Raw genomic sequence first — 50,865 nt, 5'->3', positions numbered from 1 at the left:
CGATCTCGCGTTGAATCTCCTTCAATATGCGATTCTCACCCAGCTTGGTCCGTGGATTTCTGACTCAGTAAGACTAGGACGCGCGACCGACGGCTTAACTGGACGTGATTTGAAAGAGCTGCTCCTCCTTATTGCTGACCAACCAGCCGGCATCGATGTAGCGCTGGACGTCCTTTACATGCGCTTGCACTCGGACCGCTCGGGACAGCGATTACACGAACCTGAGGTCTTGGAGGTCAGTCGAGCTCTTATCCCGTGTCGAATTCAAAAAGAGCAACGAGGGATTTGACAATCACCTGGCGGACATCGCGCGAGCCTGTCTGACAGGGACCGGCGGAGGCCCGATCGCGGCCGGGGTTGCCAGGCGATTCAGGCAGGCCGTGGCGGATCGCGAGATCTACGCCTTCGACTATGATCGTATGCTGAGCGGACTACTTGATGTGCAGCCAGCGTCCGTTCTCGACGTTCTATTTGACGGGGACGAACGAGAGCAGCGGCTAGTTTTTGGCGTTTTCGAACGCTTGCACGAACATCGGTCCAACCCAGCAGACGCGATCTCATGCGCAGCCCTCATCGCCTGGTGTGATCGGAACCGCAACAAGCGCTACCTGCAGGCCGCTTCGATCGTCAGGTTTGCGCGCCGCGCCGAGAAAAGCGCACCACAGATATGGTCAGACCAGGCGAACGCCCTACTCGCTAACGCACCAGATCCCAAGTCTGTGCTGGCGGTGTTCGTCGAACGGTTCCGACCGATGAGTTGGAGCGGCTCCCGAGCCGCGCTGATCGAGGCGAACGCTCGCTTGCTCGACGAGCTCGACCCCGAGATCTCGGACAAACTGATCTCGTTCGTCAACGAAGCAAGGGATCGATTTGCACGAGACGTTGCCGCTGAGCGACAGTGGGAGACTGAGCGCGATCGAACCCGAGACGAGCGGTTCGAATGAGTTCGGCGGGGCACCAACGGTCCGATGTTCGACCGAGTCCATACGCCCGACTTGAGCTAGCGCAAAGGTCTCGATATTGGACGTTATCGAGACAAAGCTCGAACCGAAGCCCGCCCTGCTTGTGGACATCCGCACGCCTGCGTTGTGCGCGACCCGAACCCTGCTATCCTACTTGCACCGATCGGCGATGATTTTGAACGAGAGCGATCCGGCTAGGGCGAAAAAAGTGAATCGGTTGCGACACGGGCTGTTCGGTTTAACCATCATCGTGCAAGTGGCAGGAGCGGCCGTTGCTTATCTTGTCCCTGCGCATTCGGAAGCCGGATTGATCGCAACTCTGTTTTCCTCAGCTATCGCGGTGGGGCTCTATGCCTCGAATGCAGTGGAAGCGCGAAAGCTGAAGGAGCGCCTTGATACCATGTCAATAGCCACAAACCTGTTCAATTTGCAAAATTTCACCTGAACGAGCGGACCTTCCCCCTTCTGCGATCGCGCTTCGTCCCGCCCTCTGGTTCGCAGGTCTCGCTCTGATTCGTTTCAATTGGAAACTCCGACGCAGGCGAAACCGGTCCCGCAGCTGGTGGCTGCGCCCTTCTGAACGTTTGTCGGCAGCCAATGGACCACAGTAGAGGTGTTCACCAAGCCGTTACCGGACCCGCCGGCGCCGGTGAGGCGCACGCTTGAACGGCGGACATATATGAGTCAGCCCGACGGCAAGGCGGAAGTCCATTGGACGAGTGCTCAACACGAAATTCTTGCAACGCCGGTCGAAAGCCCTGCGGTGACTAACATGGTCGTGACAAAACCTGCTAAGAGGGTGCGGTCCCGGAAAAAGTAAAGCTCGCGCTGGCCTAGGGACGCACGGCGCGGCGCGCGATGACCCCGACCCGGATGTCGCGGAAGTAAATCAGCTAAGTCTCATGGTTGGGATTGCTAATCACCCACCGGGCCGACGGTCAGCAGCCGTGGTCCCATGGTTTGCGACGCGCTCCCACCTGCCGCAATGCGAAGAAGTTCCCGCAAGCTTAGCGGCCTCGAATGCCTTGACGGCGCAGGCAACCACCTTCGAAATTTCGGCCGCATCGACGGGTGTTAGACGGCCCGTGGCACCGCACTCATCACCTCGGACATCGCATCGGCCGCATCGCGGGCAGAGTTGATCGGCCGCAATTGGAAAGTCACGGGCCGATCCTTGGCCGGAGGCATGATGCGGTCGAGGCACCATCGCATCGCTATTGGATGGCCCTTTTTGCCCATTTGAATGGCCTTCCGCATGATCTCTTCGGCTTCGCCGTTGAGCATCGCCTCGCAGAACACGGTTGTGGCATTCCTCGAACCCTTCGGGCGGCCATTTGGATTTCCAGAAATAACCTTCGGGAATCGCCCCGCCTGCTTTTTTCTGTATTTCAGGTGACATCGTTCCGCTCCCGCGTTTATGCAACCTCCGATGTGAGGCGTGGAAGTGCAATCACGTGGAAGCGCTTGTGACATATCGCCCCCACGCTTCCATCAATTGCCGCCGCTTCTTCAATGCATTCCCGCGTCGATAAGCTTGCTCTGTTTCATCGCCCACCTTGTGAGCCAACGCCATCTCGGCAATGTCTCGTTCGAAACGTGTCTCGTCACCCGCCCAATCGCGGAAACTGGACCGGCAACCGTGCGTCGTCATCGCCGGATAAACTGCTTTAAGTGCGTGGAGCACGGCATTCATGCCGAGCGGCTTGGTGTAGTCCTTCGACCACTGCCCGGCAAACACGTAGGCATCGGGCGCGGCGTCCTTCGGAATGACCGCTTTCAAGATCGCGATAGCGCGGTCGCAGAGCGGCACTTCGAAATCCTTGCCTTCAGGATCGTCCTCCGTCTTCATCCGGTCCGCCGGGATGGTCCAAAGCCGTTCCGCGAAGTCCACCTCGCGCACGCGCATGAAACGGGCTTCACTGGTCCGCACGGCTGTTAGGATGATGTATTCAGCGGCAAGGTTCACGGCCGTGTCGGCCGCTTCGTGCTTGCCGTGTAGTGCCCGCACGATGCCGGGCACGTCCTTGTAGGGCGCGGCCTTGTGGTGGCGCTTTGACCGCTTCGGCTTCGGCAAGAGCGGCTTCAAGGTCTTCCACATGGCGGGGTTCTTGCTGGATCGGAGCCCCTTGGCATCCGCAACGTCGAGCACGCGCTCAATCCGGCTTCGCGTCTCACGCGCCGTGCGGTTGATCCTCATCCATATCGGCGACAGGATCGCCAACACGTCGTTGGTGGTGATGTCAGCAAGCTTCTTCGCCCGGATGGGTTTGCATCGCACCTCAAGGTCCCGCTTCCAGTCCGCGAGCGTATTCTTGCCTTTGAAGCCTGCCTTGATCGATGCCAAGAAGGCATCGGCGAATTCTCCGAACGTGGTGCCTGCCACCGCTTCGGCCCGTCGCTCCGTCGCCGGGTCCTTACCCTGGAGCAGCATCTTGCGGGCGTCTGCTGCCTTGAGGCGAGCATCGGCGGGCGACAAGCCGTCCTTGCCCTTCCCCTTGGCTGGGCCAAGACCGATCTCTCGGCGCTTGCTGGTGCCGCGCACACGGTACAGGAAAATCCATTGGCGCCGCCCGTGTGCGCCGGCCTCGATTGCGAGGTAGAGCCCACCGCCATCGCTGTAGCGTCCGGGCTTAGCGATTGTCTCCGCTTCACGCGCGGAGAGCTTGTGCAGCTGCCTCTTGGCCATTCCCGCCCCACCATCCGCCCCACCATTGAACACGGATCGCGGCGAATTCCGGCGAACTTCCGTGAACGATGGCGGAATGTAATGCGGGAATTATAGCAGAACTAACAAGCGGTTAGAAGCTATCAGCGAGCCGCAGTGGACGCCTGCGGAATTGCCCCGCAGACGGGGTGATGCCAGTCGCGCCTTACTTTTTTCTGCGGGGCCACTGTCTCCCATCGGATTACATTCCCCAGTCCGGATAGCGATTGTCATACGGATCAGGCTGACGATCGAATGGTGCTGGGTGGTAGGGGATCGGCCGCCCAGGCGTTGCGTAGGCAAAGCCAGGAACAGTATCTACGACCACGCCTTGCTTGCCGCGCACAACCCCATGTCGGCGGTGTGAGTGAGAGGCCGCAGCGGCGCTAGCCGATGCACACAAAGCGATCAAAAGGATCAGGGCTGAGATCGACCGCATCGTATCTCGCTCCCGTCGATTGCTGCGCACGTACAATTACCACGCCAGCATGGCCTGCCGTAGCTGATCCAGAGGCCAAGCTCCGTGCTCTCGCCGACCCGCCTGATGGTGAAGACGGCTCGAGGATGTCGCTGATGTCATCCTTGTCGATGCCGAGGAAGTTATCGGACACTTTGAACAGAACTTCGTTGCCTTGCGCACGGTCGAGACCACGAACTGCGCAACCCGTACCGGGCATCGCGTCGACAGCGTCCTCCACCATATGGACGATCAGTTAGTGCAACTGGCCCTGCTGATTATTTCCGAACGACATGGCCGTGGAGCAGGGCGGCCGAGCCGGACTTCGCAACCTCGTGTGCGATCATCCGGCTAGCGCTGGGAAGCCAAGAAGGCCGCCCCGCTGAGTCTTCGGATTGGCGCTAGTGGAAACGCCCGCCTTCGCAGTGCCGGTATTCTTGACGGCTGCGACGATCGCGACACTTCCGGTAGTTGCGCCACGACATGGGTACACGTCGAAACGTTAAGACTGGCTAAAGCAGATCATTCGAATCGCGCGCGACACAACCAAGGATGCGCGGCAAGTTGCCACATACACGGAATCCGCGATCACGCTGCGCCTGACCGCGCCGCGCCGCCCAGCCACTCGCGCCCTTCCGCATAAAGCTTCTCGACCTCGGCGCCGGTCAGGCCGGGCATGTCGCGCTTGACCTTGTAGCCGATCAACTCCTGCATGTAGCCGAGGTGGCGGTAACCTTCGGGAAGCGCCGCCAAGCGCTCAGCCTCGAGCCGGAGGACCGCGGCGGGATCGATCGGATCGAGCCGGTCCTTCTCATAGATCGGCTGGCGGCGGACGATGCCCCATTGGCCCTGCCGCTTCTCCAGGAAATCGTAGAAGCGTCCGGTGCAGACCACGTCGCAGACGACGTCGTGGACCGGCGCCCGCTGCGAGATCGTCATCTTGGTCTGCGCGATGGCGCGCTCGCCGGCGAGATCGATGCTGGTGCCGCCGAGGAAGTGCAGGATGCGCACACCCTTGGCAAAACCTTCGCGGCTCACCCGGATGAAGTCCGCCGCCGGGCCCTGAAACCAGGTCGCCGACATCCAGCCCTCCGCATGCCAGACTGTGGCAAAGCGCTCCCAGTCACCAGCGTCGCGCCAGACCACCCAGTTCTCGAGGAGATCGCGGATAGCGAGGCGATCGAGCTGTGACTGATCGAGCATGGGCAAATTCTCCGGACAGATCCGGCCGCCTCGCGACCGTTTCCATCACCTATGGAGGACGAATTCCGCGGCCGTCAAGCGCGCCGGACGAACAACAAAAATCCGGCACACCCTCGTCGGCGCGCCGGATTAGTTCGTCACGACGTTCTATGTCTTGCGCCGCAGCTTCGTTATGCCGCGGGCGCCTTCGTTACGCCGCGGGCGCCTTGCTTACGCCGCGGGCGCCTTGGGCGTGCGGTTGCGGGAGTTGCGCTGGAAGAACAGTGCCTGGCTCGCCACCGCCGAGACCATCGCGGGCTGGAACGGCTTTGAGATCAGGAACGCCGGCTCCGGCCGCTCGCCGGTAAGGAAGCGCTCCGGATAAGCGGTGATGAACACCACCGGCACCTCGAAGCTGCGCAGGAGCTCGTTGACTGCGTCAAGGCCCGAGGAGCCGTCGGCAAGCTGGATGTCTGCGAGGATCAGGCCGGGCCGCTTGTTCTTGGCGAGCGCCACTGCATCCGCATGCGTGCGGGCCACGCCGACAACGTTGTGCCCGAGATTCTTCACGAGGCTCTCGAGGTCCATCGCGATGAAGGTCTCGTCCTCGATGATCAGCACATCGGTCGCGATCTCCGCCGCCATCTCGCGGCCTGCAGCATCCGCGAGCTTGCGCGTTTCGCCGACGTCGGTGCCGAGGATGAAGGCAACCTCTTCCTCCGAAAATCCCTCGAGCGACAGCAGCAGGAAGGCCTGGCGCGGCAAGGGCGTAATGTTCGACAGCCGTCGCTCCGGCGGCATCGGCAACGTCGTCACCTCAGCATCGTCGTTGAGCGAGACCGAATTCCAGATCTGGGTGAACAGCCGGAACAGGCCGGCACGCGGTCCGTGGCTCTCATCGAGCACCGACGGATCCCCGAGCATGGCTTCCAACATGGCTGCGACATAGGCGTCGCCGGACGGCTGGCTGCCCGTCAGGGCACGCGCGTACCGGCGCAACAACGGCAAGTGTTCAGCAACAAGCTGTGATCGGGACATCCCCACTCCATTCGTCTTCGGGCCAGACATCGGCCAGGGGCGGCCCGGGTTCCCCTGCTGGCGTGACTACGCTTCAACCACAGAAAAGTTCCGGAACGGCTGGAACTTTTTGTGCAACTTCGCATTAGGCCTTACTAGGGAACGGCTCCCGGTTGAGAAAATTTCTCGATTTGACAGTGACTTAACTCGGGGAAACGTGGAACAGGTCATGAAAGATCTCAAATCTCAAGCCAGTAGAAACACGACCCCCGGCAAGGGAGGGCTGACACCGGAAATCCAATCCCGGATCGGCCATCAATTGCGCGCCATGTACGACGACGTCGTGCGGCAGGGGGTTCCCGAGCGGTTCGCCGAGCTGATCAAGAAGCTTGATGCGCCGGGAGGAACACCCCAAGATCAAACCAATGGGGGATCCAACGACAACAATGGGAGGGACTAATGCCTCTCACGGAATCCCTGCGCGACGACATCCTGGCAGCAGTCCCGAGCCTGCGCGCGTTCGCCATCTCACTGAGCGGCAATGCCGACAGAGCCGACGATCTGGTCCAGGAGACGTTGTTGCGCGCACTCGCCAACATCGACTCGTTCCAGCCTGGCTCGAACCTGCCGGCCTGGCTGTTCACCATCCTGCGCAACCTGTTCCGCTCCGACTATCGCAAGCGGCGGCGGGAGGTGGAGGATGCTGAAGGCAACTATGCCAAGACGCTGAAGACCCAGCCGTCGCAGAATGCGCATCTTGAGTTCGAGGAGTTTCGTGCAGCCCTCGACAAGCTGCCCCAGGACCAGCGCGAGGCGCTGATCCTCGTCGGTGCGTCCGGCTTCTCCTATGAGGACGCGGCCTCGATCTGCGGCTGCGCGGTCGGCACGATCAAGAGCCGCGTCAATCGCGCGCGCTCGAAGCTCGCGGCACTGCTGTATGTCGACGGCGCCGAAGATTTCGGCCCCGACGAGACCGTGCGCGCCGTGATCGGCGGCAGCGGCGGCTGACGGACAACTTCGGTCGGTGGTGGACAAGGAAAAGGCGGCCACTTCCGTGGCCGCCTTGGCGTGCGTGAGTGATGACTTCGGACAGTGATGACTTCGGACGCCTTTCCTTCTCCCCTTGCTTACCTTGCGCGAGAGGAAGCGGAAATCGCGGCGACTTCAGCGCACCGGCCTGACCGGCGCCGAGAATTTTTCCGTGCGGTCGCGCTCGGTCATGTCCACGACGGTCTCCATCGGCGCGGTCAACTCGTAGACGTAGGAGGCATCGGTGAAGTAGCGCTTGGCGGTGCCGCCGAGCGCTTCGGGCGCGACGCGGTCGAGCAGGATCAGGCCGAAATCGGAATCCGCGCGCCGCGTCGCCTCGCTGGTGTTGAACTCCTCCCAGCGGAAATGGAAGACCGTATCGGGCGCCTCGCCCGTCACCGTCCAGTTCGCAGTGATGTGAGGATGCTTGCCGACCAGCGACAGGCCCTCGTCGGAATGCGAGGCGAGCTCGAAGAACAGCAGCGACAGGCTCTGCGCGGCACGCGCACTGACCGCGATGTCGGGCCCGCTGATGGCGATGCGATCGGCATGCGGAATGGCGCGCGCCTCGAACAGGCCTTTCAGCTTGACGCCCTGCCACTGGCTCTCGCTGAGCAGCGAAACCACGTTGGACATCGCGTGAATGCGCCCGATCAACAATTCACGCGCCACGTCGATGTCGGAACCGTGGCGCAGCGTGCGCGTCACGATCGACTGGATCACCGCCAGAATGTTCTTCACGCGATGATTGAGCTCGTCGATGACGGCCGTCAATCGGCGCTCGAAACCGATCCGCACCTGGATTTCGCGGCTGAGCCTCAAGTTGTTGTAGGCGACATAGCCGAACAGACCGCACACCATCGCCGTGATGGCGAAGCCGATCGCCGCGACGATGACTGCGGTCTGCTCGGCACGCCGCGCCGAATTGGTCTTGGCGAAGTAGCTGAGCTGCCAGTCGCGGCCGCCGAAGCTGACCGTGCGCGTCGAGGAGGGCTGTGGACCATCCTGCGAGATAGTCCGCGCGCTGACGACGCCCTGATCGTTGGCGATCAGCTCGCCGCCCGTCGCGCGCGGATCGCGCAATGCGACGGAGAACAGCGACATGTCGTCATTGGTCAGCATCAGCGAGGCGAGCTCGTAGGAAAACGTGATGAAGCCCGCAGGCTCCGTCGCCCCTTCCGGAATGACGGGCGCGGCCACGATGATGCCCATGGGTCCGTTGGGACGGAGCAGCGGCACCGGATCGGAGGCGACCGACTTCTTCTCGGCCATGGCGCGCGCCAGCATCGCGCCGCGCACGCCGTCCTGATCGAAGCTGCGGCCGGGCAGCGCCTTGGTCTCCTCACTGCGCGGCTCGAGATCCATCAGCACGTTGATCGGCTGGGTGATCTTCGTGGTGTCGAGCGGCGTGTCGTCGTAGTTGCGGATGCTCGCATTGGGAAAGCCGGCGGAGCTGAGCGCCACCTGCGCCGCGCTTAGCTCCGCCGGCTTGAGCCGTGCGATCCAGGATGCGACCACGAAATCGGTTTTGAAGGCGTAGATGGCGGAGCGCAGCGGCTCCAGCATGTTCGGCTTGATCACGGCGGGCGTGCGGAACAGGCCGGAGGCGACGCGCGCCAGAAGCTCGCGCTCGGTCAGTCGGTCCTGCACCAGGCTTGCATGAACGTCGATCGCGCGGGCCAGCGCGATGCGATCGATCGCCAGCTCCTGATCGTGGACGCGATAGGCCGCGAGCCCGGAGAGCAGTATCCCGAGCAGCGCGATAAAACCGATGATGAATCCCAGCCGAACCACTCGTTTACTCAGAAGGTGAGAGGCTGGCGAATAACACGGAGCATCTGAACGCCGCTCGAACGGCCAATTGCCGAAAGAGAATGAGACCCCACGGAAGACGATAATGAAGGAGGAGCCATCGTGACGCAACTTGGGTTGACCGGAATGCTTAATCCGCCAGCCTGGGCGTCAGCGCTCCGGGCACCGAAGTAAGTTAATCACCGTGGCGAACATTGGTTCCGCGGAGACACATTTTGCCGCAGATATTAACGGGCAGATACTAACACTCGTGTCAGACTTGGCTGATGTAGCCAGGCGTCCGACCTGCCCTTCAATCCGTCCTCGTCAGCCCACCCTTTTCAACCCGCCTTTGGCCTCGATGAAGCCGATGATGCGGTCGAGCCCCTCGCTCTTCTTCAGGTTGGTCATGACGAACGGCCGCTCGCCCCGCATCCGCTTGGCATCAAGCTGCATCTTCTCCAGCGAGGCGCCGACATGCGGTGCGAGGTCGATCTTGTTGATGACCAGGAGGTCGGAGCGCGTGATGCCCGGCCCCCCCTTGGACGGGATCTTGTCGCCCGCGGCCACGTCGATGACATAGATGGTGATGTCGGCGAGCTCCGGGGAAAAAGTGGCAGCGAGATTGTCGCCGCCGGACTCGATCAGCACCAGATCAAGTCCGGGAAATTTTGCGCGCATATCGGCAACCGCCGCCAGATTCATCGAAGCGTCTTCGCGGATCGCGGTATGCGGGCAGCCGCCGGTTTCGACGCCGGCGATGCGGTCCGGCGTCAGCGAGCCCGAGCGCACGAGATATTCCGCATCCCACTTGGTGTAGATGTCGTTGGTGATCGCCGCGATGTCGTAGCGCTCGCGCATGGACTTGCAGAGCAGATCCATCAGCGCGGTCTTGCCCGCTCCGACGGGACCGCCGACACCGACACGCAGGGGGCCGTGAGAAGTCGCCATATCGATTGCACTTTCCTTGTATCGTCGTCCTGGCGAAAGCCGGGACCCATTACCACTGAACTCTGCTGTTGCGGCGGGCTGCGGCCACAGCCGTGCATAACCACGAGCCTTTGTGGTTATGGATCCTGGCTTTCGCCAGGACGACGACGGACTCTGCCGCAGCCATCACGACCTGAACAGCCGCGTATATTGGGTCTCGTGCCGCAGGCTTGCGAGATCGGCGCGGAACGTCGCGCTGCCGAGATCGTCCAGGGTCGCGCTCAACGCGCGCGCGGCGGTCGCGGCAACGGCGACCTCCAGTGAAGCGAGCACACGCTGGCTGTCGGTCTGCCCGAGCGGGATCAGCCGACTCGCCGCCGAAATCCAGTTCGAGACCAGCGCGTGCAAAAAGGCGTGCAGCGTGGGCTCGAGCCGAATGCCATGGGCGCTAGCGACCACGCCGACCGCGACGGGATAGACCAGTGGCCCTGCGCAGGCCGTGACCATCGCGTCCAGCCCATCCGCATTCCAGGCTGCGCGCGCGATGTCGATGAAGGCGCGGCCCTGCGCGGTGGTCTCGAGCTGCCGCTCGCGCGAGGGCACGAAGGCGGCCGCAAGCTCCGCAGTTTCGCGCAAGCGAGCCTCATCGCCCGCCTCCACCGCGCGAAACGCCTGCACCAGGAAGGTGGCATCGCAAAAGCCTGCGCCATCGCCGAGCATCGCGTCGAGCCAGTTCGCGAGCGTTGCCGTATCGGTGATGTCGCCCGCCTCCACCGCCCATTCGATGCCGCTGGAGTAGGAGAACCCGCCGACGGGAAACGCCGGCGACAGCCACGTCATCAGCCGGTAGAGCGCCGCCGCCTCACGCTCGGTCAGGCCGGTGTCAACCGGCTCATTTGTGGTCATGAGCATGGCCGTGGCCGTGATGATGGTCGGGATGCTCGCAATGCGCGTCGTGGTGATGATGGTGACCGTGATCATGCGCGGCATGATCATGGTGGTGATGGTCATCATCGTGGTGGTGATGCCCGTGGCCATGATGCGCATGGTCATCATGCCGATGATCATCAGCATGCGCGTGGCCAGCATCGGCATAGGCGCCGCCTTCAGGATCGAAGGGAGCCTCGATCTCGATCACCCGCGCACCCAAACCTTTCACCATCGCCTCGATGACGTGATCCTTTCGGATACGTAGGCTCTTCGCCATGATCTGCGTCGGCAGGTGCCGGTTGCCGAGATGCCAGGCGACGCGGATGAGATGGTGCGGATCGTGGCCGCGGATCTCGAGCAGCGGCTCGGGAGCGGCGACCACCTCGACCAGCCGGCCGTCCTCCAGCACCAGCGCATCGCCGCCGCGCAGCGCGACGGCGTTTTCCAGGTCGAGCAGGAATTGAAGACCGCGGGTGCCCGTCATCGCCATGCGGCGACGGTGCCGGTCGTCGAAATCGAGCACGACGGTATCCGCCGCTGCTTCCGTGAAGCGGTGCTGCCCCCTGACCTGCGTCGCCCGGATCATGTGCTTTTCCCTGTTACCGAGTCTCGACCTTTTCCGGCGTGATCACTTCCACCTTCGGCGGCGCCGCAAAGCACTTCACCGCGACGCGGCCGAAGGTCTTCACGTGCTCCATGGCACGATGCGGCACCAGCGCCTCGGCATTCTCCCACTGCTCGACGAACACCATCTTGGTGTGATCGGTGATGCTCTCGTGCAGATCATAGGCGATATTGTCGGGCTCCTTCCGCGTCTCCTTGATGCAGGCGGTGGCCGCTGCAATGAATTCGGCGCGCGTTTCGGGCTTGATGGTCAAGGTGGCAACGACGTAGATCACGAGAAATCCTCCCGGCTTTTCTTCTGGTTCAAGATACCGGGCGTGACATTAGACCAAGCGCGACGAGACGCAAAACCGGAAAATGCGCCCTCGGACAGGCTCCGAGGGCGCAGCGTTCGACGGTAATTTCAGTACATGAAATACCGCTGCGCCATCGGCAGCACCTCGGCGGGCGCGCAGGTGAGAAGCTCGCCGTCGGCGCGCACCTCATAGGTCTCCGGATCGACCTCGATACTGGGCGTGGCGTCGTTGTGAACCATGCTCTTCTTGGAGATCTTGCCGCGGGTGTTCTGGACGGCATAGAGCTTCTTGTCGATGCCGAGCTTTCGCGCGAGGCCGCCGGTGACCGCGGCCTTCGAGGTGAAGACGACGGATGATGCCGTGCGCGCCTTGCCAAAGGCTCCGAACATCGGCTGGTAATGCACCGGCTGCGGCGTCGGGATCGAGGCGTTGGGATCACCCATGGGAGCAGCGACGATCGTTCCGCCCTTGACGATGCAGTCCGGCTTGACGCCGAAGAAGGCCGGCGACCACAGCACGAGATCGGCGAGCTTGCCCTTCTCAACCGAACCGATCAGTTTTGAGACGCCATGAGCGATCGCGGGATTGATCGTGTATTTCGCGATGTAGCGCTTGACGCGAAAGTTGTCGTTGTCCTTGCCCTTGTCCTGCGGCAGGGACCCGCGCTGCTTTTTCATCTTGTCGGCCGTCTGCCAGGTGCGGATGATGACCTCGCCGAGCCGGCCCATGGCCTGCGAGTCCGAGGACATCATCGAGAGCGCGCCGAGGTCATGCAGGATATCTTCGGCCGCGATGGTCTCCTTGCGGATGCGGCTCTCGGCAAATGCGAGGTCTTCGGCGATCGAGGGATCGAGGTGGTGGCACACCATCAGCATGTCCAGATGCTCGTCGATGGTGTTGCGGGTGAAGGGGCGCGTCGGATTGGTCGAGGACGGCAGCACGTTCTTCAGGCCCGCGACCTTGATGATGTCGGGGGCATGACCGCCGCCGGCGCCCTCGGTGTGGAAGGCGTGGATGGTGCGGCCCTTGAAGGCCTTGATCGTATCCTCGACGAAGCCGGACTCGTTCAGCGTATCGGAATGCAGCATGACCTGGACGTCGTAGTCGTCGGCAACCGAAAGGCAGTTGTCGATCGCCGCCGGCGTCGTGCCCCAGTCCTCATGCAGCTTGAGAGCGCAGGCGCCGGCTTTGATCATCTCGACCAACGCTGCGGGCCGCGAGGCGTTGCCCTTGCCGGAAATGCCGAGGTTGACCGGGAAGGCGTCGAATGACTGGATCATCCGCCCGATGTGCCACGGACCCGGCGTACACGTGGTGGCGAACGTGCCGTGCGAGGGACCGGTGCCGCCGCCCAGCATCGAGGTGACGCCGCTCATCAGCGCGTGCTCGATCTGCTGCGGGCAGATGAAATGGATGTGGCTGTCGAAGCCGCCGGCCGTAAGGATCTTGCCTTCGCCGGCAATCACGTCGGTGCCGGGGCCGATGACGATGGTCACGCCGGGCTGGATATCCGGGTTACCCGCCTTGCCGATCGCAGAGATCATGCCATCCTTGATCGCCACGTCGGCCTTGACGATGCCCCAGTGGTCGATGATCAGCGCGTTGGTGATAACCGTGTCGGCCGCGCCCTGCTTGTTGGTGACCTGGGACTGCCCCATGCCGTCGCGGATCACCTTGCCGCCGCCGAACTTCACCTCCTCGCCATAGATGGTGAAATCCTTCTCGACCTCGATGACGAGATCAGTGTCGGCCAGCCGCACCTTGTCGCCGGTGGTCGGGCCGAACATGTCGGCATAGACGGAACGCTTCATCTTGACGGACATCACGAGCCCCGTTTGCATTTGAATGTTTGGCCGGTCACAGCGAGGCCCTCGCTGCTTTCACGGCATCGTCGAATTTCGCATCGAGCCATTGATTGCCGCCGCGGCAACCGGCGACCACCTGCTCGGCCCAGCCGGTATAGTCGACGAGATCGTCGCGCTCCTCGCGGCTCGGGTCGGCATGAATGCGCGCGCCGATATTGCTGATCTTGTCGGCGATCTTGATCAGTTTTGCGCCGGCGGATTTGTGAGGAGCGTCCTCGACCTGCTTTTGCCGCCGCTTGGCTTTCGGCAAGTTCATGTCGTCGGTGCACTCGACGACGAGCAAGGCAACGCGATCGGAGAATTTCTCCGCCAGCTCCTCGCGCGTGGTGTCGGTGTCCTCGATCGTGTCGTGCAGCCAGCCGGCGGCGACGAGCTCGGCATCCGCACCATCGGTCGCGTTGGCGAGCAGGTTCGCGACCTCGGCAAGATGATTGACGTAAGGTTCATTCCCTCGCCCCTTGCGCGCCATCCCGTTGTGGCGGTGCGCGGCGAATTCGCCAGCTTCAGAGACAAGACGGATTGGCGAGAGCATGGCGGGATCCTCCGTTTCGCTCTCAACCGTGCCGTCGCACGCTTCGTTCCTGGAGGCTCACAGCTTCCCCATCACGTCGCCGCGAAAGCCGTAGATGGTTTTCTTGCCGGCGAGCGCGACGAGCTGGACGTCGCGGGTCTGGCCGGGCTCGAAGCGGACGGCGGTGCCTGCGGCGATGTCGAGGCGCATGCCGCGGGCCTTCTTGCGATCGAACTTCAAGGCTGGATTGGTTTCGAAGAAATGATAGTGCGAGCCGACCTGGATCGGGCGGTCGCCGGCGTTGGCGACGGTCAGCGTGACGGTCTTGCGGCCCGCGTTGAGCTCGATCTCGCCGTCCTTGATGAAGAGTTCGCCGGGGATCATGCTCTGCTCCTACCTGATCGGCTCATGCACGGTGACGAGCTTCGTCCCGTCCGGGAACGTCGCTTCGACCTGGATGTCTTGGATCATCTCGGGGATGCCCGGCATCACCTGGTCGCGGGTCAGGACCTGCGCGCCGGCCTGCATCAACTCGGCGACGGTGCGGCCGTCACGCGCTCCTTCCAGAATGAAATCGGAGATGATCGCGATCGCCTCGGGGTGGTTGAGCTTGACGCCGCGCTCGAGCCTGCGCCGCGCCACGATGGCAGCCATCGAGACCAGAAGCTTGTCCTTTTCGCGGGGAGACAGGTTCATGCAAAATCTCTGTTCGTGAGTTCGTCAATTCAGCCACAGCCGCGGCAGAGCGGCGCCGGTGCGTGCCAGCACCGCCATCATGTCGGCGCGCAGGCGCGCCGCATCTTGGGCACAGAACCGCGCCATTGCAAAGCCATTCCAGGCGGATATCCCGACCTCGCCGGCGAAAGATTCCGAGGCTTCCCTGATGCGCTCGACCAGGGCCTCATCGCCGGGGACGATCAGCGCGGTGCCGATCGCAGCACCGCCCTTGGCGACGGCAGGGCGCGCCAGCTTGAGACCGATATCGCCGTCGAGCCTGACTGTCTCGGCGAACACCAGCCGGCCGCCGCGGCGCATCCGCCAGCGGTCGACGAACTCGCCCTGCTCCACGCGCTCGCCCATCGCGGTGCGGCCGAACACCACGATCTCGCAAAGCAGGAGCGAGGCCGACTCATCGAGCTCGATGTCGAAGCGGCGATGGACACGAGCGCGATCGAACAGGATCGTCTCCTGGGGCAGCCAGCCGAGATGTGCGCCCGCGGCGGCCTTAAGGGCAATATTGAGCTTCGCCGGCGCGCCGGGCGCGCGATAGACCTTCTCGGCTGCCGCCGTGGTCAGCGTCAGGCGCGAGCCATGGCCCGCTGCGATTTCGATATCAAAGCGGTCTCCGCCCGCAACGCCACCGGCCGTGTTCACGAACACGCCCGAGAGCCCCTCGCCTTCCGGCGAAGGAAAACGCACGCGCAAGGAGCCGGACTCATGCAGCGCCCCGCGGCGCGTTACGCCGTCGCGCGCGTGGACGTCGAAGCGCACCGCGCCGCGGGCGCGGTTCGCTTCGAACACCATGGACGTGGCTGATAGTTCGCTGCGCATCCGCCTCCCCAGCCGGTCGCGGCAGAATGAAAGGCTTACAGCGCCATCTGGCGGCTGATCTCGCCCGGATCGAGGTTGGAGCGGTCGCAGGTGTATTTCACCGCGCCGCGGTCCATCACCGCAAAACTGTCGCCGAGTTCGCAGGCAAAGTCGAGATATTGTTCGACCAGCACGATGGCGATGTTGCCGAGGTTGCGCAGGTAGGAGATCGCGCGGCCGATATCCTTGATGATCGAGGGCTGGATGCCCTCGGTCGGCTCGTCGAGCAGCAGCAATTTCGGCCGCATCACCAGCGCACGGCCGATCGCGAGCTGTTGCTGCTGGCCGCCCGAGAGGTCGCCGCCGCGCCGGCCGAGCATGGATTGCAGCACCGGAAACAGCGAGAACACGTCGTCGGGGATGAAGCGCTCGTCGCGCTTGAGCGGGCCGAAGCCGGTCTTGAGATTTTCCTCAACCGTCAGCAGCGGAAAGATCTCGCGGCCCTGCGGCACGAAGCCGATGCCCTTGCGCGCGCGCTCGTAAGGCTTGAGCGCGGTGATATCGCCGCCGTCGAACACGATCGCGCCCGAGGAGATCGGATACTGGCCGACCATGGCGCGTAGCAGCGAGGTCTTGCCGACGCCGTTGCGCCCGAGCACGCAAGTGACCTTGCCCGGCTCGGCTGCGATCGAGACTCCGCGCAGCGCCTGGGCCGCGCCGTAAAAGAGATTGATGTCCTTGACCTCAAGCATCGCTCAGCGTCCCAGATAGACTTCGATGACCCGCTCGTTGGACGAGACCTGGTCGATGGTACCTTCGGCAAGCACCGAGCCTTCGTGCAGGCAGGTGACCTTCACGCCCAATTCGCGGACAAAAGTCATGTCATGCTCGACCACCATCACGGTGTGGGTCTTGTTGATCTCCTTGAGCAGCTCGGCGGTGAGATGCGTCTCGACGTCGGTCATGCCCGCGACGGGCTCGTCGACCAGCAGCAGCTTTGGATCCTGCGCCAGCAGCATGCCGATCTCCAGCCACTGCTTCTGGCCATGGCTGAGGCTGCCGGCAAGGCGCCCCCGCGCATCGGTGAGACGGATGGTCTCCAGCACCTTGTCGATGCGCTCGGATTCCGCCTTGCTGCCGCTCCAGAACAGCGTGCCGCGGACCGAGTGGTCGACGTTGAGCGCGAGCAAAAGATTGTCCTCGACCGTCTGACTCTCGAACACGGTCGGCTTCTGGAATTTGCGACCGATGCCGAGCTCGGCAATGCGGGTCTCGTCGAGACGCGTCAGATCGGTGACGCCGTCGAACAGCACGGTGCCCTCGTCCGGCTTGGTCTTGCCGGTGATGATGTCCATCATCGTGGTCTTGCCGGCGCCGTTCGGGCCGATGATCGCACGCATCTCGCCGGGCGCGAGCGTCAGCGACAAATTGTTGATGGCGTGGAAGCCGTCGAACGAGACGTGCACGCCGTCGAGATAGAGCATCGCGGAGGTCGCGCGGGTATCCATGACGTTCATTTCCGCTGCTCCGCCAACTTCGGTTCGCTGACGCCGTCCTCTCGCGCTGCGCTCTCGGTGGTTGCCGCCGGGCGCTTCGCCTTGAACGGCTCCCACCAGGAATTGAAGGTGCCGACGATGCCCTTGGGCAGCAGCAGCGTCACCAGGATGAACAGCGCACCCAGCATGAACAGCCAGTACGGCGCGAGCATGCCCGAGGTGAAGAACGTCTTGGCATAGTTGACGACGACGGCGCCGAGCGCCGCGCCGACAAGGGTGCCGCGGCCGCCGACCGCGACCCAGATCACCGCCTCGATCGAGTTGCCCGGCGCGAATTCGGATGGGTTGATGATGCCGACCTGCGGAACGTAGAGCGCACCGGCGACGCCGGCCATGCAGGCCGACACCGTGAACACGAACAGCTTGTAGGATTCGACGCGGTAGCCGAGGAAGCGCGTGCGCGATTCCGCGTCGCGGATCGCGATCAGCACCTTGCCGAGCTTGGACGTGACGATCGCCCGGCAGATCAGGAAGCCAGCGATCAGAGCGAGACAGCTCAGCGCGAACAGCGTGGCGCGCGTGCCCTCCGCCTGCACGTTGAAGCCAAGGATGTCCTTGAAGTCGGTCAGGCCGTTGTTGCCGCCGAAGCCGAAATCGTTGCGGAAGAAACCGAGCAGGAGCGCATAGGTCATCGCCTGCGTGATGATCGACAGGTACACGCCGGTGACGCGCGAGCGAAAGGCGAGCCAGCCGAAGCAGAAGGCGAGCAGGCCGGGCACGAACAGCACCATCAGGGCGGCGAACCAGAACATGTCGAAGCCGTACCAGTACCAGGGCAGCTTCTGCCAGTTCAGGAACACCATGAAGTCGGGCAGGATCGGGTTTCCATAGACGCCGCGGGTACCGATCTGGCGCATCAGGTACATGCCCATGGCATAGCCGCCGAGCGCGAAGAACGCGCCATGGCCGAGCGAGAGGATGCCGCAATAGCCCCAGATCAGGTCGATCGACAGCGCCAGAATGGCGTAGCAGACATACTTGCCCCAGAGCGCCACCAGATAGGTCGGCACCTGGAAGAACGAGCCCGCGGGCAACAGCAGGTTGGAGAGCGGAATCAGGATGCCGCAGGCGGCGACGATGGCGAGAAACAGCGTCGCGCCGCGGTCGAGCGATCGCGTGAGCATGTGAGGGGTCATGCTTCCACCGCACGGCCCTTGAGCGCGAACAGGCCGCGCGGGCGCTTTTGAATGAACAGGATGATCAGCACCAGGATCGCGATCTTGCCGAGCACGGCGCCGGCGACCGGCTCCAGGAACTTGTTGGCGATGCCGAGCGTGAATGCGCCGACCAGTGTGCCCCAGAGATTTCCGACCCCGCCGAACACCACGACCATGAAGCTGTCGATGATGTAGCTCTGGCCGAGATTGGGGCTGACGTTGTCGATCTGCGACAGCGCAACGCCGGCGATGCCGGCAATGCCTGAGCCGAGGCCGAAGGTCAGCGCGTCGACGCGCGAGGTGGCGATGCCCATCGAGGCCGCCATGCGGCGGTTCTGCGTCACCGCGCGCATTTCGAGACCGAGCGCGGTGTAGCGCAGCATCGCAAGCAGGATCGCAAACACCGCGAGCGTGAAGCAGAGTATCCAGAGCCTGTTATAGGTGATGGTGATCTGGCCGAGCTCGAAGGCGCCGCTCATCCAGGAAGGATTGCCGACCTCGCGGTTGGTCGGACCGAACGCAGTGCGCACCGCTTGCTGCAGCACCAGGGACAGGCCCCAGGTCGCGAGCAGCGTTTCGAGCGGGCGACCGTAGAGGAAGCGGATGATGCTGCGCTCGATCAAGACGCCGATCGCGCCCGACACCAGGAAGGCGAGCGGCACGGCGATCAGCAGCGAATAGTCGAACAGAGCGGGATAGCGGGTGCGGATCACCTCCTGCACCACGAAGGTGGTGTAGGCGCCCAGCATCACCATCTCGCCATGGGCCATGTTGATGACGCCCATCACGCCGAAGGTGATGGCAAGGCCGATCGCGGCGAGCAGCAGCACCGAGCCGAGCGAGAGGCCGTACCAGGCGTTCTGCACCGTGGACCAAACCGCGAGCGAGCTCTGGATCGAGCCGATCGCGCCCGCCGCGGCCTTGGTCACCGAAGCCGGCTGGTCGCCCATGCCGGTCAGCAGTGCCAACGCTTCCTGGTCGCCGCGCCCCTTGAGGATGGCGACGGCTTCGAGCTTCTCGACTTCGGTCGCGTCGGATTTGAACAATAGGATCGCCGCACGCGCTTCGCCGAGCGCGGCCTTGGCGGATTTGTTGGTTTCCTTGGCAAGCGCGGCATCGACGGCATCGAGCGCCGTCTCCTCATGCGACTTGAAGACGGATTGCGCGGCCTGGATGCGCGTCGAAAGATCCGGCGACTGGAGCGTCAGACTTCCGAGCGCGGCATCGACGCTGCGGCGCAGACGGTTGTTAAGCCGGACGGCGCTTGCGCTGTCGGGTACGCTCGCAACCGGCTGGCCGGTCGCGGCATCGATCGACTTGCCGTCGGTGCCGGTGACATAAACCTTCTTGCTGTCCGGATCGGCCATCAGACGGCCGTCCTGCAACGCGCTGATGATCGGAAAAGCGAGCGGATTGCCGCTGCTTGCGACCACGCCGATCGCTTCTTCGGTGTCGGAAAAATCGTCGTTGGCGAATTTGGCGACCGCATCCTCGAACGGACCGGCTAACGCCGGCAGCGCGAACGCGATCAGGAAAAACGAAAGCGCAAGCGTGCAGAGACGGGCTGGCAATTTTGCGAGCACTGTGAATTACCCCGGCAGAAATGGATGGAGAGGGCGGCGGGATCGCCGCCCTCTCCGTGTCGTCATATCATGTCAGACCTGGATCAGGAGCCCGAACCGAGGCACTTGTTGGTCTTGACGTTGTAGTTGCCGCACTTCTTCTCGACCCAGTCGCCGATCAGGTCCTTGGAGCCGTCGAGCTCCTTCGACCAGGCGTCGCCCGGAACGAGGCTCGGCGTCTTCCAGACCACGTCGAACTGGCCGTTGCCCTTGATCTCGCCGATGAACACCGGCTTGGTGATGTGGTGGTTCGGCAGCATCTTGGAGGTGCCACCGGTGAGGTTCGGCGCCTCGATGCCGGGAAGCGCATCGATCACCTTGTCCGGATCGGTCGACTTCACCTTCTCGACCGCCTTCACCCACATGTTGAAACCGATCACGTGCGCTTCCATCGGGTCGTTGGTGGTGCGCTTCGGGTTCTTGGTGTAGGCCTGCCACTCCTTGATGAACTTCTCGTTCGCCGGAGTCTTGATCGACTCGAAGTAGTTCCAGGCGGCGAGATGGCCGACCAGCGGCTTGGTGTCGATGCCGGCGAGCTCTTCCTCACCCACCGAGAACGCGACCACCGGGATGTCCTTGGCCTTGATGCCCTGGTTGCCGAGCTCCTTGTAGAAGGGAACGTTGGCGTCGCCGTTGATGGTCGAGACCACTGCGGTCTTCTTGCCGGCCGAGCCGAACTTCTTGATGTCGGCCACGATCGTCTGCCAGTCGGAGTGACCGAACGGCGTGTAGTTGATCATGATGTCTTCCTGGGCGACACCCTTCGACTTCAGGTAGGCTTCCAGGATCTTGTTGGTGGTACGCGGATAGACGTAGTCGGTGCCCGCGAGCACCCAGCGCTTCACCTTCTCTTCCTTCATCAGGTAGTCGACGGCGGGGATCGCCTGCTGGTTCGGCGCGGCACCCGTGTAGAACACGTTGCGCTCGCTCTCCTCACCCTCGTACTGCACGGGGTAGAACAGGATGTTGTTAAGCTCCTTGAAGACCGGGAGCACCGACTTGCGCGACACCGAGGTCCAGCAGCCGAACACGACGGCAACCTTGTCCTTGGTGATCAGCTCGCGCGCCTTCTCGGCGAACAGCGGCCAGTTCGAAGCGGGATCGACGACGACGGCCTCGAGCTTCTTGCCGAGCACGCCGCCCTTCTTGTTCTGCTCGTCGATCAGGAAGAGGATGGTATCTTTCAGCGTGGTCTCGCTGATGGCCATGGTGCCTGAGAGAGAATGCAGCACGCCGACCTTAATGGTGTCGTCTGCGGCCTTTGCGCCGGTAAAGGAAGCCAGACCCAGCATCAGTCCGGCGGTCGCGGCGAGCAAGCCGCGGCGGCTAAATGACGCCGCTATATCGTGAGTGGATTTAGTAAGCATGAGGTATCATCTCCCTGACGCAGACGTGAAAACGCTGCGAGACGGCCCCACGGCCGTCTGCGATTAACGGAATCGCAAGAACCGTGCCATGGGCCATGAGACGGCTAAGCTATTGATTTAGCACAATAAATTTGCCGGAACCAAGGATTTGCCACACTTGACCCGCCCAAATATTGGGCATGAAAAATGTATGCTTAAGCGGCAGACAGTCTGTTTTTTGATCAATAATCGACCGCTGTCTAAATTTCCGGCATAACTATTCGTGCACCGCAACGCCAGGCTGCGGCCGCGCCGTCTTGAAAGCGCCACCGGGATGCTTCATATGAGGGCCTGAGACCCGAATCATTCGAATGATCAACGGGTCGTAGCAAGCCGCGTGTTCTTAAGCCCGTTTGGGCCTCTGGCTTGCCCCTCTCATCAAGCAATCCGACACCCCAAACACGCAGGTGTCTTCTCGACACCCTTGCGCGCGCCACGCGGAAACAGCGTGGGCGTTCGCTTTTGACATTGGAAAGAACCTCTTTTGACTTCCTTTCAGGACTTCGGCCTGGCCGATCCCATTTCGCGCGCCCTCAAAGAAGAAAACTACGTCACGCCGACCCCCATTCAGGCCCAGACCATCCCCCTGGCATTGACCGGCCGGGACGTCGTCGGCATTGCCCAGACCGGCACCGGCAAGACCGCATCCTTCGCGCTACCGATCCTGCATCGCCTGCTGGACAACCGTGTCAAGCCGCAGCCCAAGACCTGCCGAGTGCTCGTGCTCTCGCCCACCCGCGAGCTGTCCGGCCAGATCCTCGACAGCTTCAACGCCTATGGCCGCCACATCCGCCTGACCTCGACACTCGCCATCGGCGGCGTGCCGATGGGCCGCCAGGTGCGCGCGCTGATGCCTGGTCTCGAGGTACTGGTGGCTACCCCTGGCCGCCTGCTCGACCTCGTGCAGAGCAACGGACTGAAGCTTTCGAGCGTCGAATTCCTCGTGCTCGACGAAGCCGACCGCATGCTCGACATGGGCTTCATCAACGACATCCGCAAAATCGTCGCCAAGCTGCCGATCAAGCGCCAGACGCTGTTCTTCTCGGCCACCATGCCGAAGGACATCGCCGAGCTCGCCGACTCCATGCTACGCGACCCCGCGCGCGTCGCCGTCACCCCGGTGTCCTCGACGGCGGAACGCATCCGCCAGCGGATCATCCAGGTGGATTTCTCCGCCAAGCCCGCATTCCTGACCAAGCTCCTGAAGGACGAGCCGATCGACCGCGCGCTGGTTTTCACCCGCACCAAGCACGGCGCCGACAAAGTCGTGAAGACGCTGGCCAAAGCCGGTATCGCCTCCAATGCCATCCACGGCAACAAGTCGCAGAACCATCGCGAGCGAACGCTGGCCCAGTTCCGCTCGGGTGAGATCCGCACGCTGGTGGCGACCGACATTGCCGCTCGCGGCATCGATGTCGACGGGATCAGCCACGTCATCAATTTTGACCTGCCGAACGTGCCGGAGACCTACGTCCACCGGATCGGCCGCACCGCGCGGGCCGGCGCAGACGGCACCGCAATCTCACTGGTCGCAGGCGGCGAGGAACTCAGCTATCTCCGCGACATCGAGCGCCTGATCCGCGTGGCGCTCCCGCGCGAGGATCATCGCACCGACGCCGGCCGCGAGACGGCGCATGCGCCGTCTGCTCCCGCAAAGCAGCATCGTCCGGGCCGCCCCGGTCCACGCCCGCAGGGCGCGCGGCATGGCGATGGACGACATGGCGACGCACGCCATGTGGATGGCAGGCCCGGCGACGGTCACAAGGCTTCAAAGGGGTCTCGCCGCCGCCGTTCCGGTGGTAAGATGAATTCGTCATCAAACGATCGGTCGGAACAGCGTCCCGCGCATAGCGCCGGCCAGTCTGATGGGATACAAGGCGTTGCGTTTTTACGCCGCGAGAGTCGCCCGAACGGTCGACCCAACCGCAAACCCTTTTCGCACTAGCCGTCCCACGACCTGGAGAAATTCATGGCTAAGGAAGAGCTGATCCAGTTCGAAGGACTGGTCACCGAAATCCTCCCCGACGCGCGCTACCGCGTGCAGCTCGACGCCGGGCACGAGATCGTCGCCTACACCGCCGGCAAGATGAAGAAGAACCGCATCAAGACGCTGGCGGGCGACCGCGTGACGGTGGAGATGTCGCCCTACGATCTGGAGAAGGGACGGCTGATTTTCCGCCACAAGGACGAGCGTCCGGGTCCGACCGGCGGCCCGCCGCGGGGCGGAGCGCAACGCGGCGGACAGTTCCGTCGCCGCTAAGGCTCGCGGCAGTGCCGCGATACGGAATTAAGATTCTGGTCTGATGCGATCTGCCGCCCGCCCGGGCGGCGGATCAAAAAATCGTGCACGTCAGGATTGTTTTGAAAACCCCTTTCCAATAAAATGAATTAATCGATTTTCGGCCGGACGACATTAGCATCCACCGGTACAGCCGGTTCAGACACGCTGACGACCCTTCCAGAAATTCGATCTAACCCGTCCGCGAAAGCGGGCATCGACACTATGTATCTGAGAAGGGACTACCCCCATGAGCATGGGAACCGTGAAGTGGTTTAACGCGACCAAGGGTTTTGGCTTCATCCAGCCCGACGACGGCGGCAAGGACGTGTTCGTGCACATCAGCGCCGTGGAACGTGCTGGCCTCGGTACGCTGCGCGAAGGCCAGAAGATCTCCTACGAGATCGTTGCCGATCGTCGGTCGGGCAAGTCGGCAGCCGACAATCTTCGCTCCGCTGGCTAAGACCGGCCCGCTCCAGGCGGATTTGAGCAAACGAAAAGGCCGTGCGTTGTGCGCGGCCTTTTTTCATGTCCGAAGATCGGAGACGCTCAGTAGGTCGTGCAGCTCGTCGACGGGCTGTAATAGACACAAGTCGATTGACGCGGGCGCGCATAGGCGACGTCGCTCAGCGTGATCGCGTTCTTGAGCGCGTAGCCGATCGTCGGCGTGTAGACGTAGCTGACCTCACTGAAGATCAGATAGGTGCCGCCGATCGCGAGCGTCGAAGGGATGCTCACCACCGAGGCCTGCGATCGCACCAAGGAACCCTTGCTCCATTGCACGCGCGCCACCTTGGTCGTGGGATCGACGTAGAGCTCGCTGATCGTCGCCGAGGTGACCGAGCTGTTGTAGTACGGTGTCATGATGCCGTAGGACGCCGCGAAGAAGTTGGTCATGTCGGTGTCGCCGACCGACGTCGATTGCGAGGTCAGGTCGGACAGCGTGCGCGCCATCATCGTGACCTTGCGGTCGATCGCGACTGCTGACGAGAACTCGACGGCACCGAAGAACAGCACCAGCATCAGCGGCACCACCACCGCGAACTCCGTCGCCGCCAACGCGCGGCTGTCGGCGCCGAAATCGCGCGCGCAGGAGGCGGCGTTTCGCCGGATTTTCGCAATCGCCCGCATGGTTCCGCTCGGATCCGTTGGCGTCAATTGGAGTAGGGTTCGTTCTTGAAGGCGGCCGTCGCGACCAGCAGGCGCTTGTTGCCCGCGAGATTCGAGATGTTGTAGCCCAGCCCGGTGACGAAGAGCGGCCACTGGTAGAACAGCCGGACGACCACGATGTCGCCGGCGCTCCCGGCGCTGTAGCCCATGTTCGTATCGAAATTGCCGGCCGAATCGATGTGGCTCGGCAGCGTGACTGCCGAGAACGACGAATAGCTCGAGACGTCGACGTAGAGGCTGCTGCAATCGAAGAACAGCGCCGGGATCTGGGTGCAGACGTAGCTCTTGAACGTCGTCTGCGTGCAGGCCGCCGCCACACCGGAGACCGCACAGGCCGACACCGAGCCGCTCTGCGCCTGGCCCGTCAGAACCGAGCGCGCGGCATCCTGCGTGACCGTCTCGAGCACCTGACTTGCGAAGAACATGATCGCGGTCTCGATGATCGCGAACAGCAGCGCGAAGAAGATCGGCGCGACCAGCGCGAACTCGACCGCCGCGGAGCCGCGGCGGTTGCGGCGCAAGCGCTGGAGCTGGCTGCGCAACGAAAACGTCCAGGCGGCGGGCGACGGCATTGAGAAAGACCCTGTGGCGGCAGTGAGACTCTGCCTCTCACATGAAACGAACGACTCGCCCGTTTCAGGCGGTCAAGATGTCCGTGAAGGATACCTTGCGCGTTTCGGGTCCGAGCGCGGCAACCAGGCCGCGGCCGGCGGCTTAGTTGGTCTTGGCCGCCGAACTGGCATTGCCGCTGGCCGAGTTGCTCAGCGTACCGGCCTGGCCGATCGTGTTGTTGAAATAGGCATCGCTGTCGCCGAGCGTCACGCGGCGCTGGCAGATCGGCATGCAGCTATAGGACTCGCGCTCGATGCCGCGATAGACGGTGACGAGCCGGTCGCTCGGTCCTTCGACCTGGATTTGCCGATCGACGAGGATCTCCCCACCGCGGTCCAGCGCGATGAAATTGGTGGCGCCGTAGCCCTTGCCGGTCACCACGATCATGCCGCCCGGCTGGAGCGTGACGTCTGCGATCAGGGGATTGCCAACCACGATGGTCGCGACCTTTCCAGGCAGCTTCACGAGCTTAGCCTGGTCGACATTGACGGCGATGGCGTCGCTGGTGGATTCGGCAAGACCGGCTGCCGGCAATGCCAGCACGGCGGCCGCAACCAGGACACAAACACGCGCGTGACGGCGCAGAAACTCTTTACGCATACTCTACCCCGGGACCTGACCTGGCCGGCTAAAGCGATACGAGGCGGAGCCGGCGCCCGACCCGGCTAAACTGACCTCAATTCATGAACGTTCCGCAAACGCGAGGGTTAAAGCCTGATGCGATCGGGCAAAAACCGTCGTGATGGAAATGCGCTGCACTCTCTGCGCTAACCCGGCCCTATCTTATCGCGCGTTAGCGCCGAAACGGATAGGCGAGCTGGCCGCCGATCTCGCTCGGCATTCCCGCTTCGTCCTTGCCATAGTCCTGCGGCAGCTCGTTCGCCGGCATCCGGAAGGTCCCGAACAGGATGTCCCAGAGCGGGAAGGTGCCGGCAAAATTGGTATTGCCGCCCTGCTCGAGCGAGGTGTGGTGCCAGCGGTGAAACACCGGGGTCGCCAGCACATATTTGAACGGTCCGAGCGTCCAGTTGAGATTGGCGTGCACGAAGGCGGAATGGAAGGTGGTGAACGGCCCGAGCCAGATCATCACGTTCGGCGAGATGCCGACGGTGAGCAACACGACGTCGACGCCGATCGTGCCGAGCACCAGATTCACCGGATGGAAACGCGCCGCCGAGATCCAGCCCAGCTCCTCCGAGGAATGATGGATCGCGTGGTACTTCCAGAATCCGCCACCGTGAAACAGCCGGTGCAGCCAGTACAGCATGAAATCCGACAGGACGAGGAACACCGCCGCCTGAGCCCATAGCGGCAGCTCCGACAGCGGGCCGTGACCGTTGTCGTAGAAGGCGATCAGCTCGTCGGGATCGTGGATGTTGAAGACGACTCCGGCGGCGACGATCAAGAGCCCGATCCGCATCGTGCGGGCGAACACCGGCACGAAGAACCAGTAGCAGATATCGGTGACGATCTCGCGCTTGCGCCACCAGGGCACGCCGGGATTACAGGCCCAGAAATGCTCGAGCACGGTGAAGACCACCGCGAGCGCCGCAGTAACGGGAATGACCTTTGCGATGGTTTCGCCGAGCATCAAGGCGACGTCCATGGGCAGGCTCGACATCGGCGTCTCATCTCTCATCTGTATCGGCTTTACGCCTACGCTTCGAAATTTAAGGGAGCGTGAAGCCGCTCTGCATATTGGCGGTCTTTGTTCCCGCGGACCGCAAATGCTTCGAATTTCGAATGCGCGCCTTAAGACGAAATTGACTCTGGTGAAAAGCATCACGCCAGAATCGAGTTTCCGTGATCAGGTTAACCGTACCGCAACGGCTCGGCTCTCATCCTCGCAACACTTGGAATTTGCGCCGAACGAGGCCACCCCACACCCACATGGAGTTTTTGCTCATGAAGAACCTGATTGCGCGTTTCGTGAAGGATGAATCCGGCGCCACTGCCATCGAGTACGGCCTGATCGCCGCCGGCATTGCGCTCGCGATCATCACCGTCGTCAACAACCTCGGCACCTCGCTGAACTCCAAGTTCGGCTCGATCAGCAGCTCGCTGAAGTAAGCGTCCGACGTGTTGCAGGAAGCCCCGGATACGTCCGGGGCTTTGTCTTTCCGGAAAGCCTCGAGTTCCAGTGGCGTTGCATAAGACCAGAACCGATGCCGTGTTCGAGACGGCAGCTTCCGCGCAAAGCGAGGCGCCGACCTATTGGGTCTGCCTTGCGCTGTTGCTCGCGCTGGTCGCGCTCGCGGCCCGGATCGCCAGCATCTGGTGATCTCCGCAGTACCCCGTTTCAGGTTTGTTTAACACTGACGACTAGAATACCGCGAGCTCCGATCCCGCGCCGGCCAGCGCTCCCTGAAGAAGCAGATCATGATCCTCGACCTCGCGCGCCTTCTGCTCTTCCCGGCCCTGGTGGCCTTCGCCGCCGCGAGCGACCTGCTCACGATGACCATCTCGAACCGAGTGTCGCTGGCGCTGGTCGCCGGCTTCTTCGTCCTTGCGCTCATAGGCGGCATGGCGCCTTACGACATGCTGACCCATGTCGGCGCCGGTGCCCTGATGCTGGTCATCACATTCTCCTGCTTTGCCATGGGCTGGATCGGCGGCGGCGACGCGAAAGTCGCAGCCTCCGTCGCGCTTTGGTTCGGCTTTACCCATCTGATGAACTTCCTGCTCTACGCCTCGCTGTTCGGCGGCGCGCTGACCTTGCTGCTGCTCCAGTTCCGGCAATGGCCGTTGCCTTACGGACTTGCCGGACAGGCCTGGCTCGCGCGGCTGCACGCCAAGGAAGGCGACATCCCCTACGGCATCGCGCTCGCGATCGGCGCGCTGATGGTCTATCCGGAGACGGAATGGGTGAAAGCGATTGATCTCGCTCACCTCGCGCTGCGCTGAACGCACCGGATAAACCCGGCGTTAAGCCGATTTAGATACGCCTCATTAACCATGCTTTGACGTTTAGCTGGTCAACTGCCATCACGGCGGCGGCAGCGTCGCGGCGTCTTGTGGAAAGTGAAGCGTAATGAATACCGCACGCATTGTCGTCCTGACGGTCGCTATCGGTGCCGGCGGCATCGCCGCGTACCTGGCGAGCGGGTCCGACAGCCCGTCGCCGCCCCCGGCCGCGCCGGTTGCTCAGCTTCCGACCGTCGACGTCCTGGTGGCCAAGTCCGACATCGGCCTCGGTCAAACCGTCAAGCCCGAAGACATGCAGTGGCAGACCTGGCCGACGGCGACCGCCAGCGCTGTCTTCATCCGCCGCAACGAACGTCCCGACGCCACCACCCAGATCACGGGCTCGATCGCCCGCGCGCCCTTCATCCAGGGCGAGCCGATCCGCGAGCAGAAGCTGGTGAAGGCCGAGGGGTCCGGCTTCATGGCTGCGATCCTGCGGAGCGGCATGCGCGCCGTCTCCACCGAAATCTCGGCAGAGACCGGCGCCGGCGGCTTCATTCTGCCCAATGACCGCGTCGACGTGCTGCTCACCCGGCGCGACAAGAATGCCGGCGCCAGCGCGGGCGGTGACGTCGTCAATTCCGAGATCCTCCTGTCCAACATCCGTGTTCTGGCGATCGACCAGGCGCCGAAGGAGAAGGACGGCCAGAACAGCGTCGTCGGCAAGACCGTGACGCTCGAACTAAAGCCGGAGCAGACCGAAACGCTGGCACGCGCGCGCCAGACCGGCACGCTGTCGCTGGCGCTGCGCAGCATCGCCGACATCAACGCCAAGAACGAGAACGAGGACGAGCCGGCGCGCAGGCGCGGCGAGACCGTCTCGGTCATTCGCTTCGGCATTCCGAGCCAGATGACCGCACAGAAGTGACGATGGGGGCCTTCGATATGAAATGCAGGGGCAATCGGGCGGCGTTGCGGACCAGCATGGTTCGCGCCCTGTCGTTTTCAGCCGCACTGGCACTGACGCTCAATCCGGCGCTCACCCCGGTCATCGCCGCCGACTATCGCAACGCGGCACCGATCGCGGCCGACGGCCAGATGAACGCGCGCTTCCTGTCGCTCGGCGTTGGCAAGTCGATCGTGATCGACCTGCCGCGCGATATCAAGGACGTGCTGGTCGCCGATCCCAAGATCGCCAACGCGGTGGTCCGCTCGGCGCAGCGCGCCTATATCATCGGCGCCGCCGTCGGCCAGACCAACATCGTGTTCTTCGATTCCGCCGGCCAGCAGATCGCGGCCTATGACATCGCGGTCAAGCGCGACCTCAACGGCATCCGCGCGGCGCTGAAGCAGGTCGCCCCCAACTCCGACATCCAGATCGACGGTCTCGCCGAGGGCGTCATTCTGACCGGCACTGCGGCAAATCCGATCGAGGCGCAGCAGGCCAACGACCTTGCCGTCCGCCTTGCCGGCGGCGCCGACAAGGTGGTGAACTCCATCGTGGTCCGCGGCCGCGACCAGGTCATGCTGAAGGTGACGGTCGCCGAAGTTGCGCGCAACATCGTCAAGCAGCTCGGCATCGACCTCTCCGCCAATCTCGCTTACGGCACCGCGGTCGTGAACTTCACCAACTCCAATCCGTTCACGGCCCTGGGCCGCAACCTGGTGTCCGGTAATAGCCTGAACACGTCGTTCGGCTCGACCCCCTCCGTGCAGGCGACGCTGCGCGCGATGGAAACCGCGGGCGTGATCCGCACGCTGGCCGAGCCGAACCTGACCGCGATCTCGGGCGAGTCGGCGACCTTCATCGCCGGTGGTGAATTCCCCGTGCCGGCGGGCTATGCCTGCGATCCGACAACGCACGTCTGTACCAACCAGATCAGCTTCAAGAAGTTCGGCATCTCGCTCAACTTCACCCCGGTGGTGCTGACCGAGGGCAAGATCAGCCTGCGCGTCATGACCGAGGTCTCGGAGCTCTCCAACGACAACTCGATCACGCTGTCGCAGGCGGTCTCATCGAGCACGACGAACTCGCTGACGGTGCCCTCGATCAGGACCCGGCGAGCGGAGACCACGCTGGAAATTCCGTCCGGCGGCGCGATGGCGATGGCAGGCCTGATCCAGGAGCAGACCAAGCAGGCGGTCAGTGGATTGCCCGGGCTGATGCAGCTCCCGGTGCTCGGCACGCTGTTCCGCAGCCGCGACTACGTCAACAACCAGACCGAGCTGATGGTTCTGGTGACGCCCTATATCGTACGCGCCGTCGCGCAGAAGGACCTGTCGCGTCCGGATGACGGCTTTGCCGCGCCTTCCGATCCACAGGCCGAGCTGCTCGGCAACATCAACCGCATCTACGGCGTTCCGGGCCGGGTCGATCCCGCACGGAATTATCGCGGCACCTACGGCTTCATCACCGACTGAGGCGGAACGGGGACTTCGAGAATGACCACCAGACCACCCCAGAATCGCAACAGTGCCCTGCGCGTCAGCGGCGCGCTCGTCGGCATCGCGATTGCGCTCGGCGCCTGCACCCATACCGACGAAGCCGTCACCGCCTCCATTCCCGAGGATTACAAGCAGCGCCACCCGATCGCGATCGAGGAGCAGAACCGCTCCATCGTCGTCTTCGTCGGTCACGCGCGCGGCGGCCTGACCGCAGCCCAGCGCGCCGACGTCATGGGCCTGGCATCGACCTGGACGCATGAAGGCACCGGCGCGATTCATATCGACGTGCCGACCGACACGCCCAATGCGCGCCCGGCTGCGGATTCGCTGCGGGAAATTCAGGCAATGCTGGCTGCCGCCGGCGTGCCGCCGCGCGGCGTCATCGTGCGCCGCTATCGCCCCGAAGACCAGCGCTTCCTGCCGCCGATCCGCCTGACCTATTCCAGGATTGCCGCGGTCGCGGGTCCCTGCGGGCTATGGCCTGAAGATGTCGGCCCCTCCATCAAGAACCCGCGATGGTTCGAGAACAAGTCTTATTACAATTTCGGCTGCAGCTATCAGCGCAATATGGCTGCAATGATCGACAATCCGTCGGATCTCGAGCAGCCGCGGCCTGAAACGCCGGCCTACACGATGCGCCGCAATGTCGCCTTCGAGAAATATCGCAAGGGTCAGACGACGTCGACCACCTATCCCGAGGCCGACAAGGCCAAACTCAGCGACACCGGCAAATGATCAGCTACGCTCGCCAGACTCAAGACGAACAGCCGCAGGGCGCGCCGCCGCCGGCAGAAGAGCATATTGCACCTGCCCCACGCGTCTCGGTCCAGGCGTTCTGCGAGACCGTGGAAACCGCCGCCGCCGTGCAATCGGCCGGCGAGGACCGCCGCCTCGGCAAGGCTCACCTGAAGATCCAGATGGGCGGCATCGCGGCTGCAGCCGAAGCCTATCGCTCCGCCCCCACACCGAACGTGATCGTCCTGGAGAGCGACGGGCGGGCTGACCTGCTCGGCGGCCTCGACCAGCTCGCGACCGTCTGCGATGCCGGCACCCGCGTCGTCGTGATCGGCCGCATCAACGACGTCATGCTCTATCGCGAGCTCGTGCGCCGCGGCGTCAGCGACTATGTGCTGGCACCGGTTGGCCCGATCGACGTCGTGCGATCGATCTGCAATCTGTTCTCTGCGCCGGAAGCCAAGGCGGTCGGCCGCATCATTGCAGTCGTCGGCGCCAAGGGCGGCGTCGGCGCCTCCACCATCAGCCACAACGTCGCCTGGGCGATCGCGCGCGACCTCGCCATGGACGCGGTGGTCGCCGATCTCGACCTCGCCTTCGGCACCGCCGGGCTCGACTACAACCAGGATCCGCCGCAGGGCATCGCGGACGCCGTGTTCTCGCCGGACCGCGTCGATACGGCCTTCGTCGACCGTCTGTTGTCGAAATGCACCGACCATCTGAGCCTGTTGGCCGCGCCGGCGACGCTCGACCGGGTCTATGATTTCGGCACCGACGCCTTTGACGCCGTGTTCGACACGCTGCGCTCGACCATGCCCTGCATCGTGCTCGACATCCCGCACCAATGGACGGGCTGGACCAAGCGCGCCCTGATCGGGGCGGACGACATCCTGATCGTGGCCGCGCCCGACCTTGCGAACCTGCGCAACACCAAGAACCTGTTCGACCTCTTGAAGGCGGCTCGGCCGAACGACCGGCCTCCGCTCTACTGCCTGAACCAGGTCGGCGTCCCCAAACGGCCCGAAATCGCCGCCACCGAGTTCGCCAAGGCGATCGAGAGCCAGCCAATCGCCTCGATCCCGTTCGAGCCACAGACTTTCGGCTCCGCGGCCAATAACGGCCAGATGATCGCGGAAATCTCGGCCAACCATAAGTCGATCGACATGTTCCTCCAGATCGCCCAGCGCCTGACCGGCCGCAGCGAGACCAAGAAGCAAAAGTCGTCGTTCCTTTCACCCCTGATTGAGAAGTTGCGCGGAAAATAGCCGCCGCATGGAGTTGTTAAGTGTTCGGTAAGCGTAGCGGAACAGACACCGACCTTCGGGCCCCCAAGCCCGGCGCCGTGTCGCCAGAGCCTGCCCAGGCCCCGGCGCCGAGTGTTTCGCGCGCGCCGCCGCCCCCGGCCATCGCCTCGCCGCCGCTGGCGCCGATCAAGGCTCCCCCGCCCCCGCCGATGGAGAGCCGCCGCTCGGACAATTACTACGAGGTCAAGGCGACGATCTTCGGCGCCCTGATCGAGGCGATCGACCTCGCCCAGCTCGCCAAGCTCGACTCCGAATCCGCGCGCGAGGAAATCCGCGACATCGTCAACGAGATCATCGCGATCAAGAACATCGTGATGTCGATCGCCGAGCAGGAGGAGCTGCTCGACGACATCTGCAACGACGTGCTCGGCTATGGCCCGCTCGAGCCGCTACTGTCGCGCGACGACATCGCCGACATCATGGTCAACGGTGCCAACACGGTGTTCATCGAAGTCGGTGGCAAGATCCAGCGCACCGGCATCCGCTTCCGCGACAACCAGCAGCTCCTCAACATCTGCCAGCGCATCGTCAGCCAGGTCGGCCGGCGCGTCGACGAATCCTCGCCGATCTGCGACGCCCGTCTCGCCGACGGCTCCCGCGTCAACGCCATCGTGCCGCCGTTGTCGATCGATGGCCCCGCGCTGACCATCCGCAAGTTCAGGAAGGACAAGCTGACGCTGGATCAGCTCGTCAAGTTCGGCGCGATCACCCCCGAAGGCGCGGAGATCCTCCAGATCATCGGCCGTTGCCGTTGCAACGTGCTGATCTCCGGCGGTACCGGTTCGGGCAAGACGACGCTGCTCAACTGCATGACCAACTACATCGAGCACGACGAGCGCGTCATCACCTGCGAGGACGCGGCCGAACTGCAGCTCCAGCAGCCTCACGTGGTGCGGCTCGAAACCCGACCGCCCAACATCGAGGGTGAAGGCCAGGTCACGATGCGCGAATTGGTGCGCAACTGCCTGCGTATGCGCCCCGAACGCATCATCGTCGGCGAGGTCCGCGGACCCGAGGCCTTCGACCTGTTGCAGGCCATGAACACCGGCCATGACGGCTCGATGGGCACGCTGCATGCCAACAATCCGCGCGAGGCGCTGTCGCGCTGCGAATCCATGATCACGATGGGCGGCTTCTCCCTGCCCTCGCGCACCATCCGCGAGATGATCTGCGCCTCCATCGACGTCATCATCCAGGCCGCCCGCCTGCGCGACGGTTCGCGCCGCATCACCCACATCACCGAGGTGATGGGCATGGAGGGCGACACCATCATCACGCAGGACATCTTCCTCTATGACCTCGTGGGTGAGGACGCCAACGGCAAGATCATCGGACGGCATCGCTCGACCGGCATCGGTCGGCCCCGCTTCTGGGAGCGCGCCCGCTACTACGGCGAGGAGAAGCGCCTTGCCGCTGCGCTCGATGCGGCGGAAGTGGCGGCGAAGACGTGAGCGGTAACGCACCATGAAGATACAGGTCCTCGCCCTCGCCTTTCTCGCCACCGCCGCCGTCGGCGGCATCGCCTGGGTTTTCCTCTATCCGCTGTTATCAGGCGAGCGAAAGGCGGAGAGCCGCCGCGCCTCCGTCGCGCGCGCCGAGCCGGTCGCGACACGGCAGGCCGAGAAAAGCCAGCGCTCGCGCCGCGAGCAGGTCGAGACCACGCTCAAGGATCTCGAACAGCGTCGTCTGAAGGAAAAGAGCGTTCCACTCAGCGTGCGGCTGTCGCAGGCCGGACTGGACTGGACGTCGCAGAAATTCTGGATCGTCTCCGCCGCGCTCGGCGGCGCGTTCTTCTTCGTCGTCATGTTCGTCGGCGGCGGACTGCTGGGGGCCGCGGGCCTTGCCTTCGCCGGCGGCTTGGGCCTACCGCGCTGGATGCTGAGCTTCCTGAAGAAGCGCCGCGAGAACAAGTTCCTGGCGGCGCTCCCGGATGCGGTCGATGTCATCGTCCGCGGCATCAAGGCCGGCCTGCCGCTGTTCGAATCGATCAAGGTCGTCGCTGCCGATTCGCCGGAGCCGCTGCGCAGCGAGTTCTTGGCGATCATCGAGACCCAGGCCATCGGCATGCCGCTGGGTGAGGCCTGCGCGCGTCTCTATGAGCGCATGCCGCTGCCGGAAGCGAACTTCTTCGGCATCGTCGTCTCGATCCAGCAGAAGTCCGGCGGCAACCTCTCCGAGGCCCTCGGCAACCTCTCGAAGGTGCTGCGTGACCGCAAGAAGATGAAGGAAAAGATCCAGGCGATGTCGATGGAGGCCAAGGCCTCCGCCGGCATCATCGGCTCGCTGCCGCCGATCGTGATGTTCCTGGTCTATCTCACGACCCCGCAATACATCTCGCTGCTGTGGACCCACCCCACCGGCCAGCTCATGCTGGTCGGCTGCGTCGTCTGGATGTCGATGGGCATCCTGGTGATGAAGAAAATGATCAACTTCGACTTCTGACGGTGCGCGTATGGTCGATCTCCTCGTCACGAAACTGCACGACGTTCATTTCATGACGATGCTGCTGGCGGCAATCGCCGCCAGCGCCACCGTCTACACGCTGGTGATGCCGCTGTTCGCCGGCGAAGGCCTTGCCAAGCGCATGAAGGCGGTGGCAAGCGAGCGCGAGCGCATCCGGCAGCGCGAGCGCGACCGGCTCGCCAAGACCGAGAAGGTTTCGCTGCGTCAGACGCCGAAGCAACTCGTCTCCAGGGTGGTCGACGACTTCAACCTCACCAAATGGCTGGCGCAGGAAGCCGCGCGCGATAAGCTCGTGATGGCAGGCTATCGTGGCCAGGCGCCCTACATCACTTTCCTGTTCGCCCGCATGGTGACACCGCTCGTGCTGTTCGTCGGCTCCATGCTCTACGTGTTCCTGATCGCGCATATGCAGCAGTCGCTGCCGATCAAGGTCGGTATCTGCGTCGGCGCCGCCTATCTTGGTCTCCAGGCGCCGATGCTGTTCCTGCGCAACGCGATCTCCAAACGCCAGCTCTCGATCAAGCGCGCCTTTCCCGACGCGCTCGACCTGCTGCTGATCTGCATCGAGTCCGGCATGTCGGTCGAGATGGCATTCCGCAAAGTCGCGACCGAGATCGTCGGCCAGTCGATCGCGCTGTCGGAGGAATTCACGCTGACCACGGCCGAGCTGTCCTACTTGCAGGACCGCAAAGTAGCCTATGAGAACCTGGCGCGGCGCACCGGCCTCGAAGGCGTCAAATCGGTCTGTCTCGCGCTTCAGCAGGCGGAGCGCTACGGTACCCCGCTCGGACATTCCTTGCGCGTGATGGCACAGGAAAACCGCGACATGCGCATGAACGAGGCCGAGAAGAAGGCCGCCGCGCTGCCGCCAAAGCTGACCGTGCCGATGATCCTGTTCTTCCTGCCGGTGCTGTTCGTCGTCATTCTCGGACCGACCGGCATCAAGGTCTCCGAGCTGCATTGATCGCTCGCGCCGTCCAACACGCGTTGAGTGAGATCAAACGCAAGCAGTTGCCGAGGTTCACCTCTCCCCAGCGAGGAGGGGTGAACTGCACCTCCGACTCGCGCCGGAAACTCGTCCTGTTCTAGCCGGCTATTCCGATTGGCTGAGGGAAGCGACCGGCATGCGCTTTGCCGCGTTGTGCGGCGCGTCGTTGCGGTTCAGCATTTCCTTGAGGTAGGCGACGTTGGCCGCGGCTTCGTCCGGCGGCAGGTCGGCCTTGACGATGCTCTCGGCCTCCGCGAAGCGTCCCTGCAGGCCGACCACCAGCGCAAGATTCTGCCGTACCCGCGCGCTGGCGCGTGGCGAGGCATAGGCCTGCCGGAGCGTCTCTTCCGCCCGCGGCAACTCCTTCGTGAGCATGTAGGAAAGGCCGAGATTGGACAGGACGCCTGGATCGCCGGGCGTGATCTTCAGTGCGCTGACATAGTAGCGGCGCGCTTCCTCGTGCTTGCCCATCTGGTCGAGGCAGGTGCCCTGCACGGAGAGCAGGCGCCAGTCCGGGTTGTCGGGCGAGTGCGCCTTCGACAGCACGTCGAAGGCCTGCTGAAAATTGCCGTTGTCGGCGAGCGCGTGGCCATAGAGCGCCAGAAGCGGCTTATTGCCGGGATGGGCGATGGTTGCCTGCTCCAGCACGGCGGCGGCCTGCGCCCGCTGGCCGTTGGCGCGCAGCGCCTGGCCAAAGGCAAGCGCGGCGTCGGGATCCTTCGGATTGGCGCGGTAGCGCTCGCCATAGACGTCGGCGGCGCGGACAGGATCTGCGGGCACTGCGGTTTCCGTGCGCGGCGACACCGAGCCCGTGATGTCGGAAATCTTAGACATCGCCGTACAGCCGCCGAGGCCCGCAGCGATGACCGCCACCAGCGAGCTGGATGCAAGAAGCCGGGCAACACTGAACCGCTGACGCATGACGCTTTGACTCTCGAGCCGATTGATCGAGCCGAACACGCCAGCAATAGACTGTTAACCCTAACGGCCGGTTAACACGGGCCTGCCGCCCCCAGGGCGGAGCGCCGCACGGCCGGCGGGCATGCCACCGAGAGCGAGGTCGACCCTCAACGGTCTTGCGCGGAGCGGCTCAGTACTCCATGGCGAGGCGCTTCCTCACTTCATCGATGCGCTTGTCGAGCGCGTCGAAACGCGCATGGACTGCGCGGTCATGGAGATAGAAAATGTAGCCGCCGGCGAGGAATGCGAAGATCCAGTGATGGTGTTCGACATAGGCGAAGACCGCCTCGACGGCCTGGCCGAAAAACGCGACCACGCTCCACAGAAATTCCATTGCATTCCCTCCCGGCACGGCTTGTCTTGGACTTGCCCTTGATCCGCGGCACCGACGCCACAGACGAGTTTTGGTGGAACCTAGCATGGTGACGGCGAGGCGAGTAGCAGCTCGCGGGCGCGCCGAGGGCGGCAAAGCCGATTGCGGGTGCCGCGAAACTCTGCGAAGTCTCTTGTCATCATCTGAACCAGCTTGGGCCGGACCCGCCAATGCCTTCCGTATTCGAGACGTCGTCTGCCGCCATTCCCATCACCTTCGTTACCAAATCGAGCTGGGACCGGGTCGCCGAGACGCTGGTGCCGCCGCAACGGCAGTTCGCCGCGGCCAACGGCTTTGCCGGAAAGCCGGGCGCCTATCTCGCGTTGCCGGCGCCGGATGGCGCAGTCGCAGGGGTCTTGTTCGGCCTCGAGGACGAGGCCGCAAGATCACGCGACCTGTTCCGGCCAGGCAGCCTGCCGGGGCTGCTGCCTGCCGGCACCTATCGCTTCGCCAATGCGCCGCACGATACGCGCCTCGCCACCCTCGCCTTTGCACTCGGCAGCTATCGCTTTGCCCGCTACCGCAAAGCGGATGCGCCCGAGGTCAGGCTGGTGCCGCCCGATGGGGTCGACGCCGCCGAAATTACTGGGATCGCCGATGCGGCGTGTCTGGCACGCGATCTCGTCAACACGCCTGCCAACGACATGGGGCCTGTCGAGCTCGCTGCGGCGGCGCAGGCGCTCGCCGCCGAATTCGGCGCGAGCTTTGGCTGCATCGTCGGCGACGAATTGAGGGCGCAGAATTTTCCGCTCATCCATGCAGTCGGCATGGCTTCGACCCGCGCGCCGCGTCTGATCGACATCACCTGGGGCGACCCTGCGCATCCAAAGGTCACTCTGGTCGGCAAGGGCGTCTGCTTCGACACCGGCGGGCTCGATATCAAGCCGTCGAGCGGAATGCTCATCATGAAGAAGGACATGGGCGGTGCGGCCAACGTGCTGGCGCTCGCGCGCATGGTGATGGGTGCCAAGCTCAAGGTGCGGCTGCGCGTGCTGATCCCCGCCGTGGAGAACGCGGTCGCCGGCAATGCCTTCCGGCCGCTCGACATCTTCCCCTCGCGCAAGGGGATCACGGTCGAGATCGGGAACACCGACGCGGAAGGCCGGCTGGTGCTGGCCGACGCGCTGGCGCTGGCGGACGAGGAGAAGCCCGATCTGCTGATCGATCTGGGCACGCTGACCGGTGCGGCACGCGTTGCGCTGGGCCCGGATTTACCGCCCTTTTACACCAATGATGAGACGCTTGCCGCCGACGTCGCGCGCTGCGCCGTCAAGGAGAACGATCCGTTGTGGCGCATGCCGCTATGGCCGGCTTACGATTCCTGGCTGGACTCCAAGACGGCCAACATCACCAACGCGCCATCCGGAGCCTTCGCCGGCTCGATCACCTGCGCGCTGTTCCTGCAGCGTTTCGTCGAGCAGGCGAAGAGCTGGCTGCATGTCGACATCTACGCCTGGACGCCATCGGCAAAACCCGCGCGACCCGAGGGCGGCGAATGCCAGGCCGCGCGCGCTCTCTTCGCACTTTTGAGCGAACGCTATGCATGACCCTCGGGTGACGCCGGCACGCGGCGACATCGCCGCGAAATATCTCGAAGCCAAGGTGCAGGCCGAGCGCTTCGTCACCGGCGAAGAATTCGAGGTGGTCGAGGCAATCGCGCCGCTGCGCGAGCAGCCGTCGTCGAGCGCGATGCTGATGACCGAGGCGCTGCGCGGCGAGCGCGTCACGATCTACGATCGCAACGGCGAAGGCTGGGCCTGGGGCCAGCTCGTAAGTGACGGTTATGTCGGCTGGGTTCCCGATGCGACGCTCGCCAAGCCCGCGGCTGCGCCGACAAACAAGGTCAGTGCGCTCCGGACCTTTGCCTTTCCGGGCCCGTCGATCAAGCTGCCGCCATCCGACACGCTCGTGATGGGGTCAAAAGTCGCGGTAACGCGCGAGGACGGCTCCTTCGCAATCACCCGCGAGGGACACTATCTCCCGAAGACGCACCTCGTCGCTCTCGACCACCGCGAGCCGGATTTGGTCGCCGTCGCCGAGCGCTTCGTCGGCACGCCCTACCTCTGGGGCGGGAAGAGCTCATTCGGCATCGATTGCTCGGGGCTGGTCCAGGTTTCACTCACTGCCGCCGGCATCGGCTGCCCGCGCGACAGCGACATGCAATTGGCGGGTCTCGGACGAACCCTGGAGCCGCATGAGAGGACCAAGCTGCAACGCGGCGACCTGATTTTCTGGAAGGGCCATGTCGCGATCGTGCGCGATGGCAGCACCATGGTCCACGCCAACGCGCATCACATGGCGACGGTGATCGAGGCGATCCAACCGGCAATTGCGCGGATCAAGCAGGCCGGCAGCGAGGTCATTGCGATCAAGCGGCTGGGTTGATCTCGCGAAAGTGACTCGGACCACCTCGCCCATGGGGAGAGGTGAGGAGCCTACGTCGCCACCGCCCCGTTGCCGGCCGTCTCCAGCCGGAACGCGGCCGCGAACAGGGCGCGCGTGTAGTCTGTCTTCGGGTTCTTGAACAGCTCCGCCGCCTGCCCTTCCTCGACCACCTTGCCGCCGCGCATCACGATCAGGTGGCTGGCGAGCGAGGCCACGACGCGCAGATCGTGCGAAATGAACATGTAGGTGAGATCGCGCTTGCGCTGCAATTCGCGCAGAAGGTCGACCATCTGCGCCTGGAACAGCATGTCGAGCGCGCTGGTCGGCTCATCCAGCACGACGAAATCCGGCTCGAGCACGATCGCGCGCGCGATGCTGATGCGCTGGCGCTGGCCGCCGGAGAATTCATGCGGATAGCGGAAGCGCGTTTCCGGATTGAGACCGACATCCTCCAGCGCCTTGATGACGCGTGCCTCGCGGTCCTCGCGCGAAAGCTTCGGCTGATGCACCGAAAGCCCCTCACCGACGATATCGGCGACCGACATGCGCGGGCTGAGCGAGCCGAACGGATCCTGGAACACGACCTGCATGTCGCGGCGGAACGGGCGCATCTCCTTGAAGCGCAGACCCTGGATATCTTTCCCCAGGAAGACGATGCGGCCGTTCGACGAGATCAGCCGTAAGAGCGCAAGCCCGAGCGTGGTCTTGCCGGAGCCGGACTCGCCGACGACGCCGAGCGTCTCGCCCTTGCGCACGGCGACGCTGACGCCGTCGACCGCTTTGATGTGTCCGACCGTCTTGCGCAGGAAACCGCGCTTGATCGGAAACCAGACCTTCAGCGCGTCGGCCGACATCACGACCGGCGCGTTCGGCTGCGGCGGCGCCGGATCCGGCTTCGGCTCGGCCGCGAGCAGGTCACGCGTATAGGGATGCTTGGGGCTGGTGAAGACCTGCTCGACCGGCCCCTGCTCGACGATCTTGCCGCCGTTCATCACGCAGACGGTGTCGGCGATACGGCGCACGATACCGAGATCATGGGTGATGAAGAGCAGGCTCATGCCGAGGCGCGATCGGATCTCGGCTAGCAGCGCCAAAATCTGCGCCTGCACCGTGACGTCGAGCGCCGTCGTCGGCTCGTCCGCAATCAACAGGTCGGGCTCATTGGCGAGCGCCATCGCGATCATCACGCGCTGGCGCTGACCGCCGGAGAGCTGATGCGGATAGCTCGCGAGCCGCGTCTCGGGATCGGGGATGCCGACCTGGGCGAGGAGTTCCAGCGTCCGCTTGCGCGCCAGCGCATTGCTGGTCGGATTGTGGAGCTGGATGATCTCGCCGATCTGCGCCTCGATCGTGTGCAGCGGATTGAGCGAGGTCATCGGCTCCTGGAAGATGATGGAGATGTCGCTGCCGCGGATTCCGCGCATCTCCTGCTCCGAGAGGTTCAGGATCTCACGCCCCTTGAAGCGGATGCTTCCCGAGGGATGCGAGGCGTTGGGATAGGGCAGAAGCTTCATGACCGAGAGCGCGCTGACCGACTTGCCGGAGCCGGATTCGCCGACCAGCGCCACGCATTCGCCGCGCTTGATCTGGAACGACACCTTGTCGACGGCGAGCGTCGTGCCTGCGCCCTGGTGGAAGGCCACCGAGAGGTCGCGCACGCTCAGAAGGGGCTGGTTGATCGCGTCCATCGCTTACCTGAACGTCTTGCGCGGATCGAAGGCGTCGCGGACCGCTTCGCCGGTGAAGATCAGGAGCGACAGCATGATCGCGACGGCGAAGAAGCCGGAGAAACCAAGCCACGGCGCCTGCACGTTGGCCTTGGCCTGCGCCAACATCTCGCCGAGCGACGGCGAGCCGGGCGGCAGGCCAAAGCCCAGGAAGTCCAGCGCCGTGAGCGTCATCACCGATGAGGAGACGATGAACGGCAAGAACGTCATCGTCGCCACCATGGCGTTCGGCAGGAGGTGGCGGAACATGATCACGGCGTTGGAGACACCGAGCGCCCGTGCAGCCTGGATGTATTCGAAATTGCGCCCGCGCAAGAACTCCGCGCGCACGAGGCCGACCAGCGCCACCCAGTGGAACAGCACCATGATGCCGAGCAGGATGAAGAAGCCCGGCGGGAGCACCGCCGATATGATGAGCAGCAGATAGAGATAGGGAATCGCATTCCATATCTCGATGAAGCGCTGGAACAACAGATCGATCCAGCCACCGAAATAGCCCTGCACGCCGCCGGCGATGATGCCGATGACCGACGAGACGATGGTCAGGATGAGGCCGAACAGCACCGAGATGCGGAAGCCATAGATCAGACGCGCAACCACGTCGCGGCCCTGATCGTCGGTCCCGAGCCAGTTGTATTCGAGATCGCGGCAGCTCTTCAGTCCCTTCTTCTCCACCACCGGCTTGCATTGCGCCTCCGTCAGCATCCAGGTTGGCGGCGACGGCGCGGGTGTCGGCAGGTCGAGATTGTGGGTGTCGTAGGAATAGCGGATGAGCGGCCAGACGATCAGGCCGCCCTTGTCCTTGATCAGCTTCTGCAAATAGGGATCGCGATAGTCGGCCGCGGTCTCGAAATCGCCGCCGAAGGTGGTCTCCGAATAGGTAACGAAAGCGGGCCAGTAGAGACGGCCGTCGAACTTGATCATGAACGGACGATCGTTGGCGATCAGTTCGGCGAACAGCGACACCACGAACAGGACCATGAAGATCCAGAACGACCAGTAGCCGCGCCTGTTCGCCTTGAAGTTCTGCCAGCGCCGGCGGTTGAGCGGCGACGGGGCGAACGCCTTGCCCGTAGGGGGTACTGCCTCGCCCAGCGGCGCCTGGGTCTTGGTCTCGATCGGTGTGGGCGCGATGACCGACATCAGACCTCCCGCGCCTCGAAATCGATCCGGGGATCGATCCACATATAGGTCAGGTCGGAGATCAGATTGACCACGAGCCCCATCAGCGAAAAGATGTAGAGCGTGCCGAACACGACGGGATAATCGCGGTTGAGAACGCTCTCGAAACCCAGCAGCCCGAGCCCGTCCAGCGAGAAGATGGTCTCGATCAAAAGCGAGCCCGAGAAGAAGGCGCTGATGAAGGCGCCAGGGAAACCCGCGATCACGATCAGCATGGCGTTGCGGAAGATGTGGCCGTAGAGCACCTGTCGCTCGCTACAGCCCTTGGCCCGCGCGGTCATGACATATTGCTTGCGGATTTCGTCCAGGAACGAATTCTTGGTGAGAAACGTCATGGTCGCAAATGCACCGAGCGCCATCGAGATCAGGGGCAAGGTCAGGTGCCAGAAATAGTCGAGGATCTTCCAGTACCAGGGGAATTGCGACCAGCCGTCCGATGTCAGCCCGCGCAGCGGGAACCAGTTGAAGAACGAGCCGCCGGCGAACAGGATGATCAGGAGGATCGCAAACAGGAAGCCGGGGATCGCGTAGCCGAGCACGATCACCGCCGACGTCCAGGTGTCGAAACGCGCGCCGTCCTTGACCGCCTTGCGGATGCCGAGCGGTATGGAGATCAGGTACGTCATCAGCGTCAGCCAGATGCCGAGCGAGATCGAGACCGGCAGCTTCTCCTTGATGAGCTGAATGACGCTGACGGTGCGAAAGTAGCTGGTGCCGAAATCGAACCGCGCGAAATTCCAGACCATCATCAGGAAGCGCTCGGGCGCTGGCTTGTCGAAGCCGAATTGCTGCTCCAGCTTCTTGATGAACTCGGGATCGAGCCCCTGCGCGCCGCGGTATTTCGAGTTGACCGCGTCGGCGCCGGCGCCGACCTGTCCCGGCGCACGCTGCGCGAAATCGCCGCCGCCCGAGATGCGCGAGGTGCCGCCGGTGTCGGCGCCGGAGAGCTGCGCGATCACGCGCTCCACCGGGCCGCCCGGTGCGAATTGCACCACCACGAAGGAAATGAAGAGGATCCCGAGCAGCGTCGGGATCATCAGGAGGATACGGCGGGCGATATAGGCGCTCATGAGCTACTTCGCCTGATCGAGCCTGGCGGCTTTGGCGGCATCATACCACCACAGAGTCCGCTCGCCGACGTCGCTGGAATAGTCACTCAGCTGGTACCGCGGCAACTCCTTCGGGTGATCGAACATGTCCCAATAGGCCAGTCGGTGGCTGGTGTTGTTCCATTGCGGCACCCAATAGCGCCCGGCACGAAAGACGCGATCGATAGCACGGCAGGCGACCGTCAGTTCATCGCGCGTATTGGCCGCCATCGCTTTCTCCACCAGCGCATCGATCGCAGGATTGGCGACGCCGGCCAGGTTATGGGATCCCTTCGTGGCTGCGGCCTGCGAGGTGAAATAGGTCCGCAGGCTGTCACCGGGGGTCGGCGTCATGCTGATGCGCTCGATCGCGACGTCGAAATCGAACCCTTCGACCCGCGCGCGATGCTGGACGGCATCGACGACGCGCAGACTGGCCTCAATCCCAAGCGTGTTCAGGTTCTTGATGAAGGAGGCGTGATGCGGCTGGAACGACGGCTCGTCGATCAGGAACTCGACGGTGAAGACGTCGCCATTCGGCAGCAGACGCTTGCCATCCTTGACCGGAAGCTTTGCCTCCTGGAGCAACTGCTGCGCCTTGCGCAACAGCGTGCGGTCCTGGCCCGAGCCGTCCGTCACCGGCGGCACGTAGGGCTCGCCAAACACCTCATCGGGGACCTGGCCGCGATAGGGCTCGAGCAGCCTCAACTCCTCCGGCGAGGGCATGCCTTGCGCAACGAGGTCAGAGTTCTGGAACGGCGAGATTGTGCGGGCATAGGCGCCATACATGATGGTCTTGTTGGTCCACTCGAAGTCGAACGCGCAGTTCATGGCGTCGCGAATCCTGGCGTCCTTGAACTTGTCGCGGCGGGTGTTGATGAACCAGCCCTGGCCGCCTGACGGCGTTCGGTCCGGCACCGATTCTCGCTTGACGCGGCCGTCCTTGATGGCCGGAAAATCGTAGCGCGTCGCCCAGATGCGCGAGGTGAATTCCTCGCGATAGAAGTAGTTCTTGCCGGTGAAGCCCTCGAACGCGACGTCGCGATCGCGGTAGTACTCGTAGCGCACGACGTCGAAATTGTTGCTGCCGCGACAGACCGGCAGGTCGGCAGCCCACCAGTCCTTCACCCGCTCGAACTCGATGTAGCGATTGATTTCGAACTTCCCGACCTTGTAGGGGCCCGAGCCGAGCGGGACATCCGTCGTCGATTCCTCGAACGGCCTCGTCGCGTAATAAGCCTTCGAGAAGATCGGCAGGCCTGCCGCATAGAGCGGCACGTCGCGCGCGCGCTTCTCGGCGAAATTCACCACTACGATGGAGTCATCGAGCGCCTCGGCGCCCTTGACGTCGCGCATCTGCAACTGGACCAACGGATGGCCCTTCTCCTTCAGCGTGTTGATGGAGAAGGCGACATCATGCGCGGTCAGCCTCCCACCGTCGTGAAACCTCGCCTCGGGCCGAATCGTGAAACGGTAGGCGAGCTTGTCCGGGGAGATCTGCACCGATTTGGCGGCATAGCCGTACATCGCATCGGGCTCATCACCCGCATGCGCCATCAGCGAGATGAAAGTCAGATCCATGCCCTGCGCGCCCTCGCCTTTGAGGATGAAGGCGTTGAGCGAGCTGAATGTGAAGAAGGATTGATTGTAGGCGCGCACCGACGGGATCAGCGAGAACGTGCCGCCCTTCGGCGCATCGACATTGACGTAGTCGAAATGGTGGAAGTCGGCCGGATATTTGAGATCGCCGAACGCCGAGATTCCGTGCATCTCGGCCGGCATCTCCGACCCCTGCGCGCCGCGCAGCCAAGCCGGGCTCAGCGATGCGCTCAAGGCGCCGCCGGCGCCCATGGCCAGCACGTGCCGTCGTGAAAGCTGCGCCATGCGCGAAAGCTTCCTCAAGAGCGTTTTCCGATTCGGGCGGCCTTCTCGGCGTCATACCACCACAGCGTCGGCAGGCCTGACCTGCCATATTTCGGCAGCGGCTCGGCATGGCTGAAGCGGTCCCACCGGGCGTAGCGCGAGAACGAATAGGTAAACTGGGGCACAACGTAGAAATTCCACAGCAGCACGCGATCGAGCGCGCGCGTTGCGGCAACGAGCCCAGGGCGGTCCTTGGCGAAGATCACTTTCTCGATCAATGCATCCACGGCCGGATTCTTGATCCCGATGGTGTTGCGCGCGCCGGGCACGTCGGCCGTCTGCGATCCCCAATACTCGCGCTGCTCGTTGCCCGGCGAGAGCGACTGGCCCCACTGATCGATGATCATGTCGAAGTCGAAGCTCCGCAGCCGGTTCTGATACTGGGCGTCGTCGACCGTGCGGACCGACGTATTGACGCCAATCCGCTCCAGCGACGGCTTGTAGAACAGTGCGATACGCTCGGACGAGGGATCCTGGACCAGGATTTCAACCGTCAGAACCTTGCCAGAGGCGTCGACCAGCTTGTGATCGCGTACCTCGAAGCCCGCCTCCTTCAGGAGCTTTGCCGCTTCACGCAAGTTGGCGCGCACCGCTTCCGGATTGCCGCCGACCGGATTCTGGTACGGCGTGGTGAAGACTTCCGGCGGCACCTTGTCCTTCACGGTCTCGAGGATCTGCAATTCCTCACCCTGAGGCAGGCCGGTTGCGGCAAGCTCCGTGCCCTCGAAGTAGCTGTTGATCCGCTTGTACTGACCGAAGAACAGCTGCTTGTTCATCTCCTCGAAGTCGAAGGCGTAATTGAAAGCCCGCCGCACCCGCGGGTCCCTAAACTGGTCGCGCCTGCTGTTGACCACGAAGGCCTGCATCCGACCGGAATCGTTGATCGGGAATTCTTCCTTGACCACCCGCTTCTCGGTGACTGCCGGAAAATCGTAGGCGGTCGCCCATTGCTTGGCGGAATTCTCTGCGATCCAGTCGGCCTGATCGGCCTTGAAGGCTTCGAGCGCCACGATGTTGTCGCGGAAGAACTCGAAGCGCAACTCGTCGAAATTGTTCTGCCCGACCTGGCTCGGCAAGTTCGCGCCCCAATGGTCCTTGACCCGTTCGAGCTTGATCGAGCGTCCCGCCACGAATTCCTTGATCCGGTATGGACCTGAGCCGAGCGGAATCTCGAGTGTAGTCGCACCGATGTCGCGCTTGCGCCCTTGCGCATCGGTGCCTTCCCACCAGTGCTTTGGCAGCACCGTGAGCTCGCCGACGATGGTGGGCAGTTCCCTGTTGCCAGGACCGTCAAAGGTAAACTTGATGTCGCGCTCGCCGACCTTCTCGGCTTTCACCACATGGCGGTAGTACGACCCGTACATCGGGCTTTGCTTCTTCAGCGTCTCCAGCGAGAAGATCACGTCCTCAGGCGTGACCGGCTTGCCGTCGTGCCAGCGGGCTTCCTTGCGGAGGCGATAGATCACCCAGGAGAAATCGTCCGGATGCTGGGCGGCTTCGGCAAGCTCACCGTACTGCGTCGCCACTTCGTCCTGCGCGCGAGTCATCAGGGTTTCGTGGATCAGCCCGGCAGCCGGTGCGATCACGCCTTTGATGCCGGCAACCGCAATGTTGAAATTGTCGAAGGTGCCGATCGAGATCATGCGCGCGATGCCGCCCTTCGGCGCGTCCGGATTGACGTAGTCGAAGCGCTTGAAATCGGCGGGGTACTTGATGTCGCCAAACAGGGACAGACCATGGCGCCAGGGAAGTTCACCGGCCGATTGCGCCTGCGCGGCGCCAATGATCGGAATGCCGACGGCGGAACCGAGGGCGGGGAGCGCAGCAGTCGCAGCGCCGGCTAGCAGAAGATCGCGTCGGGTAATGGCCAAATGAACGTCCCTGTCTTGAAGGAGGTTACCCCTTTAAGGCCCCAATATACGGCAAGGTTTCGACCGATTGTGTTGCTTTTTCCTCATCTTGGAAGGCCGCGGGGACGGTTCGCTGCGACGAAACGCCCCGATAACAACGCTGCGAGGCGTCAAGCGACAGATAAGGAAAAAGGAAACGGCCAGGCTTTTCGAGCCTGGCCGCGGGTCAGCATAATCTTTTGGCGATCTTACTTCGCCGCAGTCGGCAGCGGCTTCGGGCTATCGGCCAGGCTATTCAGATACGCGATGACGTCGGCGCGCTCCGAATCCTTCGGAATACCGGCGAAGCCCATCGCCGTCCCGGGAATGAAGCCCTTCGGGTTGGTGATGAACTTGTTGAGATCGTCGATGGTCCACTCGCCGCCCTTACCCTTCATCGCGGCGGAGTAGTTGAAGCCAGCTTCGGTGGCACGGGCGCGGCCAACGACGCCGTAGAGGTTCGGACCAACGCGATTCGGGCCGCCCTTCTCGAAGGTGTGGCAGGCGCCGCACTTCTTGGCGGCAGAAGCGCCCTTTTCCACGGAGGCGGTCTGGAGCAGTTTTTCGATCGGCTCCGACGACGCCGCCGCCGCGCCGCCCTCGGCGCCATGGCCAGCCTCTTCCTTCACGGCGATCTCGAAGCCGGGCTTCTCCGGCGGTTTCGCAGCGAACAAGGCCTGGGCGGTGAAGCTTGTCACCAGGAGAATGAGGCAGGTGCCGAGGATGGCACCGAGGATCTTGTTGAGTTCGAAAGAGTCCATTTCCGGCCAGGCCCCACACCGCAAGAAGGATAAAGCGGCCCCAAGCGGCCGCCAGGACGTGCCTCGGGAGAATCAAATGTTCCTTATCGTTCCCCCGAGTTTTGCCATTGAGATATCGGTTTGCCCGTGGTCTGGCAACCCGTATAAACGGCCCCGCTTTCCTCCCATCCCCACCCGATTTCCCGGTGCGGAAAACGACCGTTTCCAGGCCCTTGATCCGATGACCGATCCCCGCATTCTAGTGCTGATCCCGGCTCGCATGGCGGCCACCCGCCTGCCCGGCAAGCCGCTCAAGGACATCGCCGGGCTGCCGATGATCGTGCATGTGATGCGCCGGGCGGAAGCCGCCGCGATCGGCCGGGTTGCAGTCGCTACCGACACGCAGGAGATCGCGGATGTCGTCACCGCGCATGGCGGCGTCGCCGTAATGACCCGCCCCGAGCATCCGTCGGGGTCGGACCGCATCCACGAGGCCATGCAGAAGCTCGATCCGGACGGCAAGGCCGAGATCGTGGTCAATCTCCAGGGCGATTTCCCGACGATCTCGACTGCCAACATCCGCGACGTGCTGCCCCCGCTCGCCGACCCTTCCGTCGACATCGCGACGCTGGCCTCGCAAATCCATACCGAGGAGGAGGACCTCGCCCCCAGCGTTGTGAAAGCTGTGGGAACCTCGCTCGGGGGTAAGCGGATGCGCGCGCTGTACTTTACCCGCGCCACCGCCCCTACCGGAGACGGACCGCGTTACCACCATATCGGCCTCTACGCCTACCGCCGCGCCGCGCTGGAGCGGTTCGTATCGCTGCCGCCCTCGCCGCTGGAATTGCAGGAGAAGCTGGAGCAGCTCCGGGCGCTGGAGGCTGGCATGCGTATCGACTTCACCATCGTCGACACCGTGCCCCGCGGCGTCGACACCGCGGCAGACTTAGAGACCGCCCGCAGCATCCTTTCCAAATCCTGAGCCGCTGTTACAAGGCCCGACATGAGCAAGATGAAAATCGCATTCCAGGGCGAGCCTGGGGCCAATTCCCACATCGCCATCGACGAGGCCTATCCCGACGCCGAGCCGATGCCGTGCGCGACCTTCGAGGACGCGCTGTCAGCGATCTCGTCCGGCGAGGCCGATCTCGGCATGATCCCGATCGAGAATTCGGTCGCGGGACGCGTCGCCGATATCCACCATCTGCTGCCGGCCTCAGGCCTCTTCATCATCGGCGAGTGGTTCCTGCCGATCCGGCATCAATTGATGGCGGTGAAGGGCACCAGGCTCGAAGACATCAAGAGCGTGGAGAGCCATGTGCATGCGCTCGGCCAGTGCCGGCGCATCATCCGCAAGCTCGGCGTCAAACCGATCGTGGCCGCCGACACCGCCGGTAGCGCGCGCGATATTTCCGAACGCAAGGACAAGAGCGTCGCCGCAATTGCCTCGCGGCTTGCCGCAAAGATCTACGGCCTCGACATTCTGGCCGAGGACATCGAGGACGAGGCCCATAACACCACGCGCTTCGTCGTGCTCGCCCGCGAGGCGAAATGGGCCGAGCAGGATTCGGGCCCGCTGGTCACCTCTTTTGTATTCCGGGTGCGCAACCTGCCCGCTGCGCTCTACAAGGCGCTGGGCGGCTTTGCCACCAACGGCGTCAACATGACCAAGCTCGAAAGCTACATGGTCGACGGCAATTTTTTCGCGACGCAGTTTTACGCCGATGTCGACGGCCATCCCAACGACAAGGGGCTCGCCTTCGCGCTCGAGGAGCTGAAATTCTTCTCCCGGGAATTCCGCATCGTCGGCGTGTATCCGGGCCATCCGTTCCGCGCGACGTTCAGCGAGAAGCTGGATTAGCTTCCCGTGTCCCGGACGCGCGAGCCGGGATCCAGGGGCACGATAGCTTCTACGCCGCCTCTTTCTTCACCAGCCCGAATGCATCGGCCAGCAGCGAATACGACTTCTTCCGCGCCTCATGGTCATAGACCGCCGTGATCACCATCAATTCGTCCGGCTTGCTCGCGTCGAGCAGCGGCTTCAGCTTCTGCTGCACGGTCGCTGGGCTACCGGCGAACAGGCGCGAACGGTTGCGGGCGATCGAGGCGCGCTCAGCGTCCGTGTAGGGG

54 protein-coding genes and 1 pseudogene are annotated in these 50,865 nt (G+C 63.5%); 22 read left to right on the top strand and 33 right to left on the bottom strand.

Annotated elements, in window-relative coordinates; genetic code table 11:
* From SO139_RS28625 to SO139_RS28615, 3 genes are all read left to right on the top strand, one after another.
* A partial coding sequence (locus tag SO139_RS28625; RefSeq protein WP_498541037.1) for a hypothetical protein occupies positions 1-289 on the top strand: 289 nt, incomplete at its 5' end.
* A gap of 91 nt (positions 290-380) precedes the next feature.
* Entirely contained in the window at positions 381-944 is a 564-nt protein-coding gene (locus tag SO139_RS28620; protein WP_498541036.1) for a hypothetical protein, read from the top strand.
* 76 nt (positions 945-1,020) lie between these two features.
* Positions 1,021-1,407 (top strand): hypothetical protein, encoded by a 387-nt coding sequence (locus SO139_RS28615; RefSeq protein ID WP_498541035.1) that lies wholly within the window; start codon positions 1,021-1,023, stop codon positions 1,405-1,407.
* A 629-nt stretch (positions 1,408-2,036) separates the two neighbouring features.
* Here the strand turns inward: SO139_RS28615 and SO139_RS28610 are convergent.
* The 5 genes from SO139_RS28610 to SO139_RS28590 form a co-directional block, all read right to left on the bottom strand.
* Complete coding sequence (locus SO139_RS28610) at positions 2,037-2,435, bottom strand: DUF5681 domain-containing protein (protein ID WP_498541034.1); 399 nt, start codon at positions 2,433-2,435, stop codon at positions 2,037-2,039.
* Positions 2,413-3,648 (bottom strand): tyrosine-type recombinase/integrase, encoded by a 1,236-nt coding sequence (locus tag SO139_RS28605; RefSeq protein ID WP_498541033.1) that lies wholly within the window; start codon positions 3,646-3,648, stop codon positions 2,413-2,415. The genes SO139_RS28610 and SO139_RS28605 overlap by 23 nt, the downstream gene beginning before the upstream one ends.
* A gap of 404 nt (positions 3,649-4,052) precedes the next feature.
* Entirely contained in the window at positions 4,053-4,367 is a 315-nt protein-coding gene (locus SO139_RS28600) for a hypothetical protein (RefSeq protein ID WP_449382681.1), read from the bottom strand.
* A 344-nt stretch (positions 4,368-4,711) separates the two neighbouring features.
* Positions 4,712-5,326, bottom strand: coding sequence for a nuclear transport factor 2 family protein (locus SO139_RS28595; protein ID WP_449382682.1), 615 nt, complete (start codon positions 5,324-5,326; stop codon positions 4,712-4,714).
* A gap of 210 nt (positions 5,327-5,536) precedes the next feature.
* Entirely contained in the window at positions 5,537-6,343 is an 807-nt protein-coding gene (locus SO139_RS28590) for a response regulator (RefSeq protein ID WP_449382683.1), read from the bottom strand.
* Positions 6,344-6,551: 208 nt separating this feature from the next.
* Between SO139_RS28590 and SO139_RS28585 the strand changes: the two genes are divergently transcribed.
* Both SO139_RS28585 and SO139_RS28580 read left to right on the top strand, forming a co-directional pair.
* The gene (locus SO139_RS28585; protein ID WP_254102994.1) at positions 6,552-6,782 is read left to right on the top strand and encodes a NepR family anti-sigma factor; all 231 of its coding nucleotides are present in this window, start codon (positions 6,552-6,554) and stop codon (positions 6,780-6,782) included.
* Positions 6,782-7,330, top strand: a complete 549-nt coding sequence (locus SO139_RS28580) for a sigma-70 family RNA polymerase sigma factor (RefSeq protein ID WP_027521710.1) — start codon at positions 6,782-6,784, stop codon at positions 7,328-7,330. Before SO139_RS28585 ends, SO139_RS28580 begins: the two co-directional genes overlap by 1 nt.
* A gap of 156 nt (positions 7,331-7,486) precedes the next feature.
* Here the strand turns inward: SO139_RS28580 and SO139_RS28575 are convergent, their stop codons facing one another.
* From SO139_RS28575 to urtA, 15 genes are all read right to left on the bottom strand, one after another.
* Positions 7,487-9,145, bottom strand: coding sequence for a CHASE domain-containing protein (locus SO139_RS28575; RefSeq protein WP_449382684.1), 1,659 nt, complete (start codon positions 9,143-9,145; stop codon positions 7,487-7,489).
* Between the two features lie 324 nt (positions 9,146-9,469).
* Complete coding sequence (gene ureG / locus SO139_RS28570) at positions 9,470-10,093, bottom strand: urease accessory protein UreG (RefSeq protein WP_498541032.1); 624 nt, start codon at positions 10,091-10,093, stop codon at positions 9,470-9,472.
* A 165-nt stretch (positions 10,094-10,258) separates the two neighbouring features.
* Entirely contained in the window at positions 10,259-10,984 is a 726-nt protein-coding gene (locus SO139_RS28565) for an urease accessory protein UreF (protein WP_449382719.1), read from the bottom strand.
* Positions 10,965-11,588 (bottom strand): urease accessory protein UreE, encoded by a 624-nt coding sequence (locus SO139_RS28560; protein WP_449382686.1) that lies wholly within the window; start codon positions 11,586-11,588, stop codon positions 10,965-10,967. Before SO139_RS28560 ends, SO139_RS28565 begins: the two co-directional genes overlap by 20 nt.
* 13 nt (positions 11,589-11,601) lie before the next feature.
* Positions 11,602-11,901: a putative quinol monooxygenase gene (locus tag SO139_RS28555; protein WP_449382687.1), complete on the bottom strand. Its 300-nt coding sequence runs from the start codon at positions 11,899-11,901 to the stop codon at positions 11,602-11,604.
* Between the two features lie 128 nt (positions 11,902-12,029).
* Complete coding sequence (ureC, locus tag SO139_RS28550) at positions 12,030-13,745, bottom strand: urease subunit alpha (protein WP_449382688.1); 1,716 nt, start codon at positions 13,743-13,745, stop codon at positions 12,030-12,032.
* Between the two features lie 34 nt (positions 13,746-13,779).
* Entirely contained in the window at positions 13,780-14,319 is a 540-nt protein-coding gene (locus SO139_RS28545) for an HD domain-containing protein (RefSeq protein WP_449382689.1), read from the bottom strand.
* 57 nt (positions 14,320-14,376) lie between these two features.
* On the bottom strand, positions 14,377-14,682 hold the full coding sequence (locus SO139_RS28540; RefSeq protein ID WP_449382690.1) for an urease subunit beta: 306 nt from the start codon (positions 14,680-14,682) through the stop codon (positions 14,377-14,379).
* A gap of 9 nt (positions 14,683-14,691) precedes the next feature.
* Positions 14,692-14,994 (bottom strand): urease subunit gamma, encoded by a 303-nt coding sequence (locus SO139_RS28535; protein WP_449382691.1) that lies wholly within the window; start codon positions 14,992-14,994, stop codon positions 14,692-14,694.
* Positions 14,995-15,018: 24 nt separating this feature from the next.
* A complete protein-coding gene (locus SO139_RS28530) occupies positions 15,019-15,849 on the bottom strand; it encodes an urease accessory protein UreD (RefSeq protein WP_449382692.1) in 831 nt (276 codons plus the stop codon).
* A 35-nt stretch (positions 15,850-15,884) separates the two neighbouring features.
* Positions 15,885-16,580 (bottom strand): urea ABC transporter ATP-binding subunit UrtE, encoded by a 696-nt coding sequence (gene urtE, locus SO139_RS28525; RefSeq protein WP_449382693.1) that lies wholly within the window; start codon positions 16,578-16,580, stop codon positions 15,885-15,887.
* Between the two features lie 3 nt (positions 16,581-16,583).
* Positions 16,584-17,345: an urea ABC transporter ATP-binding protein UrtD gene (gene urtD / locus SO139_RS28520; protein ID WP_449382694.1), complete on the bottom strand. Its 762-nt coding sequence runs from the start codon at positions 17,343-17,345 to the stop codon at positions 16,584-16,586.
* On the bottom strand, positions 17,342-18,520 hold the full coding sequence (gene urtC / locus SO139_RS28515; protein WP_449382695.1) for an urea ABC transporter permease subunit UrtC: 1,179 nt from the start codon (positions 18,518-18,520) through the stop codon (positions 17,342-17,344). Before urtC ends, urtD begins: the two co-directional genes overlap by 4 nt.
* A complete protein-coding gene (urtB, locus tag SO139_RS28510) occupies positions 18,517-20,124 on the bottom strand; it encodes an urea ABC transporter permease subunit UrtB (protein WP_449382696.1) in 1,608 nt (535 codons plus the stop codon). The genes urtC and urtB overlap by 4 nt, the downstream gene beginning before the upstream one ends.
* An 83-nt stretch (positions 20,125-20,207) precedes the next feature.
* The gene (gene urtA, locus SO139_RS28505; protein ID WP_449382697.1) at positions 20,208-21,530 is read right to left on the bottom strand and encodes an urea ABC transporter substrate-binding protein; all 1,323 of its coding nucleotides are present in this window, start codon (positions 21,528-21,530) and stop codon (positions 20,208-20,210) included.
* A gap of 523 nt (positions 21,531-22,053) precedes the next feature.
* On the opposite strand from urtA, the gene SO139_RS28500 reads away from it, so the two are divergent.
* The 3 genes from SO139_RS28500 to SO139_RS28490 all read left to right on the top strand — a co-directional run bounded on the left by SO139_RS28500 (position 22,054) and on the right by SO139_RS28490 (position 24,310).
* Entirely contained in the window at positions 22,054-23,514 is a 1,461-nt protein-coding gene (locus SO139_RS28500; protein WP_449382698.1) for a DEAD/DEAH box helicase, read from the top strand.
* A gap of 24 nt (positions 23,515-23,538) precedes the next feature.
* Positions 23,539-23,829, top strand: a complete 291-nt coding sequence (gene infA, locus SO139_RS28495; RefSeq protein WP_027521693.1) for a translation initiation factor IF-1 — start codon at positions 23,539-23,541, stop codon at positions 23,827-23,829.
* Positions 23,830-24,097: 268 nt separating this feature from the next.
* Positions 24,098-24,310, top strand: a complete 213-nt coding sequence (locus SO139_RS28490) for a cold-shock protein (RefSeq protein ID WP_011084262.1) — start codon at positions 24,098-24,100, stop codon at positions 24,308-24,310.
* 86 nt (positions 24,311-24,396) lie between these two features.
* Here SO139_RS28490 and SO139_RS28485 read toward each other — a convergent pair whose 3' ends face one another.
* From SO139_RS28485 to SO139_RS28470, 4 genes are all read right to left on the bottom strand, one after another.
* The gene (locus tag SO139_RS28485) at positions 24,397-24,978 is read right to left on the bottom strand and encodes a TadE/TadG family type IV pilus assembly protein (protein ID WP_449382699.1); all 582 of its coding nucleotides are present in this window, start codon (positions 24,976-24,978) and stop codon (positions 24,397-24,399) included.
* A gap of 23 nt (positions 24,979-25,001) precedes the next feature.
* A complete protein-coding gene (locus tag SO139_RS28480; RefSeq protein ID WP_449382700.1) occupies positions 25,002-25,589 on the bottom strand; it encodes a TadE family protein in 588 nt (195 codons plus the stop codon).
* A 142-nt stretch (positions 25,590-25,731) separates the two neighbouring features.
* The gene (locus tag SO139_RS28475; protein WP_449382701.1) at positions 25,732-26,229 is read right to left on the bottom strand and encodes a pilus assembly protein N-terminal domain-containing protein; all 498 of its coding nucleotides are present in this window, start codon (positions 26,227-26,229) and stop codon (positions 25,732-25,734) included.
* Between the two features lie 193 nt (positions 26,230-26,422).
* Complete coding sequence (locus SO139_RS28470) at positions 26,423-27,250, bottom strand: sterol desaturase family protein (protein WP_449382702.1); 828 nt, start codon at positions 27,248-27,250, stop codon at positions 26,423-26,425.
* Positions 27,251-27,534: 284 nt separating this feature from the next.
* On the opposite strand from SO139_RS28470, the gene SO139_RS28465 reads away from it, so the two are divergent.
* The 10 genes from SO139_RS28465 (at position 27,535) to SO139_RS28420 (ending at position 36,444) form a co-directional block, all read left to right on the top strand.
* A complete protein-coding gene (locus SO139_RS28465; protein WP_027521689.1) occupies positions 27,535-27,699 on the top strand; it encodes a Flp family type IVb pilin in 165 nt (54 codons plus the stop codon).
* 76 nt (positions 27,700-27,775) lie between these two features.
* The gene (locus SO139_RS28460) at positions 27,776-27,910 is read left to right on the top strand and encodes a hypothetical protein (protein WP_449382721.1); all 135 of its coding nucleotides are present in this window, start codon (positions 27,776-27,778) and stop codon (positions 27,908-27,910) included.
* 98 nt (positions 27,911-28,008) lie between these two features.
* Positions 28,009-28,533, top strand: a complete 525-nt coding sequence (locus SO139_RS28455) for an A24 family peptidase (RefSeq protein ID WP_449382703.1) — start codon at positions 28,009-28,011, stop codon at positions 28,531-28,533.
* Between the two features lie 127 nt (positions 28,534-28,660).
* On the top strand, positions 28,661-29,461 hold the full coding sequence (gene cpaB / locus SO139_RS28450) for a Flp pilus assembly protein CpaB (protein ID WP_449382704.1): 801 nt from the start codon (positions 28,661-28,663) through the stop codon (positions 29,459-29,461).
* Between the two features lie 17 nt (positions 29,462-29,478).
* Complete coding sequence (locus SO139_RS28445) at positions 29,479-30,954, top strand: type II and III secretion system protein family protein (protein ID WP_449382720.1); 1,476 nt, start codon at positions 29,479-29,481, stop codon at positions 30,952-30,954.
* Positions 30,955-30,975: 21 nt separating this feature from the next.
* A complete protein-coding gene (locus SO139_RS28440; protein WP_449382705.1) occupies positions 30,976-31,713 on the top strand; it encodes a CpaD family pilus assembly protein in 738 nt (245 codons plus the stop codon).
* On the top strand, positions 31,710-32,978 hold the full coding sequence (locus SO139_RS28435; protein ID WP_449382706.1) for a CpaE/TadZ family protein: 1,269 nt from the start codon (positions 31,710-31,712) through the stop codon (positions 32,976-32,978). Before SO139_RS28440 ends, SO139_RS28435 begins: the two co-directional genes overlap by 4 nt.
* A gap of 20 nt (positions 32,979-32,998) precedes the next feature.
* Entirely contained in the window at positions 32,999-34,468 is a 1,470-nt protein-coding gene (locus tag SO139_RS28430) for a TadA family conjugal transfer-associated ATPase (RefSeq protein ID WP_449382707.1), read from the top strand.
* Between the two features lie 13 nt (positions 34,469-34,481).
* Complete coding sequence (locus SO139_RS28425; protein ID WP_449382708.1) at positions 34,482-35,459, top strand: type II secretion system F family protein; 978 nt, start codon at positions 34,482-34,484, stop codon at positions 35,457-35,459.
* A 10-nt stretch (positions 35,460-35,469) separates the two neighbouring features.
* Complete coding sequence (locus tag SO139_RS28420) at positions 35,470-36,444, top strand: type II secretion system F family protein (RefSeq protein ID WP_449382709.1); 975 nt, start codon at positions 35,470-35,472, stop codon at positions 36,442-36,444.
* A 129-nt stretch (positions 36,445-36,573) separates the two neighbouring features.
* Here the strand turns inward: SO139_RS28420 and SO139_RS28415 are convergent, their stop codons facing one another.
* Both SO139_RS28415 and SO139_RS28410 read right to left on the bottom strand, forming a co-directional pair.
* Positions 36,574-37,389, bottom strand: coding sequence for a tetratricopeptide repeat protein (locus SO139_RS28415; protein ID WP_449382710.1), 816 nt, complete (start codon positions 37,387-37,389; stop codon positions 36,574-36,576).
* A 169-nt stretch (positions 37,390-37,558) separates the two neighbouring features.
* The gene (locus SO139_RS28410; RefSeq protein ID WP_449382711.1) at positions 37,559-37,762 is read right to left on the bottom strand and encodes a hypothetical protein; all 204 of its coding nucleotides are present in this window, start codon (positions 37,760-37,762) and stop codon (positions 37,559-37,561) included.
* Between the two features lie 209 nt (positions 37,763-37,971).
* On the opposite strand from SO139_RS28410, the gene SO139_RS28405 reads away from it, so the two are divergent.
* Together SO139_RS28405 and SO139_RS28400 are read left to right on the top strand one after the other, a co-directional pair.
* Positions 37,972-39,348 (top strand): leucyl aminopeptidase family protein, encoded by a 1,377-nt coding sequence (locus tag SO139_RS28405; RefSeq protein ID WP_449382712.1) that lies wholly within the window; start codon positions 37,972-37,974, stop codon positions 39,346-39,348.
* On the top strand, positions 39,341-40,186 hold the full coding sequence (locus SO139_RS28400; protein ID WP_449382713.1) for a C40 family peptidase: 846 nt from the start codon (positions 39,341-39,343) through the stop codon (positions 40,184-40,186). The genes SO139_RS28405 and SO139_RS28400 overlap by 8 nt, the downstream gene beginning before the upstream one ends.
* Positions 40,187-40,236: 50 nt before the next feature.
* Here the strand turns inward: SO139_RS28400 and SO139_RS28395 are convergent, their stop codons facing one another.
* The 6 genes from SO139_RS28395 to SO139_RS28370 form a co-directional block, all read right to left on the bottom strand.
* The gene (locus SO139_RS28395; RefSeq protein WP_449382714.1) at positions 40,237-41,874 is read right to left on the bottom strand and encodes an ABC transporter ATP-binding protein; all 1,638 of its coding nucleotides are present in this window, start codon (positions 41,872-41,874) and stop codon (positions 40,237-40,239) included.
* 3 nt (positions 41,875-41,877) lie between these two features.
* A complete protein-coding gene (locus SO139_RS28390; RefSeq protein ID WP_449382715.1) occupies positions 41,878-43,056 on the bottom strand; it encodes an ABC transporter permease in 1,179 nt (392 codons plus the stop codon).
* Positions 43,056-44,165, bottom strand: a complete 1,110-nt coding sequence (locus SO139_RS28385) for a microcin C ABC transporter permease YejB (protein WP_283038202.1) — start codon at positions 44,163-44,165, stop codon at positions 43,056-43,058. Before SO139_RS28385 ends, SO139_RS28390 begins: the two co-directional genes overlap by 1 nt.
* A gap of 3 nt (positions 44,166-44,168) precedes the next feature.
* Positions 44,169-46,067: an extracellular solute-binding protein gene (locus tag SO139_RS28380; protein ID WP_449382716.1), complete on the bottom strand. Its 1,899-nt coding sequence runs from the start codon at positions 46,065-46,067 to the stop codon at positions 44,169-44,171.
* Between the two features lie 14 nt (positions 46,068-46,081).
* Complete coding sequence (locus SO139_RS28375) at positions 46,082-47,977, bottom strand: extracellular solute-binding protein (RefSeq protein ID WP_449382717.1); 1,896 nt, start codon at positions 47,975-47,977, stop codon at positions 46,082-46,084.
* Positions 47,978-48,204: 227 nt separating this feature from the next.
* On the bottom strand, positions 48,205-48,756 hold the full coding sequence (locus SO139_RS28370; RefSeq protein WP_474801816.1) for a c-type cytochrome: 552 nt from the start codon (positions 48,754-48,756) through the stop codon (positions 48,205-48,207).
* Positions 48,757-48,976: 220 nt separating this feature from the next.
* On the opposite strand from SO139_RS28370, the gene SO139_RS28365 reads away from it, so the two are divergent.
* Positions 48,977-49,717: a 3-deoxy-manno-octulosonate cytidylyltransferase gene (locus SO139_RS28365; protein WP_449381375.1), complete on the top strand. Its 741-nt coding sequence runs from the start codon at positions 48,977-48,979 to the stop codon at positions 49,715-49,717.
* A gap of 21 nt (positions 49,718-49,738) precedes the next feature.
* On the top strand, positions 49,739-50,596 hold the full coding sequence (locus SO139_RS28360; RefSeq protein WP_449381319.1) for a prephenate dehydratase: 858 nt from the start codon (positions 49,739-49,741) through the stop codon (positions 50,594-50,596).
* A 49-nt stretch (positions 50,597-50,645) separates the two neighbouring features.
* Here the strand turns inward: SO139_RS28360 and SO139_RS28355 are convergent.
* Positions 50,646-50,865: pseudogene (locus SO139_RS28355) on the bottom strand (LLM class flavin-dependent oxidoreductase); the annotation flags it as partial.

It is taken from the genome of Bradyrhizobium sp. UFLA05-89 (assembly GCF_059803475.1).
This window is presented reverse-complemented; position numbering and strand designations above follow the sequence as displayed.

What these genes read in the sequence shown, in the direction of transcription:
- SO139_RS28610 (WP_498541034.1), bottom strand. Translation starts at nt 2,435, where the DNA reads ATGTCACAAGCGCTTCCACGTGATTGCACTTCCACGCCTCACATCGGA.
- SO139_RS28605 (WP_498541033.1), bottom strand. Translation starts at nt 3,648, where the DNA reads ATGGCCAAGAGGCAGCTGCACAAGCTCTCCGCGCGTGAAGCGGAGACA.
- SO139_RS28600 (WP_449382681.1), bottom strand. Translation starts at nt 4,367, where the DNA reads ATGGTGGAGGACGCTGTCGACGCGATGCCCGGTACGGGTTGCGCAGTT.
- SO139_RS28595 (WP_449382682.1), bottom strand. Translation starts at nt 5,326, where the DNA reads ATGCTCGATCAGTCACAGCTCGATCGCCTCGCTATCCGCGATCTCCTC.
- SO139_RS28590 (WP_449382683.1), bottom strand. Translation starts at nt 6,343, where the DNA reads ATGTCCCGATCACAGCTTGTTGCTGAACACTTGCCGTTGTTGCGCCGG.
- SO139_RS28585 (WP_254102994.1), top strand. Translation starts at nt 6,552, where the DNA reads ATGAAAGATCTCAAATCTCAAGCCAGTAGAAACACGACCCCCGGCAAG.
- SO139_RS28580 (WP_027521710.1), top strand. Translation starts at nt 6,782, where the DNA reads ATGCCTCTCACGGAATCCCTGCGCGACGACATCCTGGCAGCAGTCCCG.
- ureG (WP_498541032.1), bottom strand. Translation starts at nt 10,093, where the DNA reads ATGGCGACTTCTCACGGCCCCCTGCGTGTCGGTGTCGGCGGTCCCGTC.
- SO139_RS28565 (WP_449382719.1), bottom strand. Translation starts at nt 10,984, where the DNA reads ATGCTCATGACCACAAATGAGCCGGTTGACACCGGCCTGACCGAGCGT.
- SO139_RS28560 (WP_449382686.1), bottom strand. Translation starts at nt 11,588, where the DNA reads ATGATCCGGGCGACGCAGGTCAGGGGGCAGCACCGCTTCACGGAAGCA.
- ureC (WP_449382688.1), bottom strand. Translation starts at nt 13,745, where the DNA reads ATGTCCGTCAAGATGAAGCGTTCCGTCTATGCCGACATGTTCGGCCCG.
- SO139_RS28545 (WP_449382689.1), bottom strand. Translation starts at nt 14,319, where the DNA reads ATGCTCTCGCCAATCCGTCTTGTCTCTGAAGCTGGCGAATTCGCCGCG.
- SO139_RS28540 (WP_449382690.1), bottom strand. Translation starts at nt 14,682, where the DNA reads ATGATCCCCGGCGAACTCTTCATCAAGGACGGCGAGATCGAGCTCAAC.
- SO139_RS28535 (WP_449382691.1), bottom strand. Translation starts at nt 14,994, where the DNA reads ATGAACCTGTCTCCCCGCGAAAAGGACAAGCTTCTGGTCTCGATGGCT.
- SO139_RS28530 (WP_449382692.1), bottom strand. Translation starts at nt 15,849, where the DNA reads ATGCGCAGCGAACTATCAGCCACGTCCATGGTGTTCGAAGCGAACCGC.
- urtE (WP_449382693.1), bottom strand. Translation starts at nt 16,580, where the DNA reads ATGCTTGAGGTCAAGGACATCAATCTCTTTTACGGCGCGGCCCAGGCG.
- urtD (WP_449382694.1), bottom strand. Translation starts at nt 17,345, where the DNA reads ATGAACGTCATGGATACCCGCGCGACCTCCGCGATGCTCTATCTCGAC.
- urtC (WP_449382695.1), bottom strand. Translation starts at nt 18,520, where the DNA reads ATGACCCCTCACATGCTCACGCGATCGCTCGACCGCGGCGCGACGCTG.
- urtA (WP_449382697.1), bottom strand. Translation starts at nt 21,530, where the DNA reads ATGCTTACTAAATCCACTCACGATATAGCGGCGTCATTTAGCCGCCGC.
- infA (WP_027521693.1), top strand. Translation starts at nt 23,539, where the DNA reads ATGGCTAAGGAAGAGCTGATCCAGTTCGAAGGACTGGTCACCGAAATC.
- SO139_RS28490 (WP_011084262.1), top strand. Translation starts at nt 24,098, where the DNA reads ATGAGCATGGGAACCGTGAAGTGGTTTAACGCGACCAAGGGTTTTGGC.
- SO139_RS28485 (WP_449382699.1), bottom strand. Translation starts at nt 24,978, where the DNA reads ATGCGGGCGATTGCGAAAATCCGGCGAAACGCCGCCTCCTGCGCGCGC.
- SO139_RS28480 (WP_449382700.1), bottom strand. Translation starts at nt 25,589, where the DNA reads ATGCCGTCGCCCGCCGCCTGGACGTTTTCGTTGCGCAGCCAGCTCCAG.
- SO139_RS28475 (WP_449382701.1), bottom strand. Translation starts at nt 26,229, where the DNA reads ATGCGTAAAGAGTTTCTGCGCCGTCACGCGCGTGTTTGTGTCCTGGTT.
- SO139_RS28470 (WP_449382702.1), bottom strand. Translation starts at nt 27,250, where the DNA reads ATGTCGAGCCTGCCCATGGACGTCGCCTTGATGCTCGGCGAAACCATC.
- SO139_RS28465 (WP_027521689.1), top strand. Translation starts at nt 27,535, where the DNA reads ATGAAGAACCTGATTGCGCGTTTCGTGAAGGATGAATCCGGCGCCACT.
- SO139_RS28455 (WP_449382703.1), top strand. Translation starts at nt 28,009, where the DNA reads ATGATCCTCGACCTCGCGCGCCTTCTGCTCTTCCCGGCCCTGGTGGCC.
- cpaB (WP_449382704.1), top strand. Translation starts at nt 28,661, where the DNA reads ATGAATACCGCACGCATTGTCGTCCTGACGGTCGCTATCGGTGCCGGC.
- SO139_RS28445 (WP_449382720.1), top strand. Translation starts at nt 29,479, where the DNA reads ATGAAATGCAGGGGCAATCGGGCGGCGTTGCGGACCAGCATGGTTCGC.
- SO139_RS28440 (WP_449382705.1), top strand. Translation starts at nt 30,976, where the DNA reads ATGACCACCAGACCACCCCAGAATCGCAACAGTGCCCTGCGCGTCAGC.
- SO139_RS28435 (WP_449382706.1), top strand. Translation starts at nt 31,710, where the DNA reads ATGATCAGCTACGCTCGCCAGACTCAAGACGAACAGCCGCAGGGCGCG.
- SO139_RS28425 (WP_449382708.1), top strand. Translation starts at nt 34,482, where the DNA reads ATGAAGATACAGGTCCTCGCCCTCGCCTTTCTCGCCACCGCCGCCGTC.
- SO139_RS28420 (WP_449382709.1), top strand. Translation starts at nt 35,470, where the DNA reads ATGGTCGATCTCCTCGTCACGAAACTGCACGACGTTCATTTCATGACG.
- SO139_RS28415 (WP_449382710.1), bottom strand. Translation starts at nt 37,389, where the DNA reads ATGCGTCAGCGGTTCAGTGTTGCCCGGCTTCTTGCATCCAGCTCGCTG.
- SO139_RS28410 (WP_449382711.1), bottom strand. Translation starts at nt 37,762, where the DNA reads ATGGAATTTCTGTGGAGCGTGGTCGCGTTTTTCGGCCAGGCCGTCGAG.
- SO139_RS28405 (WP_449382712.1), top strand. Translation starts at nt 37,972, where the DNA reads ATGCCTTCCGTATTCGAGACGTCGTCTGCCGCCATTCCCATCACCTTC.
- SO139_RS28400 (WP_449382713.1), top strand. Translation starts at nt 39,341, where the DNA reads ATGCATGACCCTCGGGTGACGCCGGCACGCGGCGACATCGCCGCGAAA.
- SO139_RS28395 (WP_449382714.1), bottom strand. Translation starts at nt 41,874, where the DNA reads ATGGACGCGATCAACCAGCCCCTTCTGAGCGTGCGCGACCTCTCGGTG.
- SO139_RS28390 (WP_449382715.1), bottom strand. Translation starts at nt 43,056, where the DNA reads ATGTCGGTCATCGCGCCCACACCGATCGAGACCAAGACCCAGGCGCCG.
- SO139_RS28385 (WP_283038202.1), bottom strand. Translation starts at nt 44,165, where the DNA reads ATGAGCGCCTATATCGCCCGCCGTATCCTCCTGATGATCCCGACGCTG.
- SO139_RS28380 (WP_449382716.1), bottom strand. Translation starts at nt 46,067, where the DNA reads ATGGCGCAGCTTTCACGACGGCACGTGCTGGCCATGGGCGCCGGCGGC.
- SO139_RS28370 (WP_474801816.1), bottom strand. Translation starts at nt 48,756, where the DNA reads ATGGACTCTTTCGAACTCAACAAGATCCTCGGTGCCATCCTCGGCACC.
- SO139_RS28365 (WP_449381375.1), top strand. Translation starts at nt 48,977, where the DNA reads ATGACCGATCCCCGCATTCTAGTGCTGATCCCGGCTCGCATGGCGGCC.
- SO139_RS28360 (WP_449381319.1), top strand. Translation starts at nt 49,739, where the DNA reads ATGAGCAAGATGAAAATCGCATTCCAGGGCGAGCCTGGGGCCAATTCC.